Raw genomic sequence first — 56155 nt, forward strand, 5'->3', positions numbered from 1 at the left:
TGGCCCCCACCCTGTTCTCGCACGGTACCGAGGAGCAGCTGGACCGTATCCTGCCGAAAATGGCCAGCGGTGAACAGATCTGGGCCCAGGCCTGGTCGGAACCGGAGTCCGGCAGCGACCTGGCGTCGCTGCGCTCCACCGCGACTCAGACCGACGGCGGCTGGCTGCTCAACGGCCAGAAGATATGGAGTTCGAGGGCGCCGTTCGCCGAAATGGGTTTCGGGTTGTTTCGCTCCGACCCCGGATCCCAACGCCACCAAGGCTTGACCTACTTCATGTTCGACCTGAAAGCCAAGGGTGTCACGGTGCGCCCGATCGTCCAGCTCGGCGGTGACACCGGATTCGGCGAGATCTTCCTCGACGACGTCTTCGTTCCCGACCAGGACGTGATCGGCGCCCCGAACGACGGGTGGCGCGCGGCGATGAGCACCTCAAGCAACGAGCGCGGCATGTCCCTGCGCAGCCCGGCTCGTTTCCTGGCCGCCGCCGAGCGGCTGGTGCAGCTCTGGAAGGACGCCGGTTCGCCGCCGGAGTTCGCCGACCGGGTCGCCGACGGCTGGATCAAGGCGCAGGCCTACCGGTTGCAGACCTTCGGCACCGTCACCCGGCTGGCCGGCGGCGGTGAACTCGGCGCGGAATCCTCGGTCACCAAGGTGTTCTGGTCTGATCTGGACGTGGCACTGCACCAGACCGCGCTGGATATCCGCGGCGCCGACGGCGAGCTCGCCGGACCCTGGACCGACGGCCTGCTGTTCGCGCTGGGCGGACCGATCTACGCCGGTACCAACGAGATTCAGCGCAACATCATCTCCGAACGACTGCTCGGCCTGCCCCGGGAGAAGCGGTAATGGACTTCGCATTAGACGAACAGCAGCGTGATTTCGCTGCCAGTATCGACGCGGCGCTGGGCGCCGCCGATCTGCCCGGCGCGGTTCGTGCCTGGGCCGCCGGAGACAACGCACCCGGTCGCAAGGTGTGGGAGCAACTGGCCGACCTCGGCGTCACGGCGCTGATGGTGTCGGAAAAGTTCGACGGCATCGACGCCTCGCCGGTCGATCTGGTGGTTGCCCTCGAGCGCCTCGGTCGCTGGTGTGTGCCCGGCCCGGTCACCGAATCCATCGCCGTCGCACCGGTTCTGCTCGCTGACGACGACCGTAGCGGTGCTCTGGCGTCCGGCGAGCTGATCGCCACCCTCGCGCTACCACCGGATATTCCCCGGGCGTTGGACGCCGACGTCGCCGGACTGGTATTGCTGGCCGGTCCGGAAGGTGTCAGCGAAGCGACCCCGGGTGAGCGTCACGAGTCCGTCGACCCCAGCCGTCGGCTCTTCGACGTGACGGCAACCGGGGACACCTGGCAGGCCGACACCGCGCGCGCCTACCAGTTCGGCGCACTGGCCACCGCCGCACAGCTCGTCGGGGCGGCCGAAGCCCTGCTGACCGGCAGCGTCGACTACGCCAAGCACCGCTCCCAGTTCGGCAGGGTCATCGGCTCATACCAGGCGATCAAGCACAAACTGGCCGACGTGCACATCGCGATCGAACTGGCCCGGCCGCTGGTGTACGGCGCGGCGTTGACACTGGACGCGCGGGATGTGAGCGCGGCCAAAGCCGCGGCCGCCGAGGCGGGTCTGCTGGCCGCACGTTCTGCGTTGCAGACGCACGGGGCGATCGGTTTCACTCAGGAGCACGACCTGTCGCTGCTGCTGCTGCGGGTGCAGGCGCTGCGTTCGGCCTGGGGTACACCGGAGCAGCATCGGCGACGAGTACTGGAGGCGCTATGACGTCCACCGAAGAACGGGAGATGCTGCGCGACAGCGTGGCCGCGCTGGTGACCAAGCACGCCGGCCCCGCTGCCGTGCGTGCGGCGATCGAGTCCGAACGCGGCTACGACGAGTCGCTGTGGCGGCTGCTGTGCGAGCAGGTCGGTGCGGCCGCGCTGGTGGTACCCGAGGAGCTCGGCGGAGCCGGTGGTGAACTGGCCGACGCGGCAACGGTTTTGCGGGAGCTGGGCCGCGGTTTGGTCCCGTCTCCCCTACTGGGCACCACGCTCGCCGAACTCGCGTTGCTGGCCGCACCCGAACCCGACGGCGCGGCGCTGGAGGCTCTGGCCGAAGGCAGCTCGATCGGAGCGCTGGTGCTCGACCCGGACTACGTGATCAATGGCGACATCGCCGACGTCGTCGTGGCTGCCACCGACGGTCAGCTGAGCAGATGGACCCGATTCAGCGCCGAGCCCGTCGCCGCCATGGACCTGACCCGCCGGCTGGCGCGGGTCCGCGCCGAAGACACCGAACCGTTGGGCGACGACCCCGGCCTGGCGGACTTCGCGGCGATTCTGTTGGCCGCCGAGCAGATCGGCGCCGCCGAACGCTGCCTGGACCTCACCGTCGAGTACGCCAAGAGCCGGGTGCAGTTCGGCCGCCCCATCGGCAGCTTCCAGGCGCTCAAGCACCGGATGGCCGATCTGTATGTCGCAGTTGCCGCGGCCCGGGCCGTCGTCGACGACGCGTGCGACCAACCCGGACCCGTCAATGCCGCCACTGCGCGACTGGCCGCCACCGAAGCGCTGAATGTCGTTGCAGCCGAGGCTATTCAGCTGCACGGGGGCATCGCGATCACCTGGGAACACGACATGCACCTGTACTTCAAGCGCGCCCACGGCAGCGCGCAGTTGCTCGACTCCACCCGAGACGTGCTGCGCCGGCTGGAAGCTGAGGTGCTGCCGACCCCGTGACCGGTCACGTCGCACTGCGCGCAGGCATCCCCCCGTTCTATGTGATGGATGTCTGGCTGGCGGCCGCGGAACGCCAACGCACCCACGGCGACCTGGTGAACCTGTCCGCGGGTCAGCCGAGCGTCGGTGCGCCGGAGCCGGTGCGCGCCGCCGCCGCTTCGGCGCTGCATCTCAACGAACTCGGTTACACCGTGGCACTGGGCATTCCGGAGCTGCGGGCCGCGATCGCCGCGAACTATGAACGCCAGCATGGTATTTCCGTCGAACCCGATGCCGTGGTCGTGACCACCGGGTCCTCCGGGGGATTTCTGCTGGCATTTCTGGCGTGCTTCGACGTGGGCGACCGGGTCGCGATGGCCAGTCCCGGCTACCCCTGTTACCGGAACATCCTGTCGGCGTTGGGATGTGAGGTGGTCGAGATCCCGTGCGGCCCGGAGACCAGGTTCCAGCCCACCGCGCAGCTGCTGGCCGAACTCGACCCGCCGGTGCAGGGCGTCATCGTCGCCAGCCCGGCCAACCCGACCGGCACCGTCATCCCGCCGGAGGAACTCGCGGCCATCGCGCAGTGGTGCGACGACAGCGGTGTGCGGCTGATCAGCGACGAGGTCTACCACGGCTTGGTCTACGACCAAGCGCCGCCGACCAGCTGCGCCTGGCAGACCTCGCGAAACGCGGTGCTGGTCAACAGCTTCTCCAAGTACTACGCGATGACGGGTTGGCGGCTGGGCTGGCTGGTGGTGCCCACCGAGTTGCGCCGCGCGGTGGACTGCCTGACCGGCAACTTCACCATCTGCCCCCCGGTGCTGTCGCAGGTTGCCGCGGTGTCAGCGTTCACCCCGGAATCGACCGCCGAGGCCGAGGCCAACCTGAAGCACTATTCGGTCAACCGCGCGTTGCTGCTGGACGGGCTGCGCGGCATCGGCGTCGAACGACTGGCGCCCACCGACGGCGCGTTCTACGTCTACGCCGACGTCTCCGACTTCACCAGCGACTCGCTGGGGTTCTGCTCGCAGTTGTTGCGCGACACCGGCGTTGCCATTGCACCGGGCATCGACTTCGACCCCGCGCGCGGCCACTCCTATGTCCGGCTGTCGTTCGCCGGGCCGACGGGTGACATCGAAGAGGCGCTACGCCGGATCGGTGCGTGGCTGCCTCGCCAGTAGCGCTTCGAGCGCAGCGCGGTCGACATCGGCCAGGTTGATCCCGAACCGCTCGTCGAGGGCGGCGACCACCGCGGCCGCGTCGTCCAGTACGACCTTCTCGCTGCCGTCGGCGCGGTGGATGACGAGGTTGCGTCCGGCCAGGTTCATCCGCCCGTCCTCGGTGACCAGTGCCACCATCAGGTCGGTGACGAAGTGCGACGACGGGTGCGTCGAGACATACCAACTGCCCACCGTCAGGTCGATCTGCGGGCGGGTCACCGTGGTGAACTCATAGAGCGCTTGCCACTCACCGCGGATCTGGGCTTGCAGGACCAGCCCGTCGCCGTGGTCCTCCAGGCGATACGGCTCGTGGGCGGTCTGCTGCACGCCGCCGGTCTGCAGGCGCAACGGCGACGTCGGTGTCTGGCCGCCGAATCCGACGTCGACCAGATACGGACCTGCACTGCCCGGAAACGTCACGGCGAGCACCGTGTGCGTCTCCGCCGGTGTCGGCGCTTGCGGCGACAGCGACCAGACCACCCGGCCGGCCAACCGGCGCACCTGGAAGCCGAGTTCGGCCAGCACATAACCCATCAACCCGTTCTGTTCGTAGCAGTAGCCGCCCCGCCTTCGGTGAATCAGCTTGTCGGCCAATCCCTCTGGGCTCAGGTCGTCGACGGGCACGCCCAACATCGGGTCGATGTTCTCGAAGGGGATGGTCCGAGAGTGGGCCGTTATCAGTGCCTGCAGGACATCCAGGGTCGGTTCTACCGGCCCGTGGTAGCCGATGCGGTCGAAGTATGCGCTGAGATCCAGAGCCATAGCAGCCATTCTGACCCGACTCGCTTGTTTTATCTCTGTCGAATGTGGGGACTCGATACAGACACGGCTACCGCACAGCCGCAAACCGAAGAATCGATGGAGCTCATCATGAGTACCGACAACGTCGTCTGGATCGTGATCGCCGCGCTGGTGGTCATCGCCGTGATCGCCGCGCTGGCCATGCTCGCCAACCGGAGCAAACGCCGCAAGCGGATTCAACAGGCCGAAGAGATACGCGAGCAGGCCAAGCTCGAACAGGCCCGTGTCGAACGCCGTGAGGCGCTGGCCGACGAGACCGCGGCCAGGGCACGCGCCGCCCAGGCCGAGGCCGAGGCGAAAGCCGCCGAAGCGGCCCGGTTGCAGGACCGCGCCGCAGCGCATCAAAGCGAAGCAGCCACCTCGCGCGAGAAGCTCGACGAGCAATGGCAGCGTGCCGAAGATCTGCACCCGACGGACAAAGTGGATTCCGCGGACCGGGCGGAAGGCGCCGACACCGTGACCGACGGGGGACGGGGCACCGAGTCAGGGAACTACCGCGACGACGACCACTCCCGCGGAGCGCGTACCTGAGACCGGCACGAACCCGTAACGCTGCTGCGAAACTCCCTCCAACTCCTTTCGCAGCAGCGTTACCCCGTGTTCCGGCCCGGCTACCGCCCCCCGGCGGGCGGCGGCACCAGCTGGTTCGATGTACTTGTATTGAGCGCCTGCGAGACACCGTCTTCGACGCGGGCGGCTTGTCGGCCTTGAAAGTCAAATTGCTTTACACCGAATCGGTGTTTCGACTTTGCGTGTCGAATTCGTTTACAGCCAGGTGTCCTGGGTGGTGGTGGTGAGAAACGCCTCCAGGTCGTCGCGCCACTGAGCCGGGGTGTTCTTGTCCGGTTCGATGCCGGTGTATTCGCCGCGATAGAACAGCAGCGGACGCGGCTTGATCTTGGGCAAGTCGGACAGCGAGTCGACCGCACCGAACACCACGAAGTGGTCGCCACCCTCGTGCACCGATGCCACCGTGCAGTCGATGTAGGCCAGTGAGCCTTCGATGATCGGCGAACCGAGTTGGGAAGGCCGCCAATCGATCCCGGCGAACTTGTCGGGTTCCTTGGACCCGAACCGCGCCGAGACGTGCTGCTGTTTCTCGGTAAGCACGTTGACGCAGAACCGCCCGCTCGCCTCGATCGCCTGCCAGGACCGCGACACCTTGGTCGGGCAGAACAGCACCAGCGGTGGGTCCAACGACAACGCCGCGAACGACTGACACGCGAAACCGATCGGCACGTCGTCGTGCACGGTGGTGATGATGGTGATCCCGGTGCAGAACTGACCGAGCACGCTGCGGAACGTGCGCGGATCGAGAGGCGGGGCAGCCACGGTCAGCTCTTGAAGCCGACCGAGAAGTCGTGGCCCCACAGACTGACCGCCGTGCTTTCCCGGGCGATCCAGTCGTCGTCGGCGACTTGCCTTCCTTCACAACCGAATTCGACGTCGAAGCCACCCGGCGTCTTCATGTAGAAGGACAGCATCAGATCGTTGACGTGCCGGCCCAGCGTCGCCGACATCGGCACCTTCTTGCGCAGCGCGCGGTCCAGGCACAAACCGACGTCGTCGGCGTTCTCCACCTCGACCATCAGGTGCACGATGCCACTGGGGGTCTGTCCGGGCATGAAGGCCAGACTGTGGTGACGAGGGTTGCAGCCCAAGAACCTCAACCAGGCCGGCGCTCCGTCGGCGGGTCGGCCCACGAGTTGTGGGGGCAGCCGCATGGAATCGCGCAACGTGAAGCCCAGGACGTCCCGGTAGAAGTGCAACGTTTCCGCGTCGTCACGGGTCGTCAGCACCACGTGTCCCAGCCCCTGCTCACCGGTGACGAATTTGTGTCCGTAGGGGCTGACCACCCGGCGATGCTCCAGTGCGACGCCGTGGAAGACCTCCAGGCAGTTGCCCGACGGGTCGGAGAACCGGATCATCTCGTCGACGCGACGGTCGGCCAACTCGGCGGCGGTCGCCTCCTTGTACGGCGTGCCCTCGACTTCGAGCCGATTCCGGATCTCTTGCAGCCCTTCGGCATTCGCACACTCCCAGCCGGCCTCCGAGAGCCGGTCGTGCTCGCCGGGGACGACGACCAGCCGGGCCGGGAAGTCGTCCATGCGCAGATACAGGGCACCCTCGACGGTGCCCTTACCCTCGACCATGCCCAGGACCTTGAGCCCGTACTCGCGCCAGGCGGCCATGTCGGTGGCCTCGATGCGCAGATAACCCAGGGAACGGATGCTCATCTCGCACCTCCTACGAAATCGATGGTCAGCTTGTTGAACTCGTCGAACTTCTCCACCTGGGCCCAGTGCCCGCATTGCCCGAACACGTGCAGCTGGGCCCTGGGGATGGTCTTGAGCGCCACGAGCGCACCGTCGAGCGGGTTGACCCGATCCTCGCGGCCCCAGATCAGCAGCACCGGCTGACGCAGCTTGTACACCTCGCGCCACATCATGCCGAGCTCGAAGTCGGCTCCGGAGAACGACATTCCCATCGCGCGGGTCGCCGTGAGCGACTCCGGCGTGCTGGCCAACTCGAACCGCTGGTCGATCAGTTCGGGGGTGATCAGCTTCTGGTCGTAGACCATGACCCGCAGGAACGCTTCCAGGTTGTCCCGGGTCGGCTCCATCGAGAACTTCCCCAGGCGTTTGACACCCTCGGTCGGGTCCGGGGCGAACAGATTGACGCTCAGCCCGCCCGGGCCCATCAACACCAGCCGCCCGGCCAGGTCCGGGTAGTCCAGCGCGAACCGCACCGCGGTGCCGCCGCCCAGTGAATTGCCCACCAGCGGAGCACGTTTGAGCCCGAGCTGGTCGAAAAGCCCCTTGAGCGCCCGGGCCGCATAGCGGTTGAACTGTCCGTGTTCGGCGCGCTTGTCGGAGTGCCCGTATCCGGGCTGGTCCACCGCCAGCACATGGAACCGCTCGGCCAGCACCGCAATGTTGCGCGAGAAGTTCGTCCAGCTCGACGCGCCCGGACCGCCGCCGTGCAGCAGCACCACCGTGGGGGCGTTGCCGATGCCCGCCTCGTGGTAGTGCAGTTTCAGCGGTCCGTCGACGTCGACTTCTGCAAAACGCGAGGTGGATTCGAAGGTGAGTTCCTCGGTGGCGGTCATGGCCTAGACCATGGTGTCGCCGGGCGGCAACCCGAACGCGTGGTTCCCGAAGATCTGGTAGGCCCGTTCCGGGTCGTTCGCGGCGTGCACCCGGCCCGCGTGCGCGTCACGCCAAAAGCGTTGCACCGGTTGCTCGATGCCCAACGCGGTGGCGCCGGACGCCTCGAACAGCCGGTCTATCGAGGAGATCGATCGCCCGGTGGCGCGCACCTGGTCGCGACGGGCGCGGGCACGCAGGTCGAACGGGATCTCCTGGCCGGCCGACAGCAGCGCGTACTCGTCGCCGACATTGCCGATCAGTTGCCGCCAGGCAGCGTCGATGTCGCTGGCCGCCTCGGCGATGCGCACCTTGGCGAACGGGTCGTCCTTGGATTTCTCCCCGGCGAACGCCGCACGCACCCGCTTGCCCTGGTGCTCGACGTGGGCGTCGTAAGCGCCGTAGGCCATGCCGACGATCGGCGCCGAGATGGTGGTGGGATGCATTGTGCCCCAAGGCATCTTGTAAACCGGGGCGGTGTTGCGCTCATACCCGCCGGCGGTGCCGTCGTTCATCGCCTTGTACGACAGGAACCGGTGCCGGGGCACGAACACGTCCTTGACCACCACGGTGTTGCTGCCGGTGCCCTTCAGCCCGACCACGTGCCACACGTCGTCGATCTGGTACTCGCTGCGCGGGATCAGGAAGCTGCCGAAGTCGACCGGGCGGCCGTCCTTGATCACCGGGCCGCCCAGAAACGCCCAGGTGGCGTGGTCACATCCGGACGACCACTGCCATGCCCCGTTCACCAGGTAGCCGCCGTCGGCGACGACACCGGCGCCCATCGGCGCGTACGACGACGAGATCCGCGTCTTGGTGTCCTCTCCCCACACCTCTTCCTGGGCCTGCTGGTCGAACAGCGCCAGGTGCCAGTTGTGCACACCCAGGATGGAGCTGACCCAGCCGGTGGAACCGCAGGCGCTGGCGATGCGGCGTACGGCCTCGTAGAACAGGGTGGGGTCGCATTGCAGGCCGCCCCACTGCTCGGGCTGCAGCAGGGTGAAGAAGCCAACCTCGTCGAGTTCCTGCACCGTTTCGTCCGGCAGCCGGCGCAGATCCTCGGTTGCCTGAGCGCGCTCACGGATCCGCGGCAGCAGATCGTCGATGGCAGCTAACACCTGCTGCGCATCACGCTGTTGAATGGTGGTCACTTAGGTTTGCCTCCTGTGGGAGTGCGGGCTGAGTCGAGAACCGATGCGGCTGACTTAGGGAAAGACTAGAACACGTTCCGATTTGTGTCGAGCAGGGTATTCCTGCGGCTGGTAGAGATGCCAATCGGGTTTTCTATAACATGTTCTAGTTGAGATGGAAGAGAGGGCGGGCCTTGACCCAGGCGGATCTGGACCAAGCACCGGACGAACCGCTCGGCGACCATGTCCTGGAGCTGCAGATCGCCGAAGTCGTCGCCGAGACCGACGATGCGCGGTCGCTGGTGTTCGCAGTGCCCGACGGTGCGTCCATCCCGCCGGAACGGCTACGCTACGCGCCCGGTCAGTTTTTGACCTTGCGGGTGCCCAGCGACCGCACCGGGTCGGTGGCGCGGTGTTACTCGTTGTGCAGTTCGCCGTTCACCGACGACGCGTTGACCGTCACCGTCAAACGCACCGCGGACGGGTACGCCTCCAACTGGCTGTGCGACAACGCGCACCAAGGCATGCGTATCCATCTGCTGGCGCCGTCGGGTACCTTCGTGCCCAAGACCCTGGACGGCGACTTCCTGCTGCTGGCCGCCGGCAGCGGAATCACTCCGATCATGTCCATCTGCAAGTCGGCGCTGGCCGAGGGCAGCGGGCAGGTGACGCTGGTCTACGCCAACCGCGACGACCGCTCGGTGATCTTCCGCGACGCATTGCAGGACCTGGCCACCAAATATCCCGACCGGTTCACGGTGGTGCACTGGCTGGAGTCTTTACAGGGCCTGCCCAGTGCCGCCGCATTGGCTCACCTCGCCGCGCCCTTCACCGACCGGCCCGCGTTCATCTGCGGACCCGGACCTTTCATGGAGGCGGCGCGACAGGCGCTGGATGCGCTGAAAGTGCCGGTGCAGCAAGTGCATATCGAGGTGTTCAAGTCGCTGGAGTCCGACCCGTTCGCCGCCGTCACGATCGACGACAGCGACGACGACGAGGCGGGACCGGCCACCGCGGTGGTCGAACTGGACGGGGAGACCCATACCGTCTCGTGGCCGCGCAGCGCGAAGTTGCTCGACGTGTTGCTGGCCAAGGGGCTCGATGCGCCGTTCTCCTGCCGGGAAGGTCACTGCGGCGCGTGCGCCACCACGCTGCGTGGCGGCAAGGTCACGATGGAGATCAACGACGTGCTCGAGCAGGAGGATCTCGACGAGGGTCTGATCCTGGCCTGTCAGGCTCATCCGGAAACCGACACGGTCGAGGTCACCTATGACGAGTAGGCACGACGACCTGTCAATCTCCCCGGAAATCTGATTCGGTAGAGGTCACAGCGCTAAGTTCTGCTCAGGTCGGTGGAAAGGGGAGCACGATGAAGCGGTTGGTACCGGGTCTTGCGCTGGTCGGGCTGATGCTGACGTTGCTGCCCGCCCCGACAGCCGTCGCCGGCAGCAACACCGCCACCACGTTGTTCCCGGTAGACGAGGCGAATCAGATCGAGACGCACACCTTCGTCAACTGCCACGGGAACGGCAGTTGCGACTTCGTTGCCGGGGCGAACCTGCGCACTCCCGACGGGCCGGCCGGCTTCCCGTCCGGTCTGTGGGCACGCCAGACCACCGAGATCCGGTCCAACAGTCGGGTGGCCTACCTGGATGCGCACGCGACCAGCCAGTTCGAGCGGGTGCACAAAGAGGGCGGCATCGACACGATCACCACCGTCTACTTCGGCGAGGGCCCGCCGGACAAGTACCAGACCACCGGCGTCATCGACTCGGTGAGTTGGTCGACCGGACAACCGATGACCAACGTCACCGTCTACGTCTGCACGCACATGCAGGTCGTCTACCCGGGGGTGAACCTCACCTCGCCCAGCACCTGCGCCGTCACCAACTTCGCCTGAGGCTGGGCCGGCCCTCACGCGAGCGTGAATCACACGACGCTTCACCGGCGTGTCGGGTCGCAGGATTCACAGTCGACCTAGGGGCTTCTAGCGCGGCAGCCCCAACAACCTCTCGGCGGCCACGGTCAGCAGGATCTGCTCGGTGCCCCCCGCGATGGTCAGGCACCGGGTGTTGAGGAAGTCGAATACCGCCTGGTTGTGGACCAGCCCACCGCCCTCGGACACATCCATCATGTATTCGGCCAGCTCCTGCCGGTAACGCACGCCGATCAGCTTGCGCACGCTGGACTGAGCCCCGGGGTCTTGCCCGCCGACAGCCAGCACCGCGATGCGCTGGTCCAGCAGCGCGCCGGACTGGGCCAACAGGATCAGGTCGGCCAGCCGGTCCTGCTGGGCGGCGTCGAGGTCGAGGTCGGCGAGCACCTTGAGCAATTCCTCCATCGGGTTGCCCAACGCGGTCCCGCTGGCCATCGCGATCCGCTCGTTGGCCAACGTGGTGCGGGCCAACCGCCAGCCGTCGTTGACCTTGCCGACCACCATCTCGTCAGGCACGAACACGTTGTCCAGAAAGACCTCGTTGAACAACGAGTCGCCGGTGATCTCGCGCAGCGGCCGGATCTCGATGCCGGGCGCCTTCATGTCGATGAGGAAGTAGGTGATGCCCTTGTGCTTCGGGACGTCCGGGTCCGTTCGGGCCAGGCACACCCCCCAGGCGGCCTTGTGCGCGGCCGACGTCCACACCTTCTGTCCGCTGAGCAGCCAGCCGCCGTCGCCTCGCACCGCTTTGGTGCGCAACGACGCCAGGTCCGAACCCGCCCCCGGCTCGGAGAACAGCTGGCACCACAGGAAGTCACCACGCAGGGTCGACGGCACGAATCGCTCGATCTGTTCGGGTGTGCCGTGCTCGAGGATGGTCGGCGCGGCCCACCAGCCGATCACCAAATCCGGCCGCTCGACGCCGGCCGCCGCCAGTTCCTGGTCGATGAGCAGCTGCTCGGCCGGACCCGCGCCGCGCCCGTGCGGCGCCGGCCAGTGCGGCGCCTGCAGGCCGGCCTCGGCCAGTGCGGCCTGCCGCTTCTCGACCGGCAACTCAGCCACTTCGGCGACGGCCGCGGCGATCTCCGAACGCCGACCCTCGACTTCGGTCAGGTCGATGGACAGTTGCCGGCGCACGCCGTCCTGGGTCAGCGCCGCGACCCGGCGCAGCCAGAATTCCGCACCACCGAGGAATCGTCCGATGCTGTGCGCCCGCCGCAGGTAGAGGTGAGCATCGTGCTCCCAGGTGCAGCCGATGCCGCCGAGCACCTGAATGCAGTCCCGCACGTTGGCCTTGGCGGCCCTGATGGTCAGACCGGCGGCGACGGCCGCGGCGATGGCGAACTGCCGAGCGTCGGGATCGGACGCCGCGCCGGCTGCATCGCCGGCGGCCACGTCGGCCTGCTCGGCGCGACACAACATTTGCGCGCACAGGTGCTTGATCGCCTGGAAGCTGCCGATCGGCTTGCCGAACTGCTCGCGCACCTTGGCGTAGGCGACCGCGGTCTCCAGGGCGTACCAAGTGACGCCCGCGGCCTCCGCCGCCAGCAGCGTCGCGGCCAGGTCGGCGACCCGTCCGGGCGGGGTGTCCAGCCGGATGGCCCGCGCCGACGTCAACTCCACGCGGGCCAGCGGGCGGGAGAAGTCGGCGGCGCGCAGCGGCTCGAGCGACACCCCGTTGGCGTCAGCGTCGATTAGCAGCCACTCTCCGTCGCCCGGCACCAACAGCACGCCGCCCGGTGCACCGCCGGACACCCACGGCAAGACCCCGGAAGCCACCGAACCGTCGAACCGCACCTCGCCTTCCAACGCCAGTCCGGCGAAACGTTCACCGGATATCAACGCGGCCAGGACTTCCGGATCATCAACGATGAGAGTCGCCAGCGCGGTTGTGGCGACCGGACCGGGCACCAGCGCCTTGGCGGCCTCCTCGACCATGGCGCACAAGTCCGCGATGCTGCCGCCGGCTCCTCCGGCCTCCTCGGACACCGCAACGCCGAACAGGCCGAGGTCGGCCAACCCCGCGAACACCGGCCGCCAGGCGTCGGGCTCTCCCTGTTCCACGGCCCTGGCCACCACGGCGGCGGCCTGCCCCGAAGCCGCGCCGCGGGCCCAGTCGCGCACCAACTCGCGCGCTGCGAACTGTTCGTCGGTGACGGTCGCTACCACCAGCACTCCTCGGCGTCATCAAATTCACAGGGCAGGCAATCAATCATGCCCACTAGAACGTGTTCTAATAGTGGAAGCGATCGGCCGTCAAGTCGACGGTATCAGGCCAGGACACGTCGTCGGCCCGGCTACGGGGAGGTGGGAGATTAACGCGAAGAATGCGTATCGTTTGCGATCAGATCGCCCGCACGAGGAGCCGCCCGCCGTATGTCGCCAGCGAACACGAGCAACGCTCGCGCTTCCGACAACCACCCTCGCGAGGTCGTGAACGTGGCGGTACTGGCTGAATCGGAGTTGGGGTCGGAGGCGCAGCGCGAGCGGCGCAAGCGCATCCTGGACGCCACCATGGCCATCGCGTCAAAGGGCGGCTACGAGGCCGTTCAGATGCGCGCGGTGGCTGATCGCGCCGACGTCGCGGTGGGCACGCTGTACCGCTACTTCCCGTCCAAGGTGCACCTGCTGGTGTCGGCGCTGGGCCGCGAGTTCAGCCGCATCGACGCCAAGACCGACCGTTCCGCGGTGGCCGGCGGCACCCCGTTCCAGCGGCTGAATTTCATGGTCGGCAAGCTCAATCGCGCCATGCAGCGCAACCCGCTGCTGACCGAGGCCATGACGCGCGCGTACGTGTTCGCCGACGCGTCGGCAGCCAGCGAGGTCGACCAGGTCGAGAAGCTGATCGACTCCATGTTCGCCCGGGCCATGAGCGACGGCGAGCCGACCGAGGACCAGTACCACATCGCCCGGGTCATCTCCGACGTGTGGCTGTCCAATCTGTTGGCGTGGCTGACCCGGCGCGCCTCGGCCACCGACGTCAGCAAGCGCCTGGACCTGGCCGTGCGACTGCTGATCGGCGATCACGAGAACTGCTAGTCGCGCAGTCCGCTCGCAGCGGGTCGCGACCATCGGACTAAGCCGGCGGGCCGCAGGTCCGCCCCCGGACCAGTTCGGTGTCCAGCAATTCGACCACCGGCAGGCCGGACCGCGGCGGTTGCAGCACCAGTTCACCGGCGCGGCGACCCTTCTGCAGACTGGGCTGCGCCACCGTCGTCAACCCTCGGCTGATCGCGTCCTCGACGCCGTCGAAACCGGTCACCGTCATCTGGCCCGGCACGTAAATGCCGTGTGCGCGAAGGTAATCCATGGCCGACAGGGCCAGGATGTCGGCCGTGCACATCAGCGCGGTGATCCGCGGATTGGCCTGCAGAGCCACTCTGGCGGCATCGCCGCCCGAAGTGGGCAGGTGCTCATAGCTTTCCACCACCGTCAGCGAATCCGGATCGACGCCGGCGACCGCCATCGCCTCCCAGACCCCGATGATGCGTTCGCGCTGCACGTCGAACGTCGGCGACATCAACCGTTCGGCGTCGACCAGCCCTTGACGCCGGTCGCGTCCCAGTCGCATGGTGAGCAGCCCGATCTCCCGATGTCCCAACCCCAGCACGTGGTCGGCGATCTGGCGCATCGCCGCGCGGTCGTCGATGCCGACCCGCGACACCGCCGACAAGCCCACCGGCTGATCGACCACCACCACCGGCAGCCGCCGTTGCAGCACTACCTGCAGGTAGGGGTCGTCGTCGGACACCGAATACACCACGAACCCGTCCACCCCGGCGCCCAGTACCGCCGTGGTGCCGTCCTCGATGCTGCGACTGGGACCCACGGACACCAGCAACAACCCCTGACCGAGCTCCTCGCACGACTGCGCCAGTCCTGCGACGAAGTCCCGTGCCGCCGGGTCGCTGAAGGAATAGGTCAACGCCTCGGTCATCACCAGACCCACCGCACCGGCCTTGCGGGTACGCAACGATCTGGCCACCGGATCGGGCCCCGCGTAGCCGATGCGTTTCGCGGTGGCGAGCACCCGCTCACGAAGTTCCGGGGAGAGTTGGTCGGGCCGGTTGAAGGCGTTGGAGATCGTGGTGCGCGATACCTTGAGCTCGGCTGCCAACGACGCCAGAGTCGCCCGCCTGCGCGGTGTGGGACTCACGTTCGGTGAGGCTACCGCGGTTTGCGGGCCGCAGCTGCAAGACGGCGCGGGTGTCGGAGGCCGGGGTCGTTCGGCGACATCGACACAGCCAGCGCCTAAGCTGATGAGGCGCCGGCTGATGGGGCCTGCGAGGTGCTTGGGGAAGGGGGAACAGTGCGCCAGCAGATCGCCGCGGTCGTCGCGCTGAGCGGGGCGTGCCTGCTCATCGGCGGTTGCACAGACGTGATTGACGGCAAGGCCATGGCAGGCGACAAGACCGGTCTGGCTAATCAGACTCCGATCTCGGTCAGCGCCCTGGACAACCTCCTGCTCGACACCAGCCAGATCAACAGCGTCCTGGGTGCGACGTCGATGAAGGTGTGGTTCAGCGCCAAAGCCATGTGGGACTGGAGCAAGAACGTCAGCGACAAGAACTGCCTGGCCGTCGACGGCGCCGCGCAGGAAAAGGTCTACGCCGGGACCGGGTGGAAGGCGATGCGCGGGCAGCGCCTCGACGACAGCATCGATGACTCCAAGAAACGCAAGCACTACGCGATCCAGGCGGTGGTGGCCTTCCCGAACGCCCAGGACGCCAGCAACTTCTACAACTCCTCGGTGCAGAGCTGGAAAGCCTGCGGCAACCGTCGCTTCAACGACGTCAGCCCCAACCAGCCCGACACCATCTGGACGGTCAACGATGTCACCGACCAGAACGGCATGCTCAACACGTCCGAAGTCCAGGAGAACGGCGACGGCTGGGCGTGTGAACGTGCCCTGACGGTGCGCAACAACATCGCGGTCGACATCGTGACGTGCGCCTACTCCGAATCCGGCACCGCGGCAGCCGACATCGCCAACCAGATCGCCGGCAAGATCGCCAAGCTGTAGGCCGAATTGCGCCGCATCGACCTCAACGCCGATCTGGGTGAAGGATTCGGCGTCTGGCGACTGGGTGACGACGAAGCCATGCTCGGCATCGTCACCAGCGCCAACGTGGCGTGCGGCTTCCACGCCGGCGACCCGGCCGGACTGCTGCGGGTGTGCCGGTCGGCCGCCGAGCGGGGGGTGCGGATCGGCGCACAGGTGAGTTACCGCGACCTGGCCGGATTCGGCAGGCGGTTCATCGACGTCGACGCCCAGGACCTGCATGCCGACGTGATCTACCAGATCGGCGCACTGCAGGCGTTGGCACAGGCCGGCGGTGCGGCGGTGTCCTACGTCAAACCCCATGGGGCGCTGTACAACACGATCGTCACGCATCGCGAACAGGCCGCCGCGGTCGCCGCTGCGATACATGATGTGGACGCTGCGCTGCCGGTGCTGGGCATGACCGGATCGGTGTTCTTCGACGAGGCCGAAAGCCGAGGTCTGCGCACCGTCGCCGAGGCCTTCGCCGATCGCGCCTACACAGCCGAGGGCCGGTTGGTGCCCCGTCGCGAACCCGGTGCGGTGCTGCATGATCCGACGCAGATCGCCCAACGGGTAACGGCCATGGTGGCCTCGGGCGAGGTGCCGGCAGTCGACGGCTCCCCGGTTGCAGTGACAGTGGAATCGGTTTGCGTGCACGGTGATTCGCCGGGCGCGGTGTCGATCGCGGCCGCGGTGCGTGACGAGCTGCTCGCCGCCGGGGTCGAGTTGGGCGCGTTCTGCTGATGCGGCTCAAACTGGGACGGCCCGACCTCGGACAGTATTCGGATCGGTTCGATGTGCCCGCCGCCCAACCTGATTCGCCGCTGTGGGCGACCTGGATGGGGGTGGCGACACTGCTGCTGGACGACGGGTCGTCGGCGTTGCTGACCGATGGCTACTTCTCCCGTCCGGGACTGGCACAAGTGGCCGTCGGCAAGGTCGCGCCGTCGGCCGCGCGCGTCGACGGCTGCCTGGCCCGGGCCAAGGTATCTCGGCTCGCTGCCGTCATACCGGTGCACACCCACATCGACCACGTCATGGATTCCGCGTTGGTCGCCGAGCGTACCGGCGCCCAGTTGGTCGGTGGTGAGTCGGCGGCCAACGTCGGCCGCGGACACGGCCTCCCAGAGGACCGTCTGGTCGTCGCGGTCTCCGGTGAGCCAATCGCGTTGGGGGCCTACGAGGTTACGCTGGTCGAGTCGCATCACTGCCCGCCCGACCGGTTTCCCGGGACGATCGACGCGCCGCTGGTGCCACCGGTGAAGGCGTCGGCCTACCGCTGCGGCGAGGCGTGGTCGACGTTGATTCACCACCGGCCATCAGCGCGACGGCTGCTGATCCAGGGCAGCGCCGGTTTCGTCGAGGGCGCACTGGCCGGATACCGAGCCGAGGTCGCCTATCTCGGTGTCGGACAACTGGGTCTGCGGCCGCGCTCATACCTGGTCGACTACTGGTCCGAGACGGTACGCGCAGTGGGAGCGCGCCGCGTGGTTCTCATCCACTGGGATGACTTCTTCAGCTCGCTGTCAGAACCGTTGCGGGCCATGCCATACGCCGTTGACGACCTGGACGTGTCCATTCGCATCCTCGACGAGCTGGCTGCAGAGGACGGTGTCGAGATCCATATGCCGACGGTGTGGCGGTACGAAGATCCCTGGCGTTAGAAGCGAATTCAGCCTTGGCCCTGATCCTCAGCCTGATATCGCTCGTTGTCGTCCTCGGCTTTGCCGTGGCCCGCCCCCGCGGATGGCCGGAAGCCGCTGCGGCCGTACCCGCAGCCGCCATGCTGATTGCAGTTGGTGCCATCTCACCAAGCCAGGCCGCGGCGCAAACCTCCGGACTGGCCCGCGTAGTCGCCTTCCTCGGAGCGGTGCTTGTGCTGGCCAATCTGTGTGACGCCGAGGGTCTGTTCGAAGCGGCCGGCGCAGCCCTGGCGCGTGCGACCGCAGGGTCGACCGGGCTGTTGCGACAGTTGTTCGTCATCGCGGCCGTCATCACTGCGGTACTCAGCCTGGACGCGACCGTGGTGCTATTGACTCCGGTGGTGCTGGCCACCGTCCGGCAGCTGCGAACTCCGTTGCCCCCGTACGCCTATGCCACAGCCCACCTGGCCAATGCGGCCTCGCTGCTGCTTCCGGTGTCGAATCTGACCAACCTTCTCGTCTACCGCGGCGCGAATATCTCGTTCACCAGGTTCACGTTGCTCATGGCGCTGCCGTGGCTGTCCGCGGTCGCTACGGTCTATCTGGTCTTCCGGTTGTTCTTTGCGCGGGACTTGCGGGTCGACCCAGACCGTACCCAAATCGGTCCGCCGGCGCGTCCGCCGCTGTTCGTTCTGCTGGTCGTGGCGCTGACGCTCGTCGGGTTCGTCGCCGCCGAGTCGCTTGACGTGGCACCCGCATGGGCCGCGCTGGCCGGGGCCACAGCGTTGGGGTTGCGGAGTCTCCGGCAGAGGCACATCTCGGTGACAGAGATCGTTCGCTCGGCGAATCTGCCGTTTCTGGTGTTCGTGCTCGCGCTGGGCATTGTCGTTCAGGCGGTAACGCTGAACGGGATGTCGGCGCGGATGTCGGCGTTCCTGCCAGCCGGGTCGAGCCTGCCGGCGCTGCTCGGTATCGCCGCCGTGGCCGCCGTGCTCGCCAACGTGGTGAACAATCTGCCCGCGACACTGGTGTTGGTGCCGCTGGTCGTGGCCAGCGGTCCGGCGGCCGTGCTGGCGGTGTTGATCGGTGTCAACATCGGACCGAATCTGAGCTACGCCGGATCGCTGTCCAACCTGTTGTGGCGACGGGTGCTGCGGAGCCAGGATGTGCCGACCGGCGTTGGCGAATACACGCGACTCGGGCTGTGCACGGTGCCGCCCGCTCTGGTGGTGGCGGTGGTGGCCCTGTGGGCGAGCGTGCAACTGTTCGGGGTGTAGTTGTTCCTGCGCGCGCCCTAACTTCTGCGTTGACGTGCGATTTCGGCGAGCACCACCCCGGCGGCAACTGCGGCGTTCAGCGACTCGGTCCGACCCGCCATCGGGATCGACACCACCTCGTCGCAGTTCTGCCGCACCAACCGGGACAACCCCTTACCCTCCGAGCCGACGACGACAACGATCGGATCGGTGCCGTCCAGTTCGTCTAGCGGGGTGTCGCCGTCGGCGTCGAGCCCGACCACGCGCAACCCGCGATCGGCCCAATCCTTCAGTGTCCTGGTCAGATTCGTCGCTCGGGCCACCGGTATCCGGGCTGCCGCCCCAGCGCTGGTGCGCCACGCGACGGCGGTCACCGAGGCCGACCGGCGCTGCGGGATGACCACACCGTGGCCGCCGAACGCCGCCACCGATCGCACGATCGCACCGAGGTTGCGCGGATCGGAGATGTTGTCCAGCGCGACCAGCATCGCCGGGGACGCGGCCAGTGCGGTCGCGACCAGGTCGTCGGGGTGGGCGTAGTCGTACGGCGGCACCTGTAACGCGATGCCCTGATGCAGATGGTTGGCGGTCATCCGGTCCAGGTCGCTGCGCGGCACCTCCAGGATCGAGATACCCGAATCGGCTGCGCGAGAGACGGATTCGGTGAGCCGCTCGTCCGCCTCGACGCCCAGCGCCACATATAGCGCGGTGGCCGGCACACCGGCGCGCAGGCATTCCAGCACCGGGTTGCGGCCCAGCACCGTCTCGGTCTCGTCGACCTTCCGGGCCGGGCGCTGCGGTTGGGCCTTGGCCCGCTTGGCTGCCGGATGATTGGGCCGCAGATGCGCCGGCGGCGTCGGCCCGCGCCCCTCCAGCCCGCGACGGCGCTGGCCACCCGAACCGACGGTCGGACCTTTCTTGGTACCGGTCTTACGGATGGCTCCCCGGCGCTGCGAATTGCCGGCCATCTACTTGCCGTCACCACCCAGCGTCCACTGCGGACCGTCGGCAGTGTCGGTGACCTCGATGCCGGCCTGCTTGAGCCGGTCCCGGATCTCGTCGGCCAGGGCCCAGTTTCGCTCCTCGCGAGCCTTCTGCCGGTTCTGCAATTCGGCCTGCACCAGCACGTCGACGGCGGCCAACGCGGCCGAGGTCTCGTCTTTGGATTCCCAGCGCTCGTCCAGCGGATCGCAGCCCAGGATGCCCGTCATCGCCCGGATCGCACCGGCGGCGTGCAACGCACTCTCGTGGTCCCCGGAATCCAGCGCGCGGTTGCCGTCGGCGCGGGCCTGGTGGATCTCGGCCAGCGCCGCCGGCACCGACAGGTCGTCGTCGAGCGCCGCGGCGAATCGCGGCGTCCATTCGCCGGGGCAGACGGCTCCCACCCGGCTGCGCACCCGGTGCAGGAAATCCTCGAGCCCGACATAGGCCTTCACCGCGTCCTGCAGCGCGACCTCGGTGTACTCCAGCATCGAACGGTAATGCGCGCTGCCCAGGTAGTAGCGCAGTTCGGCCGGTCGCACCCGCTGCAGCATCGCGGGGATGGCCACCACGTTGCCCAGCGACTTGCTCATCTTCTCGCCGCCCATCGTCACCCAGCCGTTGTGCAGCCAGAAGCGGGCGAACCCGTCCCCGGCGGCACGGCTCTGGGCGATCTCGTTCTCGTGGTGCGGGAAGATCAAATCCATTCCGCCGCAATGGATGTCGAATTCCGGTCCGAGATAGGTGCGGGCCATCGCCGAGCATTCGATGTGCCAGCCGGGACGTCCGCGCCCCCACGGCGAGGGCCACGACGGCTCGCCGGGCTTTTCGCCCTTCCACAGGGTGAAGTCGCGCTGATCGCGCTTACCGGTGGCCACGCCTTCGCCCTGGTGGACGTCGTCGATGCGGTGTCCGGACAGTTGCCCGTACTCCGGGTAGCTGAGCACGTCGAAGTAGACGTCGCCACCGGCGGCGTAGGCGTGACCGGTTTCGATCAGGCGTTCCATTAAGTCGATCATCTGGGTGATGTGGCCGGTCGCGCGTGGCTCGGCGGACGGGGGCAACACGTCCAGCGAGTCGTAGGCCGCGGTGAACGCCCTTTCGTGGGTGGCCGCCCACTCCCACCAGGGCCGGCCGGCGGCGGCCGCTTTGGTGAGGATCTTGTCTTCGATGTCGGTGACGTTGCGGACGAAGGCGACGTCGTAGCCACTCGCGGTCAGCCAGCGGCGCAGGATGTCGAACGCGACGCCGCTGCGGACGTGGCCGATGTGCGGTAGCCCCTGCGGGGTGGCGCCGCACTGGTAGATCGAGACGTGTCCGGGCCGTAACGGCGCGAAGTCACGCACGGCACCGGTCGCCGTGTCATGGAGCCGCAGGCCGGCACGATCGGTCACGACGTGCCAGCTTACTGCCTGCACTCGGGCCGCCCGGCGCGAGCGTCACGCCAGAGTGACCGTCAGCGCCGAACGTCACCCCAGCGTGGCTCACGAGCGCGGGTTCAGCGCAGCGGAAGGACCATCGCCGTGGCGATGGCGGCCAGGCCCTCGCCCCGCCCGGTGAGGCCGAGCCCGTCGGTGGTGGTGGCGGCCACCGACACCGGGGCGTTGAGCAGCCTCGACAGCACGGCCTGAGCCTCGGAGCGCCGCCCGCCGATCTTCGGCCGATTTCCGATCACCTGGACGGCCGCATTGCCCACCCGGTAACCGTCCTCGGTGAGCAGTTCGATCACGTGCCGAAGCATGTCGGCGCCGCTGACGCCCTGCCAGCGTGGCTCGTCGACCCCGAACACTCCGCCGATGTCGCCCAGTCCGGCTGCGGAGAGTACGGCGTCACACAGGGCGTGCACGGCGACGTCGCCGTCGGAGTGTCCGGCGCAGCCGTCCGCACCGGGGAACAACAGGCCCACCAGCCAGCAAGGACGGCCGGGTTCGATGGGGTGCACGTCGACACCCAACCCGACGCGCGGCGACTGGATCACTGGCGGGCTATCGACTTGGCCAGCAACAGATCCAACTGGGTGGTGATCTTGAATGCCAGCGGGTCACCGTCGACCACCTGGATCTGTCCGCCGACCTGCTCCACCAGGGATGCGTCGTCGGTGAACCCGCCGGTGTCGGCGCGACGGTAGGCGCGCGTCAACAACTCGGTCGAGAATCCCTGCGGTGTCTGCACTGCGCGCAGACCCGCCCGCTCCGGCGTGCCCAGAACCACCCCGTTGGCATCGACCGCCTTGATGGTGTCGGACAGCGGCAGTCCGGGCACGACGGCGCTGTGGCCTGCCCGCAACGCCTCGACGACCCGCACGATCAGCGCGGGGGGTGTGAGCGGGCGAGCCGCATCGTGCACCAACACGTACTCCGTCGACTCCGCGATCGCCGACAGCGCTAACTGCACTGATTCGGCGCGGGTCGGCCCGCCGGCGACGATGGTGGCGATGTGGCCCAGGATCAGCTTCGCCTCGTCGGTGCGGTCAGGCGGCACCGCCACGACGACGGTGTCGACGACACCCGATGCCCGCAGACCCTCGACGGCCCGCTCGACCAGCGACTGCCCTTCGAGTTGATAGAACGCTTTGGCCACACCCGCGGCCAGCCGTTGCCCCGACCCCGCGGCCGGGACGATCGCAGCTACGTTTCCCGCGCCCATTTACGAGCCCCGGGCGGTTCAGGAGGCGTTCAGGAAGCTGCCGCCAGAACCTCGTCCAAGATGGTTTCGGCCTTGGCGTCATCCGTGCTCTCGGCCAGCGCCAACTCGCCGACCAGGATCTGCCGGGCCTTGGCCAGCATCCGCTTCTCGCCGGCGGACAGGCCGCGCTCCTGGTCGCGCCGCCACAAGTCGCGCACTACCTCGGCGACCTTGTTCACGTCGCCGGAAGCCAGCTTCTCCAGGTTGGCCTTGTACCGACGCGACCAGTTGGTCGGCTCTTCGGTGTGCGGTGCGCGCAGCACCTGGAAAACCTTGTCGAGGCCTTCCTGGCCTACGACATCGCGGACGCCGACGTACTCGGCGTTGTCAGCGGGCACTCGAACGGTCAGGTCACCCTGCGCGACTTTCAAGACGAGATACTCTTTTTGCTCCCCTTTGATGGTTCGAGTTTCGATCGCCTCGACTAACGCAGCACCGTGATGTGGGTAGACAACGGTGTCACCGACCTTGAAGATCATCTGATTCGAGCCCCTTTCGTTAGTTAAGTCTAACACGCGGGCCCGGCGCGTGTGGAACAACGGTGCAGGTCAGAGGCACGCCACGCGCAGATTAGGGGTTGACAGGCGGGCTCAGACGTGCAGGGGGATTATCTTCGGTGACGCATTCGGCCCCCTGGGCACGGGTCCGAATCCGCCCTCTGAGGGTACCTTGTTGGGTTCGACGGAATTCGGCGGGGCTGTCCGCCCTGCGACATCCCCGGTCCCCGCTACCGCCCGCGGTGCCTTGCTACTACTGTCCATAGTTGAAAACCGAAGTCCGTGAAGTCCGTGCGCCGAGCAGGAGGCATTGAGTGAACCGGTTGAACATCCGCCTGCCCAAGCTAACCGCCTCGTTGGCGACCGCCGGCATGGCTGTCGCCGTGCTCAGTGGCTGTGGCACCGGTCAGATCTCCCAGACCGCGGCGCAGGAACCCGCCGTCAACGGCAACCGGGTCACCATCGGCCAACTGGCGCTGCGCGACATCCGCATCCAGGCCACTCAGACCGGCGACTTCCTACAACCAGGCCGCACGGTGGACTTGGTGCTGGTGGCGGTCAACGACTCGCCGGACAAGAGCGACCGGCTCACCGGCATCACCAGCGAAATCGGTTCGGTGACGCTGGCCGGGGACGCGAAGGTGCCGGCTTCCGGGATGCTGTTCATCGGCACCCCGGACGGACAGTCGGTGGCCCCCGGCCCGCCGGGATCCACCGGCGCCGCGAAGGCGACAGTGAACCTGTCCAAGCCCATCACCAACGGGCTGACCTACAAGTTCACCTTCAAGTTCGAGAAGGCCGGCGAGGGCAGCGTGCAGGTACCGATCTCGGCCGGTGTGGAACAGTCGCAGCAGCCGGCGCCGCATCACTCCTGAACCGCCTGTCGATCCAGGAATCTGTCGGACCCCGCAGATACGGTCACGTTCGTGGCCAACGCACGTTCGCAATACCGCTGCTCGGAATGCAGCCATGTCAGCGCCAAATGGGTGGGACGCTGCCTGGACTGCGGTAGCTGGGGCACGGTTGAAGAAGTCGCGGTGCTGGCCGCGGTCGGTGCCGGCCGGCGCTCGCCGGCGCCGTCCTCGCGGGCGGTGCCGATCAGTTCAGTCGAGGCCGATACGAGTCGGCACCGATCGACCGGGGTCGACGAACTCGACCGGGTACTGGGCGGTGGTGTCGTCGCCGGGTCGGTGACGCTGCTGGCCGGTGAGCCCGGGGTGGGCAAGTCCACCCTGCTGCTCGAGGTCGCCCACCGGTGGGCACAGCGCGGACAACGCGCCCTGTACATCTCCGGTGAGGAATCCGCCGGCCAGGTGCGGCTGCGGGCGGATCGGATCGGCTGCGGCGATGACGAGGTCTATCTGGCCGCCGAATCCGACCTGCACACGGTTCTGCAGCACGTCGAAACGGTGCGGCCGGCGCTGGTCATCGTCGACTCGGTGCAGACGATGTCGACCAGCGAAGCCGACGGCGTCGCCGGCGGGGTAACCCAGGTGCGTGCGGTGACGGCGGCGCTGACCGCCGTCGCCAAGACCAAGGGTGTCCCGATGATCCTGGTCGGGCACGTCACCAAGGACGGCGCGATCGCCGGTCCGCGCTCGCTGGAGCACCTGGTCGACGTGGTCCTGCATTTCGAGGGCGACCGCAACAGTTCGCTGCGCATGGTCCGCGGTATCAAGAACCGGTTCGGCGCCGCCGACGAGGTCGGTTGTTTCCTGTTGCACGACAACGGAATCGAAGGCGTCGCCGACCCGTCGCACCTGTTCCTGGACCAGCGGCCGACACCGGTGCCCGGCACCGCGATCACGGTGACGCTGGACGGAAAACGCCCGCTGATCGGGGAAGTCCAGGCCCTGCTGGCCGAGCCGAACGGCGGTTCGCCCCGCCGGGCCGTCAGCGGTATCGACCATTCCCGGGCCGCGATGATCACCGCCGTGCTGGAAAAGCACGGCAAGCTGAAACTCGGCGCCGTCGAGATCTACCTGTCCACCGTCGGCGGCATGCGGTTGACCGAACCGTCGTCGGACCTGGCGATCGCGACCGCGCTGGCGTCGGCGTGGGCCGGCCTGCCGTTGCCCACCACCGCGGTGATGATCGGCGAAGTGGGCCTGGCTGGTGACCTGCGCCGGGTGCACGGCATGGAGCGGCGGCTGGCCGAAGCCGCCCGCCAGGGATTCAACGTCGCGTTGATTCCGCCGGGTTGCGCCGCCGTCCCGGCCGGAATGCGGGCCTTGACCGCGGCCACCATCCGCGAGGCGCTGCACCACATCGTCGACATCGCCGACCATCACAGCTTCGAGCCGCCGCCGCTCCAACAGCTCGACGGCACCGGATAGGGGTCCCGCCCAGCCGCCTGGCGTAGCAGAATGCTCGCTGTGACTCGTCCGACCCTGCGTGAGGCCGTTGCCCGCCTGGCCCCCGGCACCGGGCTGCGCGACGGCCTGGAACGCATCCTGCGTGGCCGCACCGGCGCCCTGATCGTGCTCGGTCACGACGAGAGCGTCGAGGCCATCTGCGACGGCGGCTTCTCGCTGGACGTGCGCTACGCCCCGACCCGGCTGCGTGAACTATCCAAGATGGACGGCGCCGTCGTGCTGTCCACCGACGGCAGCCGCATCGTGCGGGCCAACGTGCAGCTGGTGCCGGACCCTTCGATCCCCACCGACGAGTCGGGGACCCGGCACCGCTCGGCGGAACGGTCGGCGATCCAGACCGGCTACCCGGTGATCTCGGTCAGCCATTCGATGAACATCGTGACCGTCTACGCCGGCGGTGAGCGCCACGTGCTGACCGACTCGGCGACCATCCTGTCGCGTGCCAACCAGGCGATCGCGACCCTGGAGCGGTACAAGACCAGGCTCGACGAGGTCAGCCGGCAACTCTCCCGGGCCGAGATCGAAGACTTCGTGACGCTGCGCGACGTGATGACGGTGGTGCAGCGGCTCGAACTGGTCCGGCGCATCGGGCTGGTCATCGACAACGACGCCGTTGAGCTGGGCACCGACGGGCGCCAGTTGCGGCTGCAGCTCGAGGAACTGCTGGGCGGCAACGACACCGCCCGCGATCTGATCGTGCGCGACTACCACGCCAGCCCCGAGCCACCGGCCGAGGCGCAGATCGCCGCCACGCTTGCCGAGCTGGATGCGCTGTCGGACACCGACCTGCTCGAACTCACCGCACTGGCCAAGGTCTTCGGGTATCCGACGACAGCCGAGGCCCAGGATCAGGCGCTGAGCCCGCGCGGCTACCGCGCCATGGACGGCATCCCCCGACTGCAGTTCGCCCACGTCGACCTGCTGGTCCGATCGTTCGGAACGCTGCAGGGGCTACTGGCGGCCAGCGCCAACGACCTGCAATCCGTCGACGGCATCGGCGCGATGTGGGCCCGGCACGTGCGCGAGGGGCTCTCGCAACTGGCCGAGTCGACCATCGCCGATCACTAGGGCCCTGCCACGGCATGTCTGACGAACGGGTCGGAAACACCCAGAGGACGGTTCCCCGCGGGCAGGGTAAGGGCGTTCTGGCTGCTCCACTACTTCGAGTGTGAATCCTTGGCTTTGCGTGTGAAGCGACGGCTTTCGGAGTGAGCCGACGGTGGGAAAAACGGCGAAATCCCGCCAAGGCTTCACCCGCAAGGCCCAGTCTTCACACTCAAAGCCCAGCTTTCACACTCAAAGCCCGGCTTTCACGCTCAACGCCCAGGCGTCCCGCTGAACGCCCAAGTTCACCCGAACGCGGCAGCGATCAGCCGCCCGTCGGCGGGGCCTCCGGCATCGGCGCCTGAGCGGGTCCCGGCGCGGGCGCCGGACCGGGCGGCTGCGGCGGCTGGTTCAGTACGAACGGGACCGGCTGCGAGCGCAGGTTCCCCAGCTGCACGACCAGGTTGTAGGTGCCCGGTCCGATCGCCGGCCGCGGCAACGGGCACTTCGGCGCGGACCCCATCCCGGTCCAGGTCACCGCGGTGGTCACCTGCTCACCCGGGGTGAAGGTCTTTACCAGCGTCTCGTTGGACGGCGCGCAGTCCAGGTTGGACCACAGCCGCTTGTTGTCCAGCGAGTAGACGTAGGCGGCGAGCACCGCGGCGCCGACGTCGCGCTTGCAGGACACCAGACCGATGTTGGTGACGACCATCGTGAACTTGGGCTGGTCACCGATGTAGTACTGCGGCGAGTTGGTCAGCCCCTTGACCGCCAGCGTCGAATCCGGGCAGTCGTCGCCCTCCTTCAGAACCGGCGGCGGTTGCACCGCGGCGGTCGGCGTCGGCGCCTCCGGGTTCACCGTCCCCGGCGGCGCACCCGGGGCGGGCGCCCCGGTCTGTCCGGCCGGCTGTGGCGCGCCGGGCGCTTGGGGCGCGTTCGACCCCAGGTTCCCTTGCGCCGTGGTGCCCTTGTCGGCCGGCTTCGCTCCGGCGTCACTACTGACGAATGCGATGACGATGGCGACGGCTATCCCGATCGCGACAACCGCGATGCCCAGGGCAAGTCCCCTGCGCCGCCAGTAGATCTCGGTGGGTAGCGGGCCTCGCGGTTCCAGATCCAGCACATTTACACGGTAGGGCCAGGTCACGCAGACGCGTCCGACCCGCGTCGGCGTGTCGCGCGGTTAACCGGTCGACGGCCGTGTTAGTAGCCGCACCGCACTGCCGTCAGGCGGACTTGCTTTCTGGCTCAGCTCCGATGTCACCCTCGGTGTGGACCAACTCCGCGCGTCCTTCGGCCAGGCGGTAGGTGACGCCGGCTATTCCCAACACGCCGTCCGCCACACGCTTGGCGATGATCGTCGAACGCTCCATCAGCTGCGCCGCGGTCTCGCGTACGTGCCGCTCCTCGAATTCGTCGACCCGGGTCAGTCCGTCGCGGCGGCCCAACAACACCGTCGTCACGACCCGCTCCACCAGGTCCCGCACGAAACCGGATTGGATCTCACCGTCGTCGGCTGCGCTCAGTGCGGCTTTGACGGCACCGCAGCTGTCATGGCCGAGGATCACGATCAGCGGCACTTCCAGGACCGCCACCGCGTACTCGATGGAGCCCAGCACTGCCGCGTCGATGGCTTGCCCGGCCGTGCGAACCACGAACACGTCTCCGAGACCCTGGTCGAAGATCAACTCGGCGGCGACCCGGCTGTCCGAACAGCCGAAGATGACCGCTGTCGGCTTCTGGCCGGTGGCCAGCCCGGCCCGGTACTCGATGCTTTGGCTGGGGTGCTCGGGCTTCCCGGCGACGAATCGCTCGTTACCCTCTTTGAGTGCTTTCCAGGCGCTTACGGGGTTGCTGTTCGGCATGCCAGACATTCTGCCGGAAGGACTCGTGACCGTCTCGCCCCACATACCAGTCACAAATGTGCTGGCCTGGTACGACAGCTCCAGCCGCGACCTGCCGTGGCGGCAGCCCGGCGTCAGCGCCTGGCAGATCCTGGTCAGCGAATTCATGCTGCAGCAGACGCCGGTCGCCCGGGTCCTGCCGATCTGGACGGACTGGGTACGGCGTTGGCCCACCCCGTCGGCCACCGCGGCCGCCACCGCCGCCGATGTGCTGCGGGCGTGGGGCAAATTGGGTTACCCGAGGCGGGCCAAGCGACTGCACGAGTGCGCCGTCGTCATCGCCCGTGACCATGGCGACGTGGTTCCCGACGACGTCGAAACGCTGTTGGCGTTGCCGGGGGTGGGCAGCTACACCGCGCGGGCGGTGGCCTGCTTCGCCTATCGCCAGCGGGTGCCGGTGGTGGACACCAACGTTCGCCGCGTAGTGGCCCGCGCTGTCCACGGCCGCGCCGACGCGGGTTCGCCGTCGGCGACCCGCGACCACGCCGACGTGCTCGAGCTGTTGCCGGATGACGAACGGGCGCCGACGTTTTCGGTGGCGATGATGGAGTTGGGTGCGACGGTGTGCACCGCCCGGGCGCCCAAGTGCGGGATGTGCCCGCTCGGGGAATGCGCCTGGCGACGTGCCGGCTACCCGCCGGCCGCCGGCCCGGCCAAGCGCGTTCAAACCTATGCCGGGACCGATCGCCAAGTCCGGGGGCGGCTGCTGGATGTGTTGCGCGCCAAGGACTCTCCGGCGACCCGGGCCGAGCTGGACGTGGCGTGGCTTTCCGACACCGCCCAGCGGGACCGGGCACTGTTCTCGTTGCTCGCCGACGGACTGGTCACGCAGACGTCGGACGGCCGGTTCGCGCTGGCCGGCGAGGAGTAGCCAGGAAGGATTCGACGGCACGCCGGTAAACCTCCGGGGCGTCGTCGTGAATAAGGTGGCCGGCGCCAGGGACATGCAGATATGTTGTCGCAACGGTTGATTCGTGCATCTGGCGCATCTGCCCGGGCGGTGTCACCGAGTTGCCGGCCTCGATCAGCAGTACCGGTGAACGCACGGCCCGCCACTGTGCCCAGTAGTCGCGCAGACCCCACTGCGCGGCGATCTCTATCCACCGCTGGGTGTGACCGTGCAATCGCCAACCGGTCTCGGTACGGTCGAAGGCTTCCAGGAAGTACTGTCCGGCAACAGGTCCGAACTCGGCGAATACCTGTTCGGGAGAATGGAATTCGACGGGCAGGGCGTGCAGCCACGGCTCCCAAGGGCCGGTGGTACGCCCGACGAAGTCCGGGGCCATGTCCTCGACTACCAGCGCGTCGACCAGCTCGGGATGTTCGGCGGCCAGACACCAGGAATGCAGTGCGCCCATCGAATGCCCGATGAGCGTCACCGGCACACCCAAACCGGTGACTGCCTCCCCGAGATCGGCCACGAACCGCTCGGTGCTGATCGGATAGGGGTCGTCGACGTCCCGGCCCCGGTGCCACGGCGCGTCGTAGGTGTACACCGCGCCCAATCGGGTGAGCCACGGCAACTGGCGCGTCCAGGTGGTGCCCCGGCCCATCAGCCCGTGCACGAGGACCAACGGTCTGCCCTGGCCGCCGCGGTGGGTCAGCAGATCGGTGGGCACGGGTGGCACGGTAACCTAACGGCATGCCAGTGGTGAAGATCAACGCAATCGAGGTGCCCGCCGACGCTGGCCCTGAGCTGGAGAAGCGGTTCGCGCACCGCGCCCACGCGGTGGAGAACTCGCCCGGTTTCCTCGGCTTCCAGCTGCTGCGTCCGGTCAAGGGTGAGGACCGCTACTTCGTGGTGACGCACTGGGAGTCCGACGAAGCGTTCCAGGCGTGGGCGAGCGGACCTGCCATTCAAGCCCACGCCGGAATGAACAAGAACCCGGTGGCCACCGGTGCTTCGCTGCTGGAATTCGAGGTCGTGCTCGACGTTGCCGGGAACGTACAGGCTCAGTAGTCGGCGCCGAGTCGCGGCGCTGAGCGCCGTGGCCGCGCTGGTGGTGACGTTGACGCCTGGGTGCGCTCCGTCGCCGACACCCGCCGCGAACGCGGCGAACCCCGGGCACCGCATCGACACCACTACCCCGCCCGGGCTGCGTGCCCAGCAGACCATGGACATGCTCAATTCCGACTGGCCGATCGGCCCGGTCGGGGTGGCCACCCTGGCCGCGCCGGAAAAGGTCGACTCGGTGGAAGCGACCATGGAAGGACTCTGGTGGGACCGGCCGTTCACCTTGGCCGGCGTGGACATCGGCGCCAGCGTGGCCACCCTGCACCTGATCTCGTCCTACGGTGCGCGACAAGACATCCGGATTCACACCGACGACGGTGGCTGGGTCGACCGGTTCGACCTCGAGACCCAACCGCCGCCGCCGATCACCGCCTGGCCGGATATCGATGCGGTGCTGAGCAAGACCGGCGCCCGCTACTCCTATCAGGTGGCGAAGATCGACAACGGTCAGTGCGTCCGGGTGGCGGGCGCCAACACCGGCGAATCGCTGCCGTTGGCTTCCATTTTCAAGTTGTACGTCCTGCACGCACTCGCCGTGGCCGTCAAGCGCGGCACCGTCTCCTGGGACGACCAGTTGACGGTGACCACGAAAAGCAAAGCCGTCGGGTCGTCCGGCCTGGAGCTGGCACCCGGCGATCACGTCTCGGTGCGAACCGCGGCCGAGAAGATGATCGCCACCAGTGACAACATGGCCACCGATCTACTGATCGGCCGGATGGGCACGCAAGCCGTCGAAGAGGCGCTGGTCACCGCCGGGCACCACGATCCGGCCAGCATGACCCCGTTTCCGACCATGTACGAGCTGTTCTCGGTCGGCTGGGGCCAGCCCGATGTCCGGGAGCGTTGGAAGAAGGCGTCCCAGCAGGAGCGCGCCGCAATGCTGACGCAGGCGAATTCGACTCCCTACCAACCGGATCCAACTCGGGCCCACACTCCGGCCTCGGCCTACGGCGCCGAATGGTACGGGACCGCCGAGGACATCTGCCGGGTACATGTGGCGCTGCAGGCCGACGCCGTCGGCACCGCCGCACCCGTGCGGCAGATCCTGTCCGCCGTGGCCGGCATCCAGCTGGACCGCAACGTGTGGCCCTACATCGGCGCGAAAGCTGGTGGGCTGCCGGGAGATTTGACGTTCAGCTGGTATGCCGTCGACAAGACCGGACAACCGTTCGTGGTGAGCTTCCAGTTGAACTGGCCCCGCGACCACGGGCCGACGGTGACCAGCTGGATGCTGCAGGTCGCCAAGCGCGCCTTCGCGCTGATCGAACCGCGCTGATATAGATCGCCGAGCAGTCCCCCGCAAGCGGGAGGTGCCCCCAGCAAAAGCCCCTCATTTCGGCAGGAAATGGGGGCTTTTGCGTCTGCTCGGCGAAACCGGCTACTCCGGCGCGCTGTGCGCTCCAGCCTTGGCCAGGTCCGGCTCGGTCGGCTTGCGGGTCCCGGTGAACGTGAACTTCGCGTCCTCGCCGGCGCTTTCGCCGTCCCAGTTGTCGACGTCGACGGTGACGATCTGGCCCGGACCGATCTCCTCGAACAGGATCTTCTCCGAGAGCTGGTCCTCGATCTCGCGCTGGATGGTGCGCCGCAGCGGACGCGCACCCAGCACCGGGTCGAAGCCGCGCTTGGCCAGCAGTGCCTTGGCCTTGTCGGTCAGCTCCATCGACATGTCCTTGGTCTTGAGCTGCTTGCCGACCCGCTCGATCATCAGGTCGACCATCTGGATGATCTCGTCGCGAGTCAACTGGTGGAAGACGATGATGTCGTCGATGCGGTTGAGGAACTCCGGGCGGAAGTGCTTCTTCAGCTCGTCGTTGACCTTCTGCTTCATCCGCTCGTAGTTGTTGTCCCCACCGCTCTGGCTGAACCCGAGCCCGACCGGCTTGGAGATGTCCGAGGTGCCCAGGTTCGAGGTGAAGATCAGCACGGTGTTCTTGAAGTCCACCGTGCGGCCCTGACCGTCGGTGAGCCGGCCGTCCTCGAGGACCTGCAACAGGCTGTTGTAGATCTCCTGGTGGGCCTTCTCGATCTCATCGAAGAGAACAACTGAGAACGGCTTCCTTCTCACCTTCTCGGTGAGCTGGCCGCCCTCCTCGTAGCCGACGTACCCGGGCGGGGCACCGAACAGCCGCGACGCGGTGAAGCGGTCGTGGAACTCGCCCATGTCGATCTGGATGAGCGCGTCGTCGTCGCCGAACAGGAAGTTGGCCAGCGCCTTGGACAGCTCGGTCTTACCGACGCCGGACGGGCCGGCGAAGATGAACGAACCCGACGGGCGCTTGGGGTCTTTCAGCCCGGCACGGGTACGGCGGATCGCCTTCGAAACGGCCTTGACGGCGTCGACCTGGCCGATGATCCGCTTGTGGATCTCGTCCTCCATGCGCAGCAGCCGGGTGGTCTCGGCCTCGGTGAGCTTGAACACCGGGATGCCGGTCCAGTTGCCCAGCACCTCGGCGATCTCGTTGTCGTCCACCTCGGCGACCACGTCCATGTCGCCTGAGCGCCACTGCTTTTCGCGCTCGGCCCGCTGCGCGACCAGTTGCTTCTCCCGGTCCCGCAGGCTCGCGGCCTTCTCGAAGTCCTGGGCGTCGATCGCCGATTCCTTCTCCCGGCGCGCCTCGGCGATCTTCTCGTCGAACTCGCGCAGGTCTGGCGGCGCGGTCATCCGGCGGATCCGCATCCGCGCCCCCGCCTCATCGATCAGGTCGATCGCCTTGTCCGGCAGGAACCGGTCGTTGATGTAACGGTCCGCCAGGGTGGCGGCAGCCACGATCGCGGAGTCGCTGATCGACACCCGGTGGTGCGCCTCGTAGCGGTCCCGCAGACCCTTGAGGATCTCGATGGTGTGCGCCACCGTCGGCTCGCCGACCTGCACCGGCTGGAAGCGGCGCTCCAGGGCGGCGTCCTTCTCGATGTACTTGCGGTACTCGTCGAGCGTGGTGGCGCCGATGGTCTGCAGCTCGCCGCGGGCCAGCTTGGGCTTGAGGATGCTGGCCGCGTCGATCGCGCCCTCCGCGGCACCGGCACCGACCAGCGTGTGCAGCTCGTCGATGAACAGGATGATGTCGCCGCGGGTGTTGATCTCCTTGAGCACCTTCTTCAGGCGTTCCTCGAAGTCACCGCGGTAGCGCGAACCGGCGACCAGCGAACCCAGGTCCAGGGTGTAGAGCTGCTTGTCCTTGAGCGTCTCAGGGACTTCGCCGTGCACGATGGCCTGGGCCAGCCCCTCAACGACGGCGGTCTTGCCGACACCGGGCTCGCCGATCAGCACCGGGTTGTTCTTGGTGCGGCGGCTCAGCACCTGCATAACCCGCTCGATTTCCTTCTCCCGGCCGATGACCGGGTCGAGCTTGCCTTCCATGGCGGCGGCGGTCAGGTTGCGGCCGAACTGGTCGAGGACCAGCGACGTCGAGGGCGAACCGGACTCCCCGCCGCGGCCACCGGTGCCGGCCTCGGCGGCCTCCTTGCCCTGGTAGCCGCTCAGCAACTGGATCACCTGCTGACGCACCCGAGTCAGCTCGGCACCCAACTTGACCAGCACCTGCGCCGCCACGCCCTCACCCTCGCGGATCAGGCCCAGCAGGATGTGTTCGGTGCCGATGTAGTTGTGGCCCAGCTGCAACGCCTCGCGCAGGCTCAGCTCGAGGACCTTCTTGGCCCTGGGAGTGAACGGGATGTGCCCGGACGGTGCCTGCTGGCCTTGGCCGATGATCTCCTCGACCTGGCTGCGCACGCCTTCCAGCGAGATGCCCAGGGACTCCAGTGACTTGGCTGCGACGCCTTCGCCTTCGTGGATGAGACCCAGCAGGATGTGTTCAGTCCCGATGTAGTTGTGGTTGAGCATCCTGGCCTCTTCTTGAGCCAGAACGACGACCCTGCGGGCACGGTCGGTAAAACGTTCAAACATCGGTTATTACCTGCTCTCCCTCACCATCGGTACTCCGTCCCGAAACGACGACACCCTGTCTTCGTTCGACCCAGCCGGCACAGGGGCCGACGTCGCGTACCTTCCGTCCACTCTAATGGTCGGCCCGCCGCGGTACTAACCTCGCGGTACGCAGCGACACCGAAGCACAAAGGGGATAACGCAAAAGGACGTCCATGCGTTTCCGCGAATGCCCGCCGATCGGTTCGCCGCAAGCGAAAAGCAAAAAAATCCGGCGCTCAGGCCTGGGGCCCGGACGCCGGATCAAGCGTGTCGTGCGGTTAGGTTGCGGCGTGGAAGGCGTCGATGACGTCGGCCGGGATACGGCCGCGGGTCGACACGTTGTGCCCGTTGCGGCGCGCCCATTCACGGATCGCGGCGCTCTGTTCGCGGTCGATGGCGCCGCGGCCCCGTCCGGTACCCGAACGACCGCGCCGCCTGCCCCCGACCCGGCGCCCGGCAGCCACCCAGCCCTTCAGGTCGTTGCGCAGTTTCGCCGCATTTTTACTCGAAAGGTCGATCTCATAGGTCACCCCGTCAAGCCCGAATTCAACCGTTTCGTCGGCGGCGCCGGCACCGTCGAAATCATCGACCAAGGTGACGGTCACTTTCTTCGCCATTGGCTTACCCTCACGTTTCTTCGTGTGCTGTTACAGATCCAGTTCGGATAGACTCCCCGGAACTAATCTGCCATAAGAACCTCAAATACTCAATCCGGCACAACTCCGCCAGTTCAGTTGGAGTGCGGCCGAACAATCGGGAACAAAACGGTCTCCCTAATTGACAGCCCGGTCAAACACATCAACAACCGATCGATACCCATTCCCGTTCCGGTGCAAGGGGGCATACCGAACTCCAGAGCGGCGAGAAAATCCTCGTCGAGAAGCATCGCCTCGTCGTCGCCGGCGGCCGCCGCACGCGCTTGATCAGCGAATCTCTCCCGCTGCACCACCGGGTCGTTCAATTCCGAGTAACCGGTGGCCAGCTCGACGCCGTGCAGGTATAAGTCCCACTTCTCGGTGACCCCGGCAATACTGCGGTGCTGGCGGGTCAAAGGTGTGGTCTCGACGGGGAAATCCCTGACAAATGTGGGTGCGGTCAAGCTCTTGCCGACCGCGTGTTCCCAAAGTTCTTCGACGAGTTTGCCGTGCCCAAAACCCCGGTCGTCGGGAATCTCCACGTCTAGCCGAGCCGCGATCGCACGCAGACTGCCAACCGAAGTATCGGGTGTGATCTCTTCCCCGAGTGCGTCGGAGAGTGAGAAATACATCTCAAGAGTTGCCCATTCTCCGTCGATGTTGTACACGCTGCCATCTGGCATCGGAAGTTCTCTGGTGCCGATCGCCTCGTCGGCCACCTCTTGAATAAGTTCCCTAGTGACGACCGCCGAATCGTCATAGGTGCCGTAGGTCTGGTAGGTCTCCAGCATTGAGAATTCCGGCGAATGGGTGGAATCGGTTCCTTCGTTTCGGAACACTCGATTTAGTTCGAAGACCTTGTCAAAACCGCCGACGATGCAGCGCTTGAGGAACAGTTCCGGAGCGATCCGCAAGTAAAGATCGATGTCGAGCGCATTGGAATGGGTGACGAAGGGCCGCGCCGCCGCGCCCCCGGCCAACGTCTGCAAGATCGGCGTTTCGACTTCGAGGAACCCGCGGCGTTCCAGCGCATTCCTGATCGCGCGGATGACCGCGATCCGCTGCCGGGCCACGTCGCGCGCTTGCGGGCGCACGATCAGGTCGACGTAGCGCTGCCGGACCCGCGCCTCCTCGCTCATCTCTTTGTGCGCGACGGGCAACGGCCGCAGTGACTTGGCGGCCATCCGCCAGGAATCGGCCAGCACCGACAATTCGCCGCGCCGTGAACTGATCACCGTGCCGTGCACGTACACGATGTCGCCCAGGTCCACGTCAGCCTTCCAGGCATCCAGCGAGGCCTGTCCGACCTTGTCCAGGCTGACCATCGCCTGCAGCTGGGTTCCGTCGCCGTCTTGGAGCGTCGCGAAGCACAGTTTTCCGGTGTTGCGCGCGAACACCACACGCCCGGCGACACCGACGACGTCCTCGGTCGCGGTGTCGGTGGGCAGGTCGGGGTAGGCGGCCCGGATCTCGGCAAGCGTGTGCGTGCGATCAATCGCCACCGGATAGGGGTCGTGCCCGTCGGCCAACAGCCGAGCCCGCTTGTCCCGACGAATCCGGAATTGTTCGGGAAGGTCCGCGGCGGCGTCTTGATCGGGGGAACTCACGACGTGCCAGCTTAAATGAACTCGCGCCGTCGTTCGCTTCAGCGTGCGGACTTCAGCCGGCCGCGCTGGGCATCCCGGTTGCGTTCGAAGACCAGCCGCAGTCCGTCCAGGGTCAGGTGCTGGTCGTAGTGCTCGACGGTGTGCAGTTCGGGGAGCAGCAGCGGCGCGGTGTGGCCGGTGGCGACCACGGCGACGTCGTCGTCGGCGGAGAAACCCTTGACATCGTCGCGGATCCGGCCGACCAGTCCGTCGACCAGTCCCGCGAAACCGAACACCGCGCCGGACTGCATGCATTCCACGGTGTTCTTGCCGATCACCGACCGGGGCCGGGCCAGTTCTACCCGCCGCAGCGCCGCCGAGCGCGCCGCGGCCGCGTCCGAGGAGACCTGCACGCCGGGCGCGATGGCGCCCCCGAGGAACTCGCCCTTGGCCGACACCACGTCCACGCAGATCGAGGAGCCGAAGTCGACGACGATCGCGGCTTTGCCGAACTTGCTGAATGCCGCCAGGCAGTTGACGATTCGGTCGGCACCCACTTCCTTGGGATTGTCGACCAACAACGGGATCCCGGTGCGGACCCCGGGCTCGATCAGCACGTGCGGCACCGACGGCCAGTACTGCTCGAGCATGATCCGCACCTCGTGCAAGACCGAGGGAACGGTGGACAGCGCCGCGGCACCGGTGAGTCGCTCGGCGTCCTCACCGACCAGGCCGTCGATGGTGAGCGCGAGTTCATCCGCGGTGACTTCGGACTCAGTGCGAATCCGCCACTGCTGCACGACTTTCGCGTGTTCCTTCGCGCCGGACAGCAGGCCGACGACGGTGTGGGTGTTGCGGACGTCGATCGCCAGCAGCACGGTTATCGCACACCGATCCGCGGGTCGAGCAGTTCGTCCACGCCGTCGGGCACGAAGGCCGGGTCGTGGCCGAGGTCGATCTGCTTGTTCGCCGCGTCGACGAACACGATCCGCGGTTGGTAGGCGCGCGCCTCGGCGTCCTCCATGGTGCCGTAGGCGATCAGGATGACCAGGTCGCCCGGATGCACGAGATGTGCTGCGGCGCCGTTGATTCCGATGACGCCGCTACCGCGTTCGCCGGTGATCGCATAGGTCACCAGCCGGGCGCCGTTGTCGATGTCGACGATGGTGACCTGTTCGCCCTCGAGCAGGTCCGCGGCGTCCATCAGGTCGGCGTCGATGGTCACCGATCCCACGTAGTGCAGGTCGGCCTGGGTGACGGTGGCGCGGTGGATCTTCGACTTCAGCATTGTCCGTAACATCAGTTCCTCCAATGTGATTGGGTGTGCCCGTCCGACCCGGGGGTGCCGGCGGGATGACCGATTTGGATTGCGACGTTGTCAAGTAGTCGGGTGGCGCCGAGCCGCGCGGCGACCAGCAGGCGTCCGGATCCGCCGGTGGGCACCGGACCCAGTTCGGTGTCGCGCAGCTGCAGGTAGTCGACGACCAGGCCCGGCGTCGCGTCCAGAACGGCGCGCGCCGCCTCCAGGGCAGCCTGCACACCGTCGCCGGCGGCGTGGGCGCCGGCCGTCAGCGCCGCCGAAAGTGCCACGGCCAGTTCACGTTGCGCCGGGTCCAGGTAACGGTTGCGCGACGACATCGCCAGGCCGTCGGCCTCCCGCACGGTAGGCACGCCGACCACCTGCACGTCGACGTTGAGGTCGGCGACCATCTGCCGGACCAGTACCAGTTGCTGGTAGTCCTTCTCGCCGAAGAAGACGCGATCCGGGCGCACGATCTGCAGCAGTTTCAGCACGACGGTCAACATCCCGGCGAAATGCGTTGGCCGCGCGGCGCCTTCGAGCTCGGCGGCGAGCGGGCCGGGCTGCACCGTGGTGCGCATGCCGTCGGGGTACATCGCCGTCGCGTTCGGCGCGAACACGACTTCCACACCCTCGGTCTGCAACAGCGCGACGTCCTGATCGAGGGTGCGGGGGTAGGCGTCGAGGTCTTCGTTGGCGCCGAACTGCAACGGGTTGACGAAGATCGACACCGCGACCACCGAACCCGGCACCCGCTTGGCGGCGCGCACCAGGGTCAGGTGACCGTCGTGCAGCGCTCCCATGGTCGGCACCAACATGATTCGTCGCCCGGTGTGCCGCAGCGCGCGGGTGACATCGGAGACGTCCCGCGGTGTTTCGTAGACGTTGAGTTGGCCTCGGTCGAACGTCGGCGCCTTCTTGGACCTCATCGCGCCAACACCTCGACAACGGCCGCAGGGGCATGGGCGCGCTGCGCGGTCCGCAGCGCATTCACCCGATAGGCCTGCGCCAGTTGCGGATCCGCGGCTTCCAATGCCCGCAGATGCCCGGCTACGGCGGCGGCATCACCGCGGGCGACGGGCCCGGTGAGCGCCGCCTGCCCGCGCTGCAGGGTGTTCTCCAGCGCCGCGCGCGCCAATGGCCCGACGATGCGTTCGGCGATGCCGCCCGGCTGGTCGTCGACGCGTTCCGCGCCGAGCAGTTCGTCGCCTCGCACCGCGGCCCGCAATGCCTCGAGCGCGTCGGCCAGTACCGTCACCAAGTGGTTGGCGGCGTGGGCCAGCGCGGCGTGATAAAGAACACGTGCGTCCTCGGGCACAGCGAACGGCTCGCCACCCATTTCCAGCACCAGCGACTGACCGATGGCATAACCCACCTCGTCGGCTGCGGTGATACCGAAACAGGTGTCGGGCAACCGGACGATGTCCTCGTCGGAGCCGGTGAACGTCATCGCCGGGTGGATGGCCAGCGGTATGCAACCTTGCGCGGTCAGCGGCGCCAGGATCGCCACGCCGTTGGCTCCGGAGGTGTGCGCCACCATCGTCCCGGGCCGCACCGCCGACGTAGCGGCCAAGCCGGATACCAGACCGGGCAACTCGCTGTCGGGGACCGCCAATAACAGCAGCTCAGCGTTGGCAGCGACGTCCGGTGGCGGCAGCACCCGGGTATCGGGCAATCGTCGCTGCGCCCGCTGCAGCGAGGCGTGGGAGATGGCGCTGCACGCGACCACGACGTGGTCGGCGCGCTCCAGCGCGACCCCCAGCGCGGTGCCCACCCGGCCGGCGGAGATGATTCCCACCTTGAGCCTGGCCGGGCGCAAACCGTCGAACTGCCCCATCGCAGACGACCTCACAGAGTTATTCGTTCGTTCCAGTCCCGCGGCGCGGGTACCGGACGGTCACTAAGACTGTAGTCGATCCACCGGCGGGACCCCAGTTCATCCCTCGCGGCGACGACGCCGTCCGCCCCCGCCGGGCTGGACCTGTAGCCGCGCCATCAGGTCGGCCACCGTCTGCCCGGCGGCGTGCCGCTCGGCTTCAGCAGGTTGCTCGTTTTCCTCCTCGGCGCTGCGATGCCGAGGCGCCGGCGCGGGGGGTTCGGGTTGCTCGGGGGGAGCCGACGGGATCTCCTCGACAGCGCTTTCGGCCGGACGCGCGAAACTACCCACACCGAACTCGCGATATTCCTCGGAGTGGCGCGACCGCGACCGGCGACCCCCGTACTGGGGCGGCTCGTCGACCTGGGCCACCGGTGGCGCCGCGTCCTCAGCATCGTCCCGGCGTCGCCGGCGCCCGCCCGACGACGCGGGGGCAGCGGGTTCTTCGGGGGACACCCAGTTGCTGCCGGGCGCGCCGGGCGGCAACCACTGGCCTTCCGCCGCGACCGGTTGCCACGGCTGCGGCTGTTGTGCTGGTGGAGCGGGTTGCGGCTGCGGCTGTGCTGGTGGAGGGGGCCGGTGCCGCGGCCCGAGGAACGGCTCGGGAGGTGGGGGCGGCGCCGGGGGCGCATACTCGCGCGCCGGCTCAGGACGCGGCGGCAGGAGCGGTTCCTCGGGCACGTCGATGATCGCCGTGTCGTCGGTGCGGGCGATCCGCTCGTCCCGTCGCACTGCGGTGACGCGGTCGCTGGTCACCCAGTCGGCCGGCGGGAGGTCACCGTGTTGGGCGCCGTTGGGGGCTCGATCGGTCAAGGCCCGGGCGCCGTCTCGGCCCAGGGTTTCCAGCGCGGGTCGCTGCTCGAGGTCGGTGTCGAACAGGATCTCCAGGTTGGTGCGCAACGAGGCCAGTTCGGCCCGCAGCGCCGCGATTTCGTCGGCGGCCTGCGCGTGGATCTCGGCAGCCAGTTCGCGGCGCAGCTGCGACTCCACCGTCAGCTCGTACTCCCGGCGCGCCGATATCTCCCGATCCAACTGAAGGTCGTACACGAGTTTCATGTCCCGGGCTCTGGCCTGGTCCGCCTCAGCCTGCCGGCGGTACAGCACCGACACGAAAGCGCCGGCGACAGCGGCCCACAGCGCCAGGATCACAGCTAGCTTGAGAAGTTCCACGCGATCGGTGAAAACCAGTGCGGAACTGGCCCCGATGGCCAGCACCAGCAACGTCGTCAAGAGCACCCACCCCGGCCTGCGGCCGCCGCGCCGGACCCGGGCGCCGCGGGACAGAACGGTCATGGCCCCTGACTGTACCGGGCGAGGTCACTTGGCGTGTCGCGCCAGTCCGGCGATTCTCGCGCCGAGTTGCCGCGCGGCTAGGTCTCGGCTCCCTCGCCGTGCTCGGCCGGATCCTGCGGTGGGGACTTGCAGCAATGTTGCAACCACAGCGCCGCGACGATCAGGGCCAGCGCGCTGACGGCGGCCACCACGGCACCGGCGGTGTCCTCGGCGGCCGCCCGCATCCACGACATTCGCGGCAGAAAATAGACCAGTACCCCCAGCCACCAACCCAGCACCAGCGCACCCACCCACGCCGACGCCTTGGCCACCACCACGCTGCGCGCCACCGCCAGCGGATGCAGCCGGCCGGGTCCGTCCCCGATCTCGCCGTCGTCGATCTTGGTGCGCACGAAGCGGCCCCATCGCCATTCGGCGAACGCCACCACCAGCAGCGAGATGCCCGTCCACAACGTGATCGGGGGGAACCACCGGTACAGCGCGTTGATAAGCAGGTAACCCACCACGGCGGCACCGAGCACCAGGATGCTCAGGTCACGTTTGCGGGTGGGTCCCATCAGCGTTCCAGCGTCAACGACGTCGGTCGCACACCGGCCCGGTCGGCGGGTTCGAGTTCCGCGAGCAGCTTCGCGACGGGCTGCGGCCCGCCGGCGAGCGTCAGCTCGGCTTCGGGATCGACATCCAGCCAGGGGATCAACACGAACGCCCGCAGATGCGCATGCGGGTGGGGCAACGTCAACTCGCTCCGACTGCTCAGCACTTCGCTCGGGCCGTCGTAGCAGGTGATCAGGTCGACGTCGAGAGTGCGTGGCCCCCAGCGCAGTTCGCGTACCCGTCCGGCGGCGTGCTCGAGTTCTTGCGCGTGGCGTAGCCAGCCGTACGCATCGCGGCCCGGATCGTCGGCGATCACCACCGCGTTGAGGAACGGGCCCTGGTCCACCCCGCCCCACGGATCGGCTTCGTAGACCGGAGACACCGCCACCAGCGTCGATCCGGGCGCGTCGCCGAGTCCGTCCACCACCGACTGCAGCCGGGCCAGCCGGTCGCCCAGGTTGGATCCGATCGAGAGCACCACGCGCGACATCAGACCGGGATCACCGAACCTCGACCGCCGCGGCGCGACCGCCGGGTCACCACCGCCACGTCGTCGAAACTCTGCGCGATGGGCGCCTGCGGCTTGTGCACGGTCACCTCCACGGCATGCACGCGCTCGTCGGTGATCACTTCCTCGGCGATCTGCGCCCCGACGGTTTCGATCAGGTTCCGGGCGGTTCCGCCGACCACGTCGGCGGCCAACTGGGCCAGCACGCTGTAGTCGTAGGTGTCGGTCAGTTCGTCGCTGGCCGCGGCGCGAGCGAGGTCGATCCACACGGTGATGTCGACGACGAAGTCCTGGCCCTCGCGCCGCTCATGTTCGAACACACCGTGATGACCACGAATCCGCAAGCCGCGCAACTCGATTCGATCAGCCATCGGACACCCCCTGCCAGGCCGCGACCACCTTGAGCGCGTCGACCGAAGCGCGCACGTCGTGCACCCGGACACCCCACGCCCCGTGCAGGGCGGCCAGCGCCGAGATCACCGCGGTCGCCGTCTCGCGGCCGTCCGGCGGGCGGGGGACGCCGTCGGGGCCGGCCAGCAGCGTCCCGAGGAAACGCTTGCGGGAGGCCCCGACCAGCACCGGCACCCCGGTGGCGACCAACTCCGACAAACCGTGCAGCAGCGCCCAATTGTGTTGTCCGGTCTTGGCGAATCCCAGTCCGGGGTCGATCACCAGCTTGCCCGGGTCGACGCCGGCGGCCACCGCGTCGTCGACGCTGGACAGCAGGTCTGCGCGCACGTCGGCCACCACGTCCCGGTAGTCCGGGACCTGATGCGGATGTTGCGCCGACACGGGCCGCCAGTGCATCAACACCCACGGCACCTTCGCCTCGGCCAGCAGGGGCGCCATCGCCGGGTCGGCCCGCCCGCCGGACACGTCGTTGACGAGCTGAGCGCCGTTCTCCAGCGCCACCCGGGCGACCTGCGCGTGCATGGTATCGATACTGACCGTGATGCCTTGCGCGGCAAGCTCTTTGACCACGGGGACGACGCGGTGGGCCTCGACGTCCGGTGCCACGCGCGTGGCGCCGGGGCGCGTCGACTCGCCGCCGACGTCGACGATCTCCGCGCCTTGAGCGGCCAGCGCCAGACCGTGCTCCACGGCGCCACCGACCTCGAGGTAGCGGCCACCGTCGGAGAACGAGTCATCGGTGACGTTGAGCACCCCCATCACCTGCACCGGCGCCGAATTCACTTGCGCAGAATGAGATCGAGCGCCTCGGCTCGAGAGGCGGCGTCGGTCTTGAACTGACCCCGCACCGCCGACGTCGTGGTGATCGCGCCCGGCTTGCGCACGCCGCGCATCGCCATGCACAGGTGCTCGGCCTCGACGACCACGATCACGCCGCGCGGATCCAGCTTGCGCACCAGGGCGTCGGCGATCTGGCTGGTGAGCCGTTCCTGGACCTGCGGACGCTTGGCGTACAGATCGACCAGCCGGGCGATCTTCGACAGACCGGTGACGCGCCCGTCCTCCCCGGGGATGTAGCCGACATGGGCCACACCGTGAAAGGACACCAGATGGTGTTCGCAGGTGGAGTACATCGGTATCTCCTTGACGATCACCAGTTCGTCATGGTCTTCGTCGAACATGGCGTTGAGCACCGAGCCCGGATCGGTGTAGAGGCCGGCGAAGATCTCCCGGTAGGCCCGGACGACGCGAGCTGGGGTGTCCCGCAAGCCGTTTCGGTCCGGGTCCTCACCGATTGCGAACAGCAGCTCGCGGACGGCGGCCTCGGCTCGGGATTGGTCGAACTCCCGCACCCGGTCTGTTCTGGAATCCAGCTGCGTCATCGAAGCCTCCGTTATTCAGCCGTGGGCCGGCGGGTTGGACCGGGTCACGTCTTGCTCGTGCCGATCGGACTCGTCGGGATCCGTCTTGGTATCCGGGCTGGGATAACTGGGTGCTGGCTGCGGACGATTGGGCGATTTGGGCGGCCACCCGGGCGCGTGCCAGCCGGCCGGCGCGCCGTAGTCGGGCTGGGTGGGGCCGGGCGCACCGTTGGCGGCCTTGTCGCCGTTTCCCTGCGCTTCGGCGCCGGCCTCCTCGGCGGCCTTGCTGGCGCGGGCGATGGCCGCCTTGAACGCCGGCTCGGGAACCGGCTGCGGCCACGGCTCGCCGCGCTCGATCGCCAACTCGCCGGGAGTTTTGATCGGCGGCTTGTCCGACGGGATCCGGCCACCGAAATCGTCGAACATGGTCAGCCGGGGCCGCTTTTCGACGTCGCCGAAGATCGCCTCCAGCTCGGGGCGGTGCAGGGTCTCCTTCTCCAGCAGCTCGCCGGCCAGGATGTCCAGCACGTCGCGGTACTCGGTGAGGATCTCCCACGCCTCGGTGTGCGCCGCCTCGATCAGCTTGCGCACCTCTTCGTCGATGGCGCCGGCGACCTCGTGCGAATAGTCCGGCTGCGAACCCATCGTCCGGCCCAGGAACGGATCGCCGTGTTCGGTGCCGTACTTCACCGCTCCCAGACGGGCGCTCATGCCGTACTCGGTGACCATCGCCCGGGCGACCTTGGTCGCCTGCTCGATGTCGGAGACGGCGCCGGTGGTCGGCTCGCGGAACACCAGTTCCTCCGCGGCCCGGCCGCCCATCGCGAACACCAGCTGGGCGATCATCTCCGAGCGGGTCCGCAGGCCCTTGTCCTCTTCCGGGACGGCGACCGCGTGCCCCCCGGTGCGGCCGCGGGCCAGGATCGTCACCTTGTAGACGGGGTCGATGTCGGGCATCGCCCAGGCGGCCAGGGTGTGACCGCCCTCGTGGTAGGCGGTGATCTTCTTCTCGTGCTCGCTGATGATGCGGCCTTTGCGGCGTGGACCGCCGATGACCCGGTCGACGGCTTCTTCCAGCGCGGGGCCGGTGATCACGGTGCCGTTCTCGCGGGCGGTCAACAGCGCCGCCTCGTTCACGACGTTGGCCAGGTCGGCGCCGGTCATGCCGACGGTCCGTTTGGCCAGCCCGTCCAGGTCGGCGTCGTCGGCGATCGGCTTGCCCTTGGAGTGCACCCGCAGCACCGCGCGCCGGCCCGCCAGGTCGGGGTTGGACACCGGGATCTGCCGGTCGAACCGGCCGGGGCGCAGCAGGGCGGGGTCGAGGATGTCGGGCCGGTTGGTGGCCGCGATCAGGATGACGCCGGCACGGTCGCCGAAGCCGTCCATCTCGACCAGCAGCTGGTTGAGGGTCTGCTCGCGTTCGTCGTGGCCACCGCCCAGTCCGGCGCCGCGCTGGCGGCCGACGGCGTCGATCTCGTCGACGAAGATGATGCACGGACTGTTCTGTTTGGCCTGCTCGAACAGATCCCGGACGCGCGAGGCGCCGACGCCGACGAACATCTCGACGAAATCGGATCCGGAGATGGTGAAGAACGGGACGCCTGCCTCTCCCGCTACCGCGCGGGCCAGCAGGGTCTTGCCGGTGCCGGGCGGACCGTAGAGCAGCACCCCCTTGGGGATCTTGGCGCCGAGGGCCTGATATCTGCTGGGGTTCTGCAGGAAGTCCTTGATCTCGTAGAGCTCCTCGACCGCCTCGTCGACGCCGGCGACGTCGGCGAACGTGGTCTTGGGCATGTCCTTGGACATCTGTTTGGCGCGCGACTTGCCGAAGCCGAAGCCCATCCGCGCCCCGCCCTGCATGCGGGAGAACATCACGAACAGGCCCACCAGCAACAACAGCGGCAGCACGTAGACCAGCAGCTCGCCGATCAGGCTGCCCTCGTTGACGACGGTGGCCACCTTGGCGTTCTTGGCGCTGAGCGCCTTGAAGAGGTCGACACCGTAACCGGTGGGGAATTTGGTGATGATCTTGTCGGAGTTCTCGGTGTCGCCGTTGCCCTTCTTCAGGGTCAGGCGCAACTGTTGTTCCCGGTCGTCGATCTGCGCGCTCTTGACGTTGTCGCTGTTGATCTGGGCCATCGCCACCGAGGTGTCGACGGGCTGGTAACCGCGGGTGTCGTCGCTGAAGTAGAAAAACGACCAGCCGAGCAGCACCAACACGGCGATCGCCGTTAGTGTGCGGATCACGTTTTTACGGTTCATCAATCATCGGCCGCGTCGGCCAGGTCCTTCCCGATACGCACGCTGGAAGTGTCCAGGTTACCGCGTAGCTAACGAGCGGAAGTTCCCGATGGCGTCGATATCGCCGGGCCGGCGAACGTCACTCTAGCGTGACGCTCGGTCGCGACGGCCACGCTGGCGGGACGCTCGACGCTCCAGAAGTCAGTCGTAGTAGCGCGCTTCGACGACATTGCCGTCGGGATCGGCGAAGTAATACGCCTGCGGCGCCCAGCCCTGGGCGCCGAAACTGTGATTCAGGCGCGCGCTGGTGTCGATCCCCTCGTCCTGCAACCGCCGGTCCAGGGCGTCGTACTCGTCCTTGGTCATCGCCAGGCAGACGTGGTTGACGCGGTGGCCGGCGCTGCCCTCGACCTTGGTCATCGCATCGGTGACCGCCGCGCCCTGGGCCGCCATCAGGTCGATGATCGAGTCCTGCGACACCCGCACGCTCGGGAACGGCGCCTCACCGGCCCGGTACTCGTCGAACCGGAGCGGCTCCAATCCGAGCACCCTGGTGTAGAAGTCCATCGCGGCAACGGGATCTTTCGTCCAGAGCACCACGTGATCCACTCGCATGGCCACACGATAGCTACCCAGCTGCACCCTCAGTGCCCTTCTCAGCCCGATCCTGTTGTGATTTGGTGAGACGGTGGGCTCGTCAACCGAACGGTTAGTGGATACCAACGGCGTGCAGTTGCGGGTGGTCGAGGCCGGGCAACGCGGGGCACCGGTGGTGCTGTTGTGCCACGGGTTCCCGGAGCTGGCTTACTCGTGGCGACACCAGATCCCGGCCCTGGCCGACGCCGGCTATCACGTGCTGGCTCCCGACCAGCGCGGCTACGGCGGATCGTCGCGGCCCGAGGCGATCGAGGCCTACGACGTCCATCAGTTGACCGCCGACCTGGCAGGCCTGCTCGACGACGTCGGCGCCGAGCGGGCCGTCTGGGTGGGTCACGACTGGGGTGCCGCTGTGGTGTGGAACGCGCCCTTCCTGCATCCCGACCGGGTCGCCGGCGTCGCCGCCCTGAGCGTGCCCGTGACACCTCGCTCGAAAGTCGCGCCGACGCAGGCGTGGCGACGCATGGTCGGGGACAACTTCTTCTACATCCTGCATTTCCAGGAACCCGGCGTCGCCGACGCCGAACTCGACGCGGACCCGGCCCGCACGATTCGCCGGATGATGGCCGGGCTGCGGCTGTCGGACGACCACAGCGCGGGCTTGCGGATGGTGGCGCCCGGACCCGAAGGGTTCGTCGAACGACTGCCCGAGCCTGACGGGTTGCCCGGCTGGATCACCCAGGACGAACTCGACCATTACATCGGCGAATTCACCCGCACCGGCTTCACCGGCGGCTTGAACTGGTACCGCAATTTCGACCGCAACTGGGAGACCACACCCGAACTCGCCGGCGCCACCATCTCGGTGCCGTGCCTGTTCATCGGCGGAACCGCCGACCCGGTGCTGAGCTTCACCCGTGCCGACCGGGCGGCGGAAGTGGTCACCGGCCCCTACCGCGAGGTGATGCTCGACGGCGCCGGACACTGGATTCAGCAGGAACGGCCCGCAGAAGTCAACGCGGCGCTTCTCGAATTCCTCAAAGGAGTGCAATGGTGAGTGCCCCAATGCGATTCGGCGTCTTCATCACGCCCTTTCATCCGACTGGCCAATCTCCCACGGTGGCACTGCAATACGACATGGACCGGGTCGTCGCGCTGGATCGGCTGGGCTACGACGAGGCGTGGTTCGGCGAACACCATTCCGGCGGCTACGAATTGATCGCCTGCCCGGAGGTGTTCATCGCGGCGGCGGCAGAGCGGACCAGACACATCCGCCTGGGCACCGGTGTCGTCTCGCTGCCCTATCACCACCCGCTGATGGTGGCCGACCGCTGGGTGTTGTTGGATCACCTCACCCGCGGCCGGGTCATGTTCGGCACCGGACCCGGCGCGCTGCCGTCGGACGCCTACATGATGGGCATCGACCCGGTCGACCAACGGCGGATGATGCAGGAGTCGCTGGAGGCCATCCTGGCTTTGTTCCGCGCCGCACCCGAGGAACGCATCGATCGGCACACCGACTGGTTCACCCTGCGCGACGCGCAGTTGCACATCCGTCCCTACACCTGGCCGTATCCCGAGATCTCCACGGCGGCAATGATTTCGCCGTCGGGTCCGCGGCTGGCCGGTGCGTTGGGCACCTCGCTGCTGTCGCTGTCGATGTCGGTGCCCGGCGGCTACGCGGCGCTGGAGAACACCTGGGAGGTGGTGCGCGAGCAGGCCGCGAAAGTGGGCAGGGCAGAGCCCGACCGCCGCGATTGGCGGGTGTTGAGCATCATGCACATCGCCGACACCCGCGATCAGGCGATCGAGGACTGCACCTACGGGTTGATGGACTTCGCCAAGTATTTCGGGGCCGCCGGGTTCGTCCCGTTGGTCAACGAGGTCGAGGGTGCGCAGACGCCCCGCGAGTTCGTCGAAGACTATGCGGCCAAAGGGAATTGCTGTATCGGCTCGCCCGAGGATGCGATCGCCCACATCGAGGACCTGCTGGAACGCTCCGGCGGTTTCGGCACGCTGCTGCTGCTCGGCCACGACTGGGCGTCGCCGCAGGCCACCTACCATTCCTATGACCTGTTCGCCCGCAAGGTGATTCCGCACTTCAAGGGGCAACTCGAAGCACCGCGGGCCTCCCACGAATGGGCCAGGGACAAGCGCGAGGAGCTGATCGGCCGCGCCGGACAGGCCGTGGTGCAGGCCATCACCCAGCACGTCGCGGAGCAGGACGGGTCGGACAACTGATGCGCGGGTCGGTGCTGCGCGACGGACGCATGGTCTACCGCGACGATCTGCCTGATCCGGTTCCCGGACCCGGCCAGGTGCTGGTCGCGGTCAAAGCCTGCGGAATATGCGGCTCCGACCTGCATTTCGCGGCGCACGGCGGCAAGGTACTGGAGCTGAGCCGTCAGGCCGGTGACGCGGGCGGGATGGACGTCGACCTGAATCGCGACATCTTCATGGGCCACGAGTTCAGCGCGGAAGTGCTCGAATCCGGTCCCGACACCAAGACCCATCCGCCGGGAACCCTGGTCACCTCGCTGCCGGTTCTGTTGTCCGACAAGGGCGTCGAACCGATCGTGTACAGCAACACCACGCTCGGCGGGTATGCCGAGCGGATGCTGTTGTCGGCGCCGCTGCTGCTACCCATCCCCAACGGCCTGGACCTGCGGCACGCGGCGTTGACCGAACCGATGGCGGTAGGACTGCACGCGGTGAACAAGTCCGGGATCGCGGCCGACGAGGCGGCGCTGGTGCTGGGGTGCGGCCCGATCGGTATCGCGATCATCGCCGCCCTCCGGGTGCGCGGTGTCGAAAACATTGTGGCGACAGACTTTTCGCCGAAGCGCCGCGAACTGGCGGCACTGATGGGTGCTCAGCAGACCCTGGACCCGGCGCAGGGTTCCCCATTCGACGTCGTCAAGGCGGCCGTGGTGTTCGAGGCCGTCGGCGTGCCCGGAATCATCGGCGACGTGCTGCGGCGGGCCCGGCGGGGCACCCGTCTGGTGGTCGCCGGCGTCTGCATGGAGCCCGACACCATCCATCCGTTCTTCGGCACCGCCAAGGAGATCAGCATCCAGTTCTCGGTGGCCTATGACATGGAGGAATTCGCCGCCGCACTACGCGCCATCGCCGAGGGCGACATCGACGTCAGCCCCCTCGTCACCGGCGAGGTCGGACTCGATCGCGTCGGGGAAGCTTTCGACGATCTGTCCGACCCGTCGCGGCATTGCAAGATTCTGGTGATGCCCTAGCGGTTCATGTCCTATCCCCCGGATGGCGGCTGCACGACGACGGTGGGTTTGAATCCGTACCGCGGTGCCGCGAAGTTCGCCACACCGCGACCGGTACCGGCACCCGGGACCATCGGCAACCCCCCAAATGCGGCCGTGGCGGGTTCAGCGGCAGCCGCACCGGCGGCCCCGTTTAGCGCGACGTTGACCGGGGTGGCCGCCGGCGTGCTGATCCAGCTGGACGGAACGGAAACGGCACCGACTTTCGCCGCGTTACCGATCCCGGCGATCCCACCAAGGGCGTTGCCCAACTTGGGGACAGCAGCCGCCGCTGCTCCCTCGGCGGCCTTGGCGGCGCCCTCCGCAGCCTTTGCTGCCGGGAAAAATGCGCGCGTAAGACCGTCGAGGTCCCTGAAGGTGGTGCCGAATAGTCGTATCGGGGAGATCATTCGGATGAACGCGTCGACGGGCGTGCTGCCGTCGATAGTCGATGAGCCGGTGAGCCCCTCCACCACGTCGCCGATTACGCCGTTCAGGACGATTCCGTCTCCGTTGGGGGTGAATGTGGACCCGGTCAAACCAAGGGCCTTCAGCGGGTCGGTGAGCCAGGGCGGCATGTTCGACAGTCCGGCCATCTGGGTCAGCGCTTTGACCACATCCTGGGAGCCCGATGCCGCGACAGCGGTGTTGACCGCGCTGAGTTGGGCTCCCAGCCCGCCGATGCTGGTACCGACCGACTGCGGGGTCAGTGCCGGCAACTCCGCTGCCGCCGCCGACGCCCCGGAGTATGCGTACATGGCGGCCGCGTCCTGCGCCCAGAACTCCAGATATTGGGCCTCGGTGGCGGCGATCGCCGCGGTGTTCTGCCCCAGGAAGTTCGTCGCCAGCAACGCTGCCAGCAGCGCCCGGTTCGCTTCGATGACCGGTGGCGGCACCGTCGCGAGAAACGCCGCCTCGTAAGCGGCCGCGGCGGCAACTGCCTGGGCGCCGGTCTGCGCGGCCTGTTCGGCCGTTGTGGTCAGCCACGCGATCTGCGGTGTGGCGGCGCTCGCCATGGCAGCCGCCGAGGGTCCCACCCACGGTCCGTCGGTCAGACCGGTGACGACCCCCCCGTACGAGGCCGCGACGGATTGCAGGTCTCCGGCCAGACCCTCCCAGGCCGCAGCGGCAGCCAGCATCGGTCCCGACCCGGGTCCCGCATACATCAGCGCGGAGTTGATCTCCGGCGGTAAAGCAGCGAAATCCATCGACTGCGTCCTACGCGACCGCGGCGGCGTTGGCGGATTCGGTGATGCCGTAGGAAGCACCACTGATACCGAGCGTGGTCGCCAACTGCTCCTGGACCACCGCGGCCTGAGCACTGATGGCCTGGAACAGGTTGGCGTGGTTGACGAAGTGGTTGGCCATGATGGCCGACACCAGGTCCGATGCGGCCGGAACAACCGAAGTCGTGGGGCCCGCGGCGGCGGAATTACCGGCGCGATGGGTCGAAAAGATCGACATCAACTCCCCCGAGGCGCCAGCCAGCACCTCCGGCTCGGCGAAGACGATCGACATTTGAGTCCTCCCTCAAATTCACGTTGCAAAACTGCGTTTAGCGACTCATGACGGTGACGAAACTCGGCGCTGAGTCGATCCTCCGCCACGTTAAGCCAGGCACTCAGCAACAAAACAGCTTCCGGGCAGCATGTTCACTGCTAAGTCAGTAACTATTCATTTGCTGCAGCGAATCGGCGGGTTCCGGCGCGGACACATTTGAATAACATATGAGTCGGCTATGGCCTGAGTCTCATATGAACCCGCATCCCATCGTGCCGTCGGCCGGTAGGGTCGCGGTCTATCCCGCGGCGACGGGGCCGCGACCGAGGGCGGTGCCGATTCGAGTGCCCCCCGGGGGTGAATCGCGCACGGATGCCCTCCGCAGGATTCGCCGATCCTTGGCCGGCAGACGAATTCGAAGGTGTCATGCGGTTGGCGTAGATCCCTCAAATACTCTGTACCCCAATGGTTTTCACAGTCGGCATACCGCACGTTGCCAGAGCCGGGGGTGCCGACGATCGGGTTGCCGGCCGGCCGGCGCAACCGGCCGCGCCGAGCGACCCGAACTCGGCGCGAGCGCCGCCCACCGACGGTTCCGCTCGCCTATCAAGCACAAATCAAGACTGGCGGGTAGGCGCGATCACCCACCCGGCCAGCCGATATGCCGCACCGCACGGCAACCACTGGTCGATTCCGCAACTGTTTGCTGGGAGTTACTTACGTCACTTTTCGGGCGCTCCGCACACCCTAGTCACACGACGACATTTGACCGGAAACAACTCAGTTGAATGGCGGGTAAACAAATGATGTCGCAATGGCGGACGAACGGCGTCGATCAATTTCGGCGGTTCGAGCCGCTAGGGTCCCAGACATGCCCGTTCGGACTACCTCCACCCGATTCCGCAGGTCGATCGTGGCTGCCGCCGCAGCCCTGGCGGTGGCGACCCTGCCTTCGTGCGATGCACAGACCGCCGCGCCCACCCCTGGACTCAACCCACGCCAGGTCACCGTCAACGGTTCCGGACAGGTCCAGGGCGTCCCGGACACGTTGACGGCCGAGGTGACGATCGAGTTCACCGCAGCAGACGTCACCACGGCGATGAACCAGACCGGCGACCGCCAGCGGGCGGTGATCGACGCGTTGGCGACCGCCGGGCTGGACCGCAAGGACATCCGCACCACGGGAGTCACCTTGCAGCCGCAATACAACTCGTCCGAGCCGGGCGGGCCCCCGACCATCAACGGTTACCGTGCCGAAAACTCCGTCGAGATCACGATCCACCCGGCCGATTCGGCGTCGAAACTGCTGGCGGTCGTCGTCGGCACTGGTGGTGACGCCACCCGGATCGGCTCGGTCAACTACTCGATCGCCGATGATTCGCAGCTGGTGAAGGATGCGCGGGCACGTGCCTTCGACGACGCCAAGAACCGGGCTCAGCAGTACGCGCAGCTCTCCGGTCTCAGCCTCGGCAAGGTGCTGTCCATCTCCGAAGCCACGGGATCGACGCCGCCGCCCACCGGAGCTCCGGCCCCCCGCGCGGCGCTGGTGCCGCTGGAACCCGGCCAGCAGACGGTGAACTTCTCGGTGACCGCGGTCTGGGAGCTGATCTAAAGCTACTGGTAGACCCGGGGGTCCAGCGTCCCGATATAGGACAGGTCGCGGTAGCGCTCGTCGTAATCCAGTCCGTAGCCGACGACGAAGTCGTTGGGGATGTCGAAGCCGACGTAGGCGATGTCGACGTTGGCACCCACCGCGTCAGGCTTGCGCAACAGCGTGCACACCCGCAGCGAGCGAGGATGCCGGCTGGTCAGGTTGCGTAGCAGCCACGACAGCGTCAAACCTGAGTCGACGACGTCCTCGACGATCAGCACGTCGCGGTCGTGGATGTCGCGGTCGAGGTCTTTGAGGATGCGCACCACGCCCGACGACGATGTCGAGGAACCGTAGGAGCTGACCGCCATGAATTCGAACTGGGTGGGCAGCGGGATCGCGCGGGCCAGGTCGGTGACGAACAGCACGGCGCCCTTGAGCACGGTGATCAACAGCAGATCCTGACCGGTCTCGGCCGCCAGATCGCGGTAGTCGTCCCCGATCTGCGCCCCGAGTTCGGCGATGCGGGTCTGGATCTGCTCCTGGGTGAGCAGCACCGACTTGATATCGCCCGGGTACAGCTCCGCCGTCACGTGCACAGCCTGCCACGCCCGGCTGTGATCGACCAACGCAGCCGTCAAATCGCCTCCTGTCGCAACGTGAGGACACCGTCGTGCCGCCCGGCGACCAGGCGCTGACCGCGCAGCTCGGACCCGACCGCCACCCCGCCCTGGCCGCGCCAGGCGGTGACCAGCTTGTCCACTCCGCGAATCTGCTTGTCCGTGAGTCCGATTGCCCCGCCCGCGAGCAGCCAACCGCGGATCACCCGCCGCCGCACCGGGTCGGGCAGCGCGCGCAGGGTGCCGGTGTCCAGTCCCGATCCGGCGGCGACGGTGCGCAGCGACTCGGCGGCGATCGCGTCGATCAGCTCGGTGTCCTCGCGCAGCGCGGTCGCCGTACGGGCCAGCGCCGCGGCGACCCCGCCGCCGAGTACGTCCTCCAACAACGGCAGCACCTCGGTGCGCAGCCGGACCCGGGTGAAGCGGCGGTCGTCGTTGTGCGGGTCCTGCCAGGCGGTCAGGCCCAGTTCCCGGCACGCGGCGTGGGTGACCTCGCGGCGCACCGCCAGCAGCGGCCGGCACCACGGCGGATCGTAGGCGCGCATCCCGGCGATGGACCGGGCCCCGGAACCGCGGCCCAACCCCAGCAGGACCGTCTCGGCCTGGTCGTCGAGCGTGTGCGCCAACAGCACCGGACCGTCCCGGTGGCTGTCCAACGCGTGGTAGCGGGCGGCCCGGGCCGCGGCTTCCGGGCCGCCGCCGGCACCGACTTGGACACGAAGCACCCGAGCATCCACACATCCAAGCGAAAGGGCTTGCGCCCGTGCGGTTTCGGCGACCGCGGCGGATTCGGACTGCAGCCCGTGGTCGACGATCAGCGCCGTGGTCGGACGCAACGTTGCGGCAACGGCGGTGAGCGCCAACGAATCCGGGCCGCCGGACAGCCCGACGCACCAGCGGTCGTCAGAGCCCAGATGGTCCTGCGCGAAATCAGTTGCAGCCCTGCGCAGCTGGGCTACAGCACCCGATCGATCCATCGCTGCGGATGTTCGATCTCGGCGGGCAGGGGCAACGTCTCGGGCCCCGTCCAGATGGTGTTGAAGCGGTTCATGCCGACCCGGTCCACCACGGTGTCGACGAACGCCTTACCGCGGGTGTACTGCTTGAGCTTCGCGTCCAGACCCAGCAGTGCGCGCAGCACCCGCTGCAGCGGCGGTTGTCTGCGCTGCCGACGCTCGTCGAACCGCTGGCGGATCGTGGCGACCGACGGAACCACCATCGGCCCGACCGCGTCCATCACATGCTCGGCGTGACCTTCCAACAGCGTCCCCAGCACCAACAACTGATCCAGCGCTCGGCGTTGCGGCTCGGACTGCACGGCGCGCACCAGGCCCAGAACCCCGGTGGCGTCGGAGTCGTCCTCTTCGGCGCCACGGGTCCGGACGAATTCGGCGAGCCGACCGGCGACCTGGCGGATGTCTTCGGCGGGTTCCCGGGTCAGCAAGGCCAGCGAATCGGACATGTAGCCGGCGATCCAGGGGTTGGCGGTGAACTGCACCCGGTGGGTGACCTCGTGCAGGCACACCCACAGCCGGAAGTCGGACGGATCGACCTTGAGCTGGCGTTCGACGGCGATGACGTTCGGATACACCAGCAGCAAGGTTCCGCCGTCGGACCCGAACGGGTCGTACTGGCCCAGGATTCCCGACGACACGAACGCCAGCACCGCGCCGGTCTGGGCGCCGGTGAGCCGCCCGGTGAGGAAGCCGCGCGGCTTGTCGCCGCCCTTGGTCATCAGCCGCATCGACTCGGCAGCCGCCCGGATCCACTGCGGCCGGTCCACGATCCGGGCCGGCGGCACCGCGCCGTCGGTGATCAGTCCGGTGACGTCACGCACCGGCGGTTCGGCCTGCTCGGCGGACCGCAGCAACTGATCGGCCACCTGCGACCGGGTGTATTCGGAGGTGACCGGGCCCCCGCGGACCAGCTTCTCCCCCACGGTGGCGGCGAACCGCCAGTCGACCGCGTCGCCCATGGTCAATTCGGCAGAGGATGCGGACGGGCTCACGTCACGCACCCACAGAACCAGAGCCGAGTGGCCAGCGCGTCGATCGCGTTGCGGCCGTTGGGGCCGGCGTCGTTGGAGATGAACGCGAAGGTGAGCACCCGCCCGCTGGCGTCGGTGAGCACTCCGACCAGGGAGTTGACGGCGGTGAGCGAACCCGTCTTGGCCCGCAACCAGCCGGCGGGCCCCTGGTCGGTGGAGCGGTCGAGGAAGCGTTCACCCAGCGTGCCGCTGCCACCGGCGATCGGGAGCAGATCCAGCAGTGCCCGCAGCGACGGCTGATCCGGCCCCGCCGCGGCCTGCATCACGCCGTCGAGGGTGCGCGCCGTCAATCGGTTGTCGACGGACAGGCCGCTGGAATCGACCAGCGCGGTTCCGGCGGTGTCGACGTGCGCGGTGTTGAGTCTGCTGGTCACCGCGTCGACGGCGCCGGTGAAACTGCGCGGCCG

58 protein-coding genes (2 of these 58 cut by a window edge) are annotated in these 56155 nt (G+C 67.7%); 22 read left to right on the plus strand and 36 right to left on the minus strand.

Annotation, left to right across the window (positions count from 1 at the left end; translation table 11 throughout):
* The 4 genes in view from AC5Y47_RS07205 to AC5Y47_RS07220 are tightly spaced (each overlapping or abutting the next) and all read left to right on the plus strand, a layout consistent with a single transcriptional unit that may run on beyond the window.
* Positions 1-848: the 3' portion of an acyl-CoA dehydrogenase family protein gene (locus AC5Y47_RS07205; RefSeq protein ID WP_499943227.1), read on the plus strand. Its footprint begins 286 nt before the window's first position; 848 of the gene's 1134 nt are visible here — the last part of the coding sequence; the start codon falls outside the window, past its left edge; the stop codon is at positions 846-848.
* Positions 848-1783: an acyl-CoA dehydrogenase family protein gene (locus tag AC5Y47_RS07210; protein WP_499943228.1), complete on the plus strand. Its 936-nt coding sequence runs from the start codon at positions 848-850 to the stop codon at positions 1781-1783. The genes AC5Y47_RS07205 and AC5Y47_RS07210 overlap by 1 nt, the downstream gene beginning before the upstream one ends.
* Positions 1780-2736, plus strand: a complete 957-nt coding sequence (gene ipdE2 / locus AC5Y47_RS07215; protein WP_499943229.1) for an acyl-CoA dehydrogenase IpdE2 — start codon at positions 1780-1782, stop codon at positions 2734-2736. Before AC5Y47_RS07210 ends, ipdE2 begins: the two co-directional genes overlap by 4 nt.
* Positions 2733-3899, plus strand: a complete 1167-nt coding sequence (locus AC5Y47_RS07220) for a pyridoxal phosphate-dependent aminotransferase (RefSeq protein ID WP_499943230.1) — start codon at positions 2733-2735, stop codon at positions 3897-3899. The genes ipdE2 and AC5Y47_RS07220 overlap by 4 nt, the downstream gene beginning before the upstream one ends.
* On the opposite strand, the gene AC5Y47_RS07225 is transcribed toward AC5Y47_RS07220, so the two are convergent.
* Positions 3864-4700: an arylamine N-acetyltransferase family protein gene (locus AC5Y47_RS07225; RefSeq protein WP_499943231.1), complete on the minus strand. Its 837-nt coding sequence runs from the start codon at positions 4698-4700 to the stop codon at positions 3864-3866. The two genes, AC5Y47_RS07220 and AC5Y47_RS07225, sit on opposite strands and share 36 nt — an antisense overlap.
* A 108-nt stretch (positions 4701-4808) precedes the next feature.
* Between AC5Y47_RS07225 and AC5Y47_RS07230 the strand changes: the two genes are divergently transcribed.
* Positions 4809-5270: a hypothetical protein gene (locus AC5Y47_RS07230; protein ID WP_499943232.1), complete on the plus strand. Its 462-nt coding sequence runs from the start codon at positions 4809-4811 to the stop codon at positions 5268-5270.
* 234 nt (positions 5271-5504) lie between these two features.
* On the opposite strand, the gene hsaB is transcribed toward AC5Y47_RS07230, so the two are convergent.
* The 4 genes from hsaB to hsaA are packed head-to-tail and all read right to left on the minus strand — an operon-like array spanning position 5505 to position 9036.
* A complete protein-coding gene (hsaB, locus tag AC5Y47_RS07235) occupies positions 5505-6071 on the minus strand; it encodes a 3-hydroxy-9,10-secoandrosta-1,3,5(10)-triene-9,17-dione monooxygenase reductase subunit (protein WP_499943233.1) in 567 nt (188 codons plus the stop codon).
* A 2-nt stretch (positions 6072-6073) separates the two neighbouring features.
* Positions 6074-6976 (minus strand): iron-dependent extradiol dioxygenase HsaC, encoded by a 903-nt coding sequence (gene hsaC, locus AC5Y47_RS07240; protein WP_499943234.1) that lies wholly within the window; start codon positions 6974-6976, stop codon positions 6074-6076.
* Complete coding sequence (gene hsaD, locus AC5Y47_RS07245) at positions 6973-7848, minus strand: 4,5:9,10-diseco-3-hydroxy-5,9,17-trioxoandrosta-1(10),2-diene-4-oate hydrolase (RefSeq protein WP_499943235.1); 876 nt, start codon at positions 7846-7848, stop codon at positions 6973-6975. Before hsaD ends, hsaC begins: the two co-directional genes overlap by 4 nt.
* A 3-nt stretch (positions 7849-7851) precedes the next feature.
* Positions 7852-9036, minus strand: a complete 1185-nt coding sequence (hsaA, locus tag AC5Y47_RS07250) for a 3-hydroxy-9,10-secoandrosta-1,3,5(10)-triene-9,17-dione monooxygenase oxygenase subunit (RefSeq protein WP_499943236.1) — start codon at positions 9034-9036, stop codon at positions 7852-7854.
* Positions 9037-9209: 173 nt separating this feature from the next.
* Between hsaA and AC5Y47_RS07255 the strand changes: the two genes are divergently transcribed.
* Positions 9210-10295, plus strand: a complete 1086-nt coding sequence (locus AC5Y47_RS07255) for a 2Fe-2S iron-sulfur cluster-binding protein (protein WP_499943418.1) — start codon at positions 9210-9212, stop codon at positions 10293-10295.
* An 89-nt stretch (positions 10296-10384) separates the two neighbouring features.
* The gene (locus AC5Y47_RS07260) at positions 10385-10915 is read left to right on the plus strand and encodes a hypothetical protein (RefSeq protein WP_499943237.1); all 531 of its coding nucleotides are present in this window, start codon (positions 10385-10387) and stop codon (positions 10913-10915) included.
* Between the two features lie 87 nt (positions 10916-11002).
* On the opposite strand, the gene AC5Y47_RS07265 is transcribed toward AC5Y47_RS07260, so the two are convergent.
* On the minus strand, positions 11003-13120 hold the full coding sequence (locus AC5Y47_RS07265) for an acyl-CoA dehydrogenase family protein (protein ID WP_499943238.1): 2118 nt from the start codon (positions 13118-13120) through the stop codon (positions 11003-11005).
* A gap of 270 nt (positions 13121-13390) precedes the next feature.
* On the opposite strand from AC5Y47_RS07265, the gene kstR reads away from it, so the two are divergent.
* On the plus strand, positions 13391-13990 hold the full coding sequence (kstR, locus tag AC5Y47_RS07270; RefSeq protein WP_463828576.1) for a cholesterol catabolism transcriptional regulator KstR: 600 nt from the start codon (positions 13391-13393) through the stop codon (positions 13988-13990).
* A 37-nt stretch (positions 13991-14027) separates the two neighbouring features.
* Here the strand turns inward: kstR and AC5Y47_RS07275 are convergent, their stop codons facing one another.
* Complete coding sequence (locus AC5Y47_RS07275; protein WP_499943239.1) at positions 14028-15107, minus strand: Rv3575c family transcriptional regulator; 1080 nt, start codon at positions 15105-15107, stop codon at positions 14028-14030.
* 153 nt (positions 15108-15260) lie between these two features.
* On the opposite strand from AC5Y47_RS07275, the gene AC5Y47_RS07280 reads away from it, so the two are divergent.
* Genes AC5Y47_RS07280 through AC5Y47_RS07295 form a run of 4 tightly spaced genes read left to right on the plus strand, consistent with a single transcriptional unit; the run spans position 15261 to position 18915 of the window.
* Entirely contained in the window at positions 15261-15974 is a 714-nt protein-coding gene (locus tag AC5Y47_RS07280; RefSeq protein WP_499943240.1) for a sensor domain-containing protein, read from the plus strand.
* A 6-nt stretch (positions 15975-15980) separates the two neighbouring features.
* Positions 15981-16739, plus strand: a complete 759-nt coding sequence (locus AC5Y47_RS07285) for a LamB/YcsF family protein (protein ID WP_499943241.1) — start codon at positions 15981-15983, stop codon at positions 16737-16739.
* A complete protein-coding gene (locus AC5Y47_RS07290) occupies positions 16739-17659 on the plus strand; it encodes an MBL fold metallo-hydrolase (RefSeq protein ID WP_499943242.1) in 921 nt (306 codons plus the stop codon). The genes AC5Y47_RS07285 and AC5Y47_RS07290 overlap by 1 nt, the downstream gene beginning before the upstream one ends.
* Before the next feature lie 14 nt (positions 17660-17673).
* Positions 17674-18915 carry an SLC13 family permease gene (locus AC5Y47_RS07295; protein WP_499943243.1) on the plus strand — a complete coding sequence of 414 codons (1242 nt, stop codon included), beginning with the start codon at positions 17674-17676 and terminating at the stop codon, positions 18913-18915.
* 17 nt (positions 18916-18932) lie between these two features.
* Here the strand turns inward: AC5Y47_RS07295 and rlmB are convergent, their stop codons facing one another.
* The 5 genes from rlmB to carD all read right to left on the minus strand — a co-directional run bounded on the left by rlmB (position 18933) and on the right by carD (position 23039).
* Entirely contained in the window at positions 18933-19862 is a 930-nt protein-coding gene (gene rlmB / locus AC5Y47_RS07300) for a 23S rRNA (guanosine(2251)-2'-O)-methyltransferase RlmB (RefSeq protein WP_499943244.1), read from the minus strand.
* Positions 19863-21269 (minus strand): cysteine--tRNA ligase, encoded by a 1407-nt coding sequence (gene cysS, locus AC5Y47_RS07305; protein ID WP_499943245.1) that lies wholly within the window; start codon positions 21267-21269, stop codon positions 19863-19865.
* A 104-nt stretch (positions 21270-21373) separates the two neighbouring features.
* Positions 21374-21853 carry a 2-C-methyl-D-erythritol 2,4-cyclodiphosphate synthase gene (gene ispF, locus AC5Y47_RS07310; protein ID WP_499943246.1) on the minus strand — a complete coding sequence of 160 codons (480 nt, stop codon included), beginning with the start codon at positions 21851-21853 and terminating at the stop codon, positions 21374-21376.
* Positions 21850-22521: a 2-C-methyl-D-erythritol 4-phosphate cytidylyltransferase gene (ispD, locus tag AC5Y47_RS07315; RefSeq protein WP_499943247.1), complete on the minus strand. Its 672-nt coding sequence runs from the start codon at positions 22519-22521 to the stop codon at positions 21850-21852. Before ispD ends, ispF begins: the two co-directional genes overlap by 4 nt.
* Positions 22522-22550: 29 nt before the next feature.
* The gene (gene carD / locus AC5Y47_RS07320; RefSeq protein WP_007166539.1) at positions 22551-23039 is read right to left on the minus strand and encodes an RNA polymerase-binding transcription factor CarD; all 489 of its coding nucleotides are present in this window, start codon (positions 23037-23039) and stop codon (positions 22551-22553) included.
* Between the two features lie 332 nt (positions 23040-23371).
* Between carD and AC5Y47_RS07325 the strand changes: the two genes are divergently transcribed.
* The 3 genes from AC5Y47_RS07325 to disA are packed head-to-tail and all read left to right on the plus strand — an operon-like array spanning position 23372 to position 26500.
* Entirely contained in the window at positions 23372-23932 is a 561-nt protein-coding gene (locus AC5Y47_RS07325; protein WP_499943248.1) for a copper chaperone PCu(A)C domain-containing protein, read from the plus strand.
* Between the two features lie 51 nt (positions 23933-23983).
* Positions 23984-25393 carry a DNA repair protein RadA gene (gene radA / locus AC5Y47_RS07330; RefSeq protein ID WP_499943249.1) on the plus strand — a complete coding sequence of 470 codons (1410 nt, stop codon included), beginning with the start codon at positions 23984-23986 and terminating at the stop codon, positions 25391-25393.
* A gap of 30 nt (positions 25394-25423) precedes the next feature.
* Positions 25424-26500 carry a DNA integrity scanning diadenylate cyclase DisA gene (disA, locus tag AC5Y47_RS07335; protein ID WP_499943250.1) on the plus strand — a complete coding sequence of 359 codons (1077 nt, stop codon included), beginning with the start codon at positions 25424-25426 and terminating at the stop codon, positions 26498-26500.
* Between the two features lie 301 nt (positions 26501-26801).
* Here disA and AC5Y47_RS07340 read toward each other — a convergent pair whose 3' ends face one another.
* Together AC5Y47_RS07340 and AC5Y47_RS07345 are read right to left on the minus strand one after the other, a co-directional pair.
* Positions 26802-27599, minus strand: a complete 798-nt coding sequence (locus AC5Y47_RS07340) for a hypothetical protein (protein ID WP_499943251.1) — start codon at positions 27597-27599, stop codon at positions 26802-26804.
* 103 nt (positions 27600-27702) lie between these two features.
* Complete coding sequence (locus tag AC5Y47_RS07345; protein ID WP_499943252.1) at positions 27703-28341, minus strand: carbonic anhydrase; 639 nt, start codon at positions 28339-28341, stop codon at positions 27703-27705.
* Here AC5Y47_RS07345 and AC5Y47_RS07350 point away from each other — a divergent pair.
* Complete coding sequence (locus AC5Y47_RS07350) at positions 28340-29251, plus strand: iron-sulfur binding domain-containing protein (RefSeq protein ID WP_499943253.1); 912 nt, start codon at positions 28340-28342, stop codon at positions 29249-29251. The genes AC5Y47_RS07345 and AC5Y47_RS07350 overlap by 2 nt on opposite strands.
* Here AC5Y47_RS07350 and AC5Y47_RS07355 read toward each other — a convergent pair.
* Positions 29205-29999 carry an alpha/beta fold hydrolase gene (locus tag AC5Y47_RS07355; RefSeq protein WP_499943254.1) on the minus strand — a complete coding sequence of 265 codons (795 nt, stop codon included), beginning with the start codon at positions 29997-29999 and terminating at the stop codon, positions 29205-29207. The genes AC5Y47_RS07350 and AC5Y47_RS07355 overlap by 47 nt on opposite strands.
* A gap of 23 nt (positions 30000-30022) precedes the next feature.
* Here AC5Y47_RS07355 and mhuD point away from each other — a divergent pair, with 23 nt between their 5' ends.
* Together mhuD and AC5Y47_RS07365 are read left to right on the plus strand one after the other, a co-directional pair.
* Positions 30023-30340 (plus strand): mycobilin-forming heme oxygenase MhuD, encoded by a 318-nt coding sequence (gene mhuD, locus AC5Y47_RS07360; protein WP_499943255.1) that lies wholly within the window; start codon positions 30023-30025, stop codon positions 30338-30340.
* Positions 30315-31670: a serine hydrolase gene (locus AC5Y47_RS07365; protein WP_499943256.1), complete on the plus strand. Its 1356-nt coding sequence runs from the start codon at positions 30315-30317 to the stop codon at positions 31668-31670. The genes mhuD and AC5Y47_RS07365 overlap by 26 nt, the downstream gene beginning before the upstream one ends.
* Before the next feature lie 102 nt (positions 31671-31772).
* Here the strand turns inward: AC5Y47_RS07365 and clpC1 are convergent, their stop codons facing one another.
* The 15 genes from clpC1 to AC5Y47_RS07440 form a co-directional block, all read right to left on the minus strand.
* Complete coding sequence (gene clpC1 / locus AC5Y47_RS07370) at positions 31773-34298, minus strand: ATP-dependent protease ATP-binding subunit ClpC (protein WP_499943257.1); 2526 nt, start codon at positions 34296-34298, stop codon at positions 31773-31775.
* Positions 34299-34597: 299 nt separating this feature from the next.
* Positions 34598-34936 (minus strand): histone-like nucleoid-structuring protein Lsr2, encoded by a 339-nt coding sequence (gene lsr2, locus AC5Y47_RS07375; protein WP_499943258.1) that lies wholly within the window; start codon positions 34934-34936, stop codon positions 34598-34600.
* A gap of 113 nt (positions 34937-35049) precedes the next feature.
* Positions 35050-36561 carry a lysine--tRNA ligase gene (gene lysS / locus AC5Y47_RS07380; RefSeq protein WP_499943259.1) on the minus strand — a complete coding sequence of 504 codons (1512 nt, stop codon included), beginning with the start codon at positions 36559-36561 and terminating at the stop codon, positions 35050-35052.
* A 38-nt stretch (positions 36562-36599) separates the two neighbouring features.
* The gene (locus AC5Y47_RS07385) at positions 36600-37418 is read right to left on the minus strand and encodes a type III pantothenate kinase (protein ID WP_499943260.1); all 819 of its coding nucleotides are present in this window, start codon (positions 37416-37418) and stop codon (positions 36600-36602) included.
* Between the two features lie 2 nt (positions 37419-37420).
* The gene (panD, locus tag AC5Y47_RS07390; RefSeq protein ID WP_499943261.1) at positions 37421-37840 is read right to left on the minus strand and encodes an aspartate 1-decarboxylase; all 420 of its coding nucleotides are present in this window, start codon (positions 37838-37840) and stop codon (positions 37421-37423) included.
* Positions 37840-38769, minus strand: a complete 930-nt coding sequence (gene panC / locus AC5Y47_RS07395; RefSeq protein WP_499943262.1) for a pantoate--beta-alanine ligase — start codon at positions 38767-38769, stop codon at positions 37840-37842. Before panC ends, panD begins: the two co-directional genes overlap by 1 nt.
* Positions 38766-39677 (minus strand): Rossmann-like and DUF2520 domain-containing protein, encoded by a 912-nt coding sequence (locus tag AC5Y47_RS07400; protein ID WP_499943263.1) that lies wholly within the window; start codon positions 39675-39677, stop codon positions 38766-38768. The genes panC and AC5Y47_RS07400 overlap by 4 nt, the downstream gene beginning before the upstream one ends.
* Positions 39678-39776: 99 nt before the next feature.
* Positions 39777-41009: a DUF6779 domain-containing protein gene (locus AC5Y47_RS07405; protein WP_499943264.1), complete on the minus strand. Its 1233-nt coding sequence runs from the start codon at positions 41007-41009 to the stop codon at positions 39777-39779.
* Between the two features lie 77 nt (positions 41010-41086).
* Entirely contained in the window at positions 41087-41566 is a 480-nt protein-coding gene (locus AC5Y47_RS07410) for a DUF3180 domain-containing protein (RefSeq protein WP_499943265.1), read from the minus strand.
* The gene (gene folK / locus AC5Y47_RS07415) at positions 41566-42093 is read right to left on the minus strand and encodes a 2-amino-4-hydroxy-6-hydroxymethyldihydropteridine diphosphokinase (RefSeq protein ID WP_499943266.1); all 528 of its coding nucleotides are present in this window, start codon (positions 42091-42093) and stop codon (positions 41566-41568) included. Before folK ends, AC5Y47_RS07410 begins: the two co-directional genes overlap by 1 nt.
* Entirely contained in the window at positions 42093-42482 is a 390-nt protein-coding gene (gene folB / locus AC5Y47_RS07420) for a dihydroneopterin aldolase (RefSeq protein WP_499943267.1), read from the minus strand. The genes folK and folB overlap by 1 nt, the downstream gene beginning before the upstream one ends.
* Positions 42475-43305, minus strand: coding sequence for a dihydropteroate synthase (gene folP / locus AC5Y47_RS07425; protein ID WP_499943268.1), 831 nt, complete (start codon positions 43303-43305; stop codon positions 42475-42477). Before folP ends, folB begins: the two co-directional genes overlap by 8 nt.
* Positions 43302-43904: a GTP cyclohydrolase I FolE gene (gene folE, locus AC5Y47_RS07430; RefSeq protein WP_499943269.1), complete on the minus strand. Its 603-nt coding sequence runs from the start codon at positions 43902-43904 to the stop codon at positions 43302-43304. The genes folP and folE overlap by 4 nt, the downstream gene beginning before the upstream one ends.
* Positions 43905-43919: 15 nt before the next feature.
* Positions 43920-46145, minus strand: coding sequence for an ATP-dependent zinc metalloprotease FtsH (gene ftsH / locus AC5Y47_RS07435; protein WP_499943270.1), 2226 nt, complete (start codon positions 46143-46145; stop codon positions 43920-43922).
* A 180-nt stretch (positions 46146-46325) separates the two neighbouring features.
* Complete coding sequence (locus AC5Y47_RS07440) at positions 46326-46739, minus strand: VOC family protein (RefSeq protein WP_499943271.1); 414 nt, start codon at positions 46737-46739, stop codon at positions 46326-46328.
* Positions 46740-46812: 73 nt separating this feature from the next.
* Between AC5Y47_RS07440 and AC5Y47_RS07445 the strand changes: the two genes are divergently transcribed.
* From AC5Y47_RS07445 to AC5Y47_RS07455, 3 genes are read left to right on the plus strand one after another with little or no spacing between them, the layout of a single operon-like run.
* On the plus strand, positions 46813-47778 hold the full coding sequence (locus tag AC5Y47_RS07445) for an alpha/beta fold hydrolase (RefSeq protein WP_499943272.1): 966 nt from the start codon (positions 46813-46815) through the stop codon (positions 47776-47778).
* On the plus strand, positions 47775-48962 hold the full coding sequence (locus AC5Y47_RS07450) for an LLM class flavin-dependent oxidoreductase (RefSeq protein ID WP_499943273.1): 1188 nt from the start codon (positions 47775-47777) through the stop codon (positions 48960-48962). The genes AC5Y47_RS07445 and AC5Y47_RS07450 overlap by 4 nt, the downstream gene beginning before the upstream one ends.
* A complete protein-coding gene (locus tag AC5Y47_RS07455) occupies positions 48962-49972 on the plus strand; it encodes a zinc-binding dehydrogenase (RefSeq protein ID WP_499943274.1) in 1011 nt (336 codons plus the stop codon). The genes AC5Y47_RS07450 and AC5Y47_RS07455 overlap by 1 nt, the downstream gene beginning before the upstream one ends.
* 11 nt (positions 49973-49983) lie before the next feature.
* Here the strand turns inward: AC5Y47_RS07455 and AC5Y47_RS07460 are convergent, their stop codons facing one another.
* Both AC5Y47_RS07460 and AC5Y47_RS07465 read right to left on the minus strand, forming a co-directional pair.
* The gene (locus tag AC5Y47_RS07460) at positions 49984-51198 is read right to left on the minus strand and encodes a PPE family protein (RefSeq protein ID WP_499943275.1); all 1215 of its coding nucleotides are present in this window, start codon (positions 51196-51198) and stop codon (positions 49984-49986) included.
* A gap of 10 nt (positions 51199-51208) precedes the next feature.
* Entirely contained in the window at positions 51209-51508 is a 300-nt protein-coding gene (locus AC5Y47_RS07465) for a PE family protein (RefSeq protein WP_499943276.1), read from the minus strand.
* 853 nt (positions 51509-52361) lie between these two features.
* Between AC5Y47_RS07465 and AC5Y47_RS07470 the strand changes: the two genes are divergently transcribed.
* A complete protein-coding gene (locus AC5Y47_RS07470) occupies positions 52362-53102 on the plus strand; it encodes an SIMPL domain-containing protein (protein ID WP_499943277.1) in 741 nt (246 codons plus the stop codon).
* A gap of 2 nt (positions 53103-53104) precedes the next feature.
* Here the strand turns inward: AC5Y47_RS07470 and hpt are convergent, their stop codons facing one another.
* The 4 genes in view from hpt to dacB are tightly spaced (at most 29 nt apart) and all read right to left on the minus strand, a layout consistent with a single transcriptional unit that may run on beyond the window.
* On the minus strand, positions 53105-53722 hold the full coding sequence (hpt, locus tag AC5Y47_RS07475) for a hypoxanthine phosphoribosyltransferase (RefSeq protein ID WP_499943278.1): 618 nt from the start codon (positions 53720-53722) through the stop codon (positions 53105-53107).
* On the minus strand, positions 53719-54678 hold the full coding sequence (tilS, locus tag AC5Y47_RS07480; RefSeq protein WP_499943279.1) for a tRNA lysidine(34) synthetase TilS: 960 nt from the start codon (positions 54676-54678) through the stop codon (positions 53719-53721). Before tilS ends, hpt begins: the two co-directional genes overlap by 4 nt.
* Positions 54657-55676 (minus strand): zinc-dependent metalloprotease, encoded by a 1020-nt coding sequence (locus tag AC5Y47_RS07485; RefSeq protein WP_499943419.1) that lies wholly within the window; start codon positions 55674-55676, stop codon positions 54657-54659. Before AC5Y47_RS07485 ends, tilS begins: the two co-directional genes overlap by 22 nt.
* A 29-nt stretch (positions 55677-55705) precedes the next feature.
* Positions 55706-56155, minus strand: partial view of a D-alanyl-D-alanine carboxypeptidase/D-alanyl-D-alanine endopeptidase gene (dacB, locus tag AC5Y47_RS07490; protein WP_499943280.1) — the 3' portion only. Its footprint extends 939 nt past the window's final position; the window shows 450 of its 1389 coding nt (coding positions 940-1389); the start codon falls outside the window, past its right edge; the stop codon is at positions 55706-55708.

The organism is Mycobacterium sp. NGS22, assembly GCF_059813095.1.

Bases quoted from the DNA above. Each gene is read 5' to 3' on its own strand.
- AC5Y47_RS07210 (WP_499943228.1), top strand. From the start codon at position 848: ATGGACTTCGCATTAGACGAACAGCAGCGTGATTTCGCTGCCAGTATC.
- ipdE2 (WP_499943229.1), top strand. From the start codon at position 1,780: ATGACGTCCACCGAAGAACGGGAGATGCTGCGCGACAGCGTGGCCGCG.
- AC5Y47_RS07225 (WP_499943231.1), bottom strand. From the start codon at position 4,700: ATGGCTCTGGATCTCAGCGCATACTTCGACCGCATCGGCTACCACGGG.
- AC5Y47_RS07230 (WP_499943232.1), top strand. From the start codon at position 4,809: ATGAGTACCGACAACGTCGTCTGGATCGTGATCGCCGCGCTGGTGGTC.
- hsaC (WP_499943234.1), bottom strand. From the start codon at position 6,976: ATGAGCATCCGTTCCCTGGGTTATCTGCGCATCGAGGCCACCGACATG.
- hsaD (WP_499943235.1), bottom strand. From the start codon at position 7,848: ATGACCGCCACCGAGGAACTCACCTTCGAATCCACCTCGCGTTTTGCA.
- AC5Y47_RS07260 (WP_499943237.1), top strand. From the start codon at position 10,385: ATGAAGCGGTTGGTACCGGGTCTTGCGCTGGTCGGGCTGATGCTGACG.
- AC5Y47_RS07290 (WP_499943242.1), top strand. From the start codon at position 16,739: ATGCGGCTCAAACTGGGACGGCCCGACCTCGGACAGTATTCGGATCGG.
- rlmB (WP_499943244.1), bottom strand. From the start codon at position 19,862: ATGGCCGGCAATTCGCAGCGCCGGGGAGCCATCCGTAAGACCGGTACC.
- ispD (WP_499943247.1), bottom strand. From the start codon at position 22,521: ATGGGCGCGGGAAACGTAGCTGCGATCGTCCCGGCCGCGGGGTCGGGG.
- carD (WP_007166539.1), bottom strand. From the start codon at position 23,039: ATGATCTTCAAGGTCGGTGACACCGTTGTCTACCCACATCACGGTGCT.
- disA (WP_499943250.1), top strand. From the start codon at position 25,424: ATGCTCGCTGTGACTCGTCCGACCCTGCGTGAGGCCGTTGCCCGCCTG.
- AC5Y47_RS07350 (WP_499943253.1), top strand. From the start codon at position 28,340: ATGCCAGACATTCTGCCGGAAGGACTCGTGACCGTCTCGCCCCACATA.
- AC5Y47_RS07345 (WP_499943252.1), bottom strand. From the start codon at position 28,341: ATGCCGAACAGCAACCCCGTAAGCGCCTGGAAAGCACTCAAAGAGGGT.
- mhuD (WP_499943255.1), top strand. From the start codon at position 30,023: ATGCCAGTGGTGAAGATCAACGCAATCGAGGTGCCCGCCGACGCTGGC.
- clpC1 (WP_499943257.1), bottom strand. From the start codon at position 34,298: ATGTTTGAACGTTTTACCGACCGTGCCCGCAGGGTCGTCGTTCTGGCT.
- lsr2 (WP_499943258.1), bottom strand. From the start codon at position 34,936: ATGGCGAAGAAAGTGACCGTCACCTTGGTCGATGATTTCGACGGTGCC.
- panD (WP_499943261.1), bottom strand. From the start codon at position 37,840: ATGTTACGGACAATGCTGAAGTCGAAGATCCACCGCGCCACCGTCACC.
- panC (WP_499943262.1), bottom strand. From the start codon at position 38,769: ATGAGGTCCAAGAAGGCGCCGACGTTCGACCGAGGCCAACTCAACGTC.
- AC5Y47_RS07400 (WP_499943263.1), bottom strand. From the start codon at position 39,677: ATGGGGCAGTTCGACGGTTTGCGCCCGGCCAGGCTCAAGGTGGGAATC.
- AC5Y47_RS07405 (WP_499943264.1), bottom strand. From the start codon at position 41,009: ATGACCGTTCTGTCCCGCGGCGCCCGGGTCCGGCGCGGCGGCCGCAGG.
- AC5Y47_RS07410 (WP_499943265.1), bottom strand. From the start codon at position 41,566: ATGGGACCCACCCGCAAACGTGACCTGAGCATCCTGGTGCTCGGTGCC.
- folK (WP_499943266.1), bottom strand. From the start codon at position 42,093: ATGTCGCGCGTGGTGCTCTCGATCGGATCCAACCTGGGCGACCGGCTG.
- folB (WP_499943267.1), bottom strand. From the start codon at position 42,482: ATGGCTGATCGAATCGAGTTGCGCGGCTTGCGGATTCGTGGTCATCAC.
- folE (WP_499943269.1), bottom strand. From the start codon at position 43,904: ATGACGCAGCTGGATTCCAGAACAGACCGGGTGCGGGAGTTCGACCAA.
- ftsH (WP_499943270.1), bottom strand. From the start codon at position 46,145: ATGAACCGTAAAAACGTGATCCGCACACTAACGGCGATCGCCGTGTTG.
- AC5Y47_RS07440 (WP_499943271.1), bottom strand. From the start codon at position 46,739: ATGCGAGTGGATCACGTGGTGCTCTGGACGAAAGATCCCGTTGCCGCG.
- AC5Y47_RS07455 (WP_499943274.1), top strand. From the start codon at position 48,962: ATGCGCGGGTCGGTGCTGCGCGACGGACGCATGGTCTACCGCGACGAT.
- AC5Y47_RS07460 (WP_499943275.1), bottom strand. From the start codon at position 51,198: ATGGATTTCGCTGCTTTACCGCCGGAGATCAACTCCGCGCTGATGTAT.
- AC5Y47_RS07465 (WP_499943276.1), bottom strand. From the start codon at position 51,508: ATGTCGATCGTCTTCGCCGAGCCGGAGGTGCTGGCTGGCGCCTCGGGG.
- AC5Y47_RS07470 (WP_499943277.1), top strand. From the start codon at position 52,362: ATGCCCGTTCGGACTACCTCCACCCGATTCCGCAGGTCGATCGTGGCT.
- tilS (WP_499943279.1), bottom strand. From the start codon at position 54,678: ATGGATCGATCGGGTGCTGTAGCCCAGCTGCGCAGGGCTGCAACTGAT.
- AC5Y47_RS07485 (WP_499943419.1), bottom strand. From the start codon at position 55,676: ATGGGCGACGCGGTCGACTGGCGGTTCGCCGCCACCGTGGGGGAGAAG.